The organism is Streptomyces sp. ISL-100, from assembly GCF_018614615.1.
In the GTDB taxonomy this organism is placed as follows: domain Bacteria; phylum Actinomycetota; class Actinomycetes; order Streptomycetales; family Streptomycetaceae; genus Streptomyces.
In genome coordinates this window covers 1-41,439 of record NZ_JAGGOK010000022.1, presented here as the reverse complement: position 1 = coordinate 41,439, position 41,439 = coordinate 1, and the positions used below count along the sequence as shown (strand labels likewise).

General features: G+C 67.6%; 30 protein-coding genes. 25 read left to right on the top strand and 5 right to left on the bottom strand.

Annotated elements, in window-relative coordinates; genetic code table 11:
• Together J7E89_RS40715 and J7E89_RS10395 are read right to left on the bottom strand one after the other, a co-directional pair.
• On the bottom strand, window positions 1–135 hold a 135-nt coding region (locus tag J7E89_RS40715; RefSeq protein WP_214971672.1), incomplete at its 3' end, for a transposase.
• A 298-nt stretch (window positions 136–433) separates the two neighbouring features.
• A complete protein-coding gene (locus J7E89_RS10395) occupies window positions 434–730 on the bottom strand; it encodes a hypothetical protein (protein ID WP_214971668.1) in 297 nt (98 codons plus the stop codon).
• Between the two features lie 443 nt (window positions 731–1,173).
• Here J7E89_RS10395 and J7E89_RS10390 point away from each other — a divergent pair, with 443 nt between their 5' ends.
• Window positions 1,174–2,145: a hypothetical protein gene (locus tag J7E89_RS10390; protein ID WP_214971665.1), complete on the top strand. Its 972-nt coding sequence runs from the start codon at window positions 1,174–1,176 to the stop codon at window positions 2,143–2,145.
• 165 nt (window positions 2,146–2,310) lie between these two features.
• Here the strand turns inward: J7E89_RS10390 and J7E89_RS10385 are convergent, their stop codons facing one another.
• Window positions 2,311–3,285, bottom strand: coding sequence for a glycosyltransferase family 2 protein (locus tag J7E89_RS10385; RefSeq protein ID WP_308315424.1), 975 nt, complete (start codon window positions 3,283–3,285; stop codon window positions 2,311–2,313).
• Between the two features lie 100 nt (window positions 3,286–3,385).
• On the opposite strand from J7E89_RS10385, the gene J7E89_RS10380 reads away from it, so the two are divergent.
• The 6 genes from J7E89_RS10380 (at window position 3,386) to J7E89_RS10355 (ending at window position 14,477) form a co-directional block, all read left to right on the top strand.
• Window positions 3,386–3,853 carry a GtrA family protein gene (locus tag J7E89_RS10380; protein ID WP_214971658.1) on the top strand — a complete coding sequence of 156 codons (468 nt, stop codon included), beginning with the start codon at window positions 3,386–3,388 and terminating at the stop codon, window positions 3,851–3,853.
• A 64-nt stretch (window positions 3,854–3,917) separates the two neighbouring features.
• Complete coding sequence (locus J7E89_RS10375) at window positions 3,918–5,402, top strand: hypothetical protein (RefSeq protein WP_214971655.1); 1,485 nt, start codon at window positions 3,918–3,920, stop codon at window positions 5,400–5,402.
• A 1,607-nt stretch (window positions 5,403–7,009) separates the two neighbouring features.
• Window positions 7,010–8,452, top strand: a complete 1,443-nt coding sequence (locus tag J7E89_RS10370) for a DUF6056 family protein (protein ID WP_214971653.1) — start codon at window positions 7,010–7,012, stop codon at window positions 8,450–8,452.
• A 126-nt stretch (window positions 8,453–8,578) separates the two neighbouring features.
• Entirely contained in the window at window positions 8,579–11,368 is a 2,790-nt protein-coding gene (locus tag J7E89_RS10365; RefSeq protein WP_308315423.1) for a CDP-glycerol glycerophosphotransferase family protein, read from the top strand.
• Window positions 11,365–12,531 (top strand): glycosyltransferase, encoded by a 1,167-nt coding sequence (locus tag J7E89_RS10360; RefSeq protein WP_214971647.1) that lies wholly within the window; start codon window positions 11,365–11,367, stop codon window positions 12,529–12,531. The genes J7E89_RS10365 and J7E89_RS10360 overlap by 4 nt, the downstream gene beginning before the upstream one ends.
• A 290-nt stretch (window positions 12,532–12,821) precedes the next feature.
• Complete coding sequence (locus tag J7E89_RS10355; protein WP_214971644.1) at window positions 12,822–14,477, top strand: glycosyltransferase family 2 protein; 1,656 nt, start codon at window positions 12,822–12,824, stop codon at window positions 14,475–14,477.
• A 54-nt stretch (window positions 14,478–14,531) separates the two neighbouring features.
• Here the strand turns inward: J7E89_RS10355 and J7E89_RS10350 are convergent, their stop codons facing one another.
• Entirely contained in the window at window positions 14,532–15,005 is a 474-nt protein-coding gene (locus tag J7E89_RS10350) for a hypothetical protein (protein ID WP_214971642.1), read from the bottom strand.
• A 1,160-nt stretch (window positions 15,006–16,165) separates the two neighbouring features.
• On the opposite strand from J7E89_RS10350, the gene J7E89_RS10345 reads away from it, so the two are divergent.
• From J7E89_RS10345 to J7E89_RS10260, 18 genes are all read left to right on the top strand, one after another.
• A complete protein-coding gene (locus tag J7E89_RS10345) occupies window positions 16,166–16,276 on the top strand; it encodes a keywimysin-related RiPP (RefSeq protein ID WP_214971640.1) in 111 nt (36 codons plus the stop codon).
• Window positions 16,277–16,301: 25 nt separating this feature from the next.
• Window positions 16,302–18,143 carry a lasso peptide isopeptide bond-forming cyclase gene (locus J7E89_RS10340; protein ID WP_214971638.1) on the top strand — a complete coding sequence of 614 codons (1,842 nt, stop codon included), beginning with the start codon at window positions 16,302–16,304 and terminating at the stop codon, window positions 18,141–18,143.
• A gap of 42 nt (window positions 18,144–18,185) precedes the next feature.
• Window positions 18,186–18,440, top strand: a complete 255-nt coding sequence (locus J7E89_RS10335; protein WP_214971636.1) for a lasso peptide biosynthesis PqqD family chaperone — start codon at window positions 18,186–18,188, stop codon at window positions 18,438–18,440.
• The gene (locus J7E89_RS10330) at window positions 18,437–18,871 is read left to right on the top strand and encodes a lasso peptide biosynthesis B2 protein (protein WP_214971634.1); all 435 of its coding nucleotides are present in this window, start codon (window positions 18,437–18,439) and stop codon (window positions 18,869–18,871) included. Before J7E89_RS10335 ends, J7E89_RS10330 begins: the two co-directional genes overlap by 4 nt.
• Window positions 18,868–20,739 (top strand): ABC transporter ATP-binding protein, encoded by a 1,872-nt coding sequence (locus J7E89_RS10325; protein WP_214971631.1) that lies wholly within the window; start codon window positions 18,868–18,870, stop codon window positions 20,737–20,739. The genes J7E89_RS10330 and J7E89_RS10325 overlap by 4 nt, the downstream gene beginning before the upstream one ends.
• Before the next feature lie 380 nt (window positions 20,740–21,119).
• A complete protein-coding gene (locus tag J7E89_RS10320) occupies window positions 21,120–21,818 on the top strand; it encodes a DUF2855 family protein (protein WP_251060354.1) in 699 nt (232 codons plus the stop codon).
• Window positions 21,819–22,051: 233 nt separating this feature from the next.
• The gene (locus tag J7E89_RS10315; RefSeq protein ID WP_214971628.1) at window positions 22,052–23,197 is read left to right on the top strand and encodes an acyl-CoA dehydrogenase family protein; all 1,146 of its coding nucleotides are present in this window, start codon (window positions 22,052–22,054) and stop codon (window positions 23,195–23,197) included.
• Between the two features lie 270 nt (window positions 23,198–23,467).
• Window positions 23,468–24,976, top strand: a complete 1,509-nt coding sequence (locus J7E89_RS10310; RefSeq protein WP_214971624.1) for a glutamate synthase subunit beta — start codon at window positions 23,468–23,470, stop codon at window positions 24,974–24,976.
• A 140-nt stretch (window positions 24,977–25,116) separates the two neighbouring features.
• On the top strand, window positions 25,117–27,645 hold the full coding sequence (locus J7E89_RS10305) for a Pls/PosA family non-ribosomal peptide synthetase (protein ID WP_214971620.1): 2,529 nt from the start codon (window positions 25,117–25,119) through the stop codon (window positions 27,643–27,645).
• A 17-nt stretch (window positions 27,646–27,662) separates the two neighbouring features.
• Complete coding sequence (locus J7E89_RS10300; RefSeq protein WP_214971616.1) at window positions 27,663–30,971, top strand: amino acid adenylation domain-containing protein; 3,309 nt, start codon at window positions 27,663–27,665, stop codon at window positions 30,969–30,971.
• A gap of 49 nt (window positions 30,972–31,020) precedes the next feature.
• A complete protein-coding gene (locus J7E89_RS10295) occupies window positions 31,021–32,025 on the top strand; it encodes a TauD/TfdA family dioxygenase (protein ID WP_214971583.1) in 1,005 nt (334 codons plus the stop codon).
• Entirely contained in the window at window positions 32,022–33,092 is a 1,071-nt protein-coding gene (sbnB, locus tag J7E89_RS10290; RefSeq protein ID WP_214971580.1) for a 2,3-diaminopropionate biosynthesis protein SbnB, read from the top strand. The genes J7E89_RS10295 and sbnB overlap by 4 nt, the downstream gene beginning before the upstream one ends.
• A 150-nt stretch (window positions 33,093–33,242) precedes the next feature.
• Window positions 33,243–34,244, top strand: a complete 1,002-nt coding sequence (gene sbnA, locus J7E89_RS10285; protein WP_214971577.1) for a 2,3-diaminopropionate biosynthesis protein SbnA — start codon at window positions 33,243–33,245, stop codon at window positions 34,242–34,244.
• Between the two features lie 686 nt (window positions 34,245–34,930).
• Complete coding sequence (locus J7E89_RS10280; protein ID WP_214971574.1) at window positions 34,931–35,503, top strand: hypothetical protein; 573 nt, start codon at window positions 34,931–34,933, stop codon at window positions 35,501–35,503.
• Window positions 35,504–35,883: 380 nt separating this feature from the next.
• Window positions 35,884–37,587: a VanW family protein gene (locus J7E89_RS10275; RefSeq protein ID WP_214971571.1), complete on the top strand. Its 1,704-nt coding sequence runs from the start codon at window positions 35,884–35,886 to the stop codon at window positions 37,585–37,587.
• A 4-nt stretch (window positions 37,588–37,591) separates the two neighbouring features.
• Window positions 37,592–38,107, top strand: a complete 516-nt coding sequence (locus tag J7E89_RS42030; RefSeq protein ID WP_214971568.1) for a DedA family protein — start codon at window positions 37,592–37,594, stop codon at window positions 38,105–38,107.
• Window positions 38,108–38,523: 416 nt separating this feature from the next.
• Window positions 38,524–39,219: a response regulator transcription factor gene (locus J7E89_RS10265; RefSeq protein WP_214971566.1), complete on the top strand. Its 696-nt coding sequence runs from the start codon at window positions 38,524–38,526 to the stop codon at window positions 39,217–39,219.
• Window positions 39,216–40,589 carry a HAMP domain-containing sensor histidine kinase gene (locus J7E89_RS10260; RefSeq protein ID WP_214971563.1) on the top strand — a complete coding sequence of 458 codons (1,374 nt, stop codon included), beginning with the start codon at window positions 39,216–39,218 and terminating at the stop codon, window positions 40,587–40,589. The genes J7E89_RS10265 and J7E89_RS10260 overlap by 4 nt, the downstream gene beginning before the upstream one ends.
• A 3-nt stretch (window positions 40,590–40,592) precedes the next feature.
• Here J7E89_RS10260 and J7E89_RS10255 read toward each other — a convergent pair whose 3' ends face one another.
• Window positions 40,593–41,093 carry an SgcJ/EcaC family oxidoreductase gene (locus tag J7E89_RS10255; RefSeq protein WP_214971560.1) on the bottom strand — a complete coding sequence of 167 codons (501 nt, stop codon included), beginning with the start codon at window positions 41,091–41,093 and terminating at the stop codon, window positions 40,593–40,595.
• Window positions 41,094–41,439 lie beyond the last annotated feature (346 nt).

Below are 41,439 nucleotides of genomic sequence, written 5' to 3'. Positions count from 1 at the left end.
GGTGCGGACCCGGAACCGTATACCGTCGATCAGCTGCCGCCTGGTCCATATCGGCGGTCGGCCGGACTTCTTGCCGTTCGGCAACAGCAGTTCAAGCACTGCCCACTGCTTGTCCGTCAGGTCTCCACGCGACACGAACCAAGATCATCCCACGATCAAGATCTACTTTCGACACACGCCCTAGAAGAAGCCGAAGCCCCTCGGCGGGTGGCCGCTCTTGTGAGCCGCGGTTCCGTCCGTCCGGGACTGTATGAAGCGGCCCCGTTATCCGTGGCAGTGCGGAAGGCGGCCGCTACCGCACGATCCGGCACGCTCGTTCCTCAACCCCGTCTGTGCGCCAGGCGGAGCGGCTGAAGTTGACGCCGTCAGCCGTTCAGTGGCCTTCGGCTGTGCGCCGCAGGACGCCGGCTTCAGAGCGGCTGGTTGCCGAGCGTCAGCAGTCGTAGGCGTATTCCGCCCTGCCGTCAGTCGAGTCCCAGGTGAAGGTGACGGACCTCCCGGCGCCGATGCTCTTGCAGTTGGGATCCCAGGCATTGTCGACGGAGACGGTGGCGTTGATCGTCCTGCTGCATATGTTCTTGACCTGCGCCCTGCCGTTGGCGTTGCTGGTCAGTGAGGCGCAGCCGACGAACGATGTGACAGGGGTGGTTCCGGACGGCGTGGGTGCGGCAGCCACCGCGGGGGCCGCTCCGGTCGCAGCGAGGGTTCCCGCCGCAATTGCCATGGCCATGGGCGTCAGGATGTTGCGAGTACGAGGCATTCTCTGGTGTCCCTTTTCGGTTGGATGCCCTCCCCCGACTGGGGGCGGTCTCGCCCTGCTGGGCGACGCCAAGAGCTTGTTGGCTCGGAGGATTCCGGGACAACAGGAAGGGGCTGTCCCGGACAGGCTTCCGCTGTCAGGCCTGCTCAGAGCCGTGTCCCGGACATGTCCGTGACTTGCACTATCTGCGGGAAGACTTCGAAACCGGTCTCGAGGCCTGCGCTCCGTCTGTCGCCCACAGGGGTGCGACGGAGGCTTAAGAGTGAGCGTTCGTGACGGGAGCTCGCGCGCCCGTCCGCCTGGATGACGAGACCGGGCTCCGCCGTCCGACGGAGACGAACGCTCCCCGTGGCGGACGTACACGGTCAGGGTGATGCCCGAGGCTGGAGCCCTGCTGAGGAAGGGGTCTCCGGATGGAACGCTGGGACCGGGTTGGACGGTGCGCGGGATACGGGGCGGCGCTGGCCATGTCGCCCTATCTGTTGATCAAGGTGTCGTGGGTCATCGGCTCGCTGCTGGGACTGGCGCCGATCGGGGAGGGCTTCAACCCGGCCGGCTGGGTCCTCCTCAACACCGTGACCATCGGCATGGCGGGGATCGGTATCGCCCTGGCGCTCGCCCTGGTGCGGCCCTGGGGCATGCGGGTACCGGAGTGGCTGGTGGCCTTCTGCGCCTGGACGGGAGCAGGGCTCCTCGTGTCGATCCTGCCGTACGCCGTGCTCAGTACGGTGCTGGATGCTGCGCGCGGCGGCGCGACGAACAGTGGGGGCGACGACTCTGCCATGCCTGGCTGGGAAGGCCCACTGATCCAGTCCAGCTTTGTCGGGATGGGGCTGGGGCTGGCCCTCGCGCTCCCCGCCTACCTGCGGCGGCGCTGGCCGGAAGCGTTCGCCGCGCGAGTTGGGGACGGTAGCCGTACCGCTGTGCCATGGGCAGCTGCCATCGCAGCCGTCGTCGGTCTTGCCTGGGCGTATTGGGCAATGGGCGGCACCCTCGGAGTCGCACACCCGGCGCAGCGGGACACCAATGGCTACCTGCTGACGGGCGTGGGTGCGCTCTGGGCACTCGCCGGATCCGCCGCCGTCTGGACGCTCGCGCCACAACGTCCCACCCGAGTGCCCCACCGGCTCCTGCTGACGCTCGGCTGGCTCGGGTCGGGCTCGCTCTTCGCCTGGAGCGGCTGGAAACTGCCTTTCACGCTATTCGTGGCACTGGCCCGCCCCAGCGACGTCACCTTGCCGGAAAACCTCGCCGTCGCTGCGGTACTACACCTCGCCGCGGTCGTGGCGGGAGTCGGCATGCTGAGATCGCTTGTCGGCTCTCGCCCACGCACCTCTGGGGACAGGAAAAGCACAAGACCGGCTGCCACGACCAGCCAGTACTGACCTGCCACCGCGCACCACATGGCCGCGGCGCGACGCCTGAGGCGACTGGTCGGTGGTAGACGCCTGATGATGGCGGAGCCGGGTGAAAGGCGGAGTGGAGGCCGTCCCGCTCACGGATGTCCGGGCTGCGGAGCGGTTGAGGTGGACTGGCGTCCGCCCCGCCGGTCAAGGCTCCTGGGCCGGAACGGGGCTGTCTCCGGTGTCCACACGGTTCGGCACTTCCCCCGGCGCGGGGTAGGCGAGGTGCATGAGCCGGGACTGCTCCCGCCGCATGTGCATGACGGCAGCGAGGACGTAACCCAAGAGCTGAACGAGGGCCGCAATGGTCATCATCGTGGCTGCGAGGACCGCAGTGGGCAGGCGTGGAACCGTTCCTGTGCGGAGGAAGTCGATGACGACAGGGGCACCGAGAATGATCGCGACCAACGCGATCACGCCCGCGATCGTTGAGTGAAAGAGCGAGGGTCGTTCACGGCGCGTGAGATTGAGGATGAGGCCCAGGATGCGCCAGCCGTCGCGGTATGTGCGGAGTTTACTCTCGCTGCCGGCCGGTCGGCCCTTGTAGCCGACCGCGATCTCTGCTGTGGGGAGCCGGAGGCTGAGCGCGTGGACCGTCATCTCGGTCTCGATCTCGAATTCGCGGGAGAGCGCGGGGAAGGACTTGACGAAGCGCCGGGAAAATACGCGGTAACCGCTGAGCATGTCGGTCACATCGCGTCCGAAAAGCGTGCGCACGGCCCAGGTGAACAGCTTGTTCCCGGTGGAGTGTCCGGCACGGTAGGCGTCATCGTCGGACTGGTGGCGGGTGCCGACGACTTGATCGTATGGCCCATTGAACAACAGGTTGACCATCTCACGGGCACGTGCGGCGTCGTACGTGTCGTCACCGTCGATGACGAGCATGGCGTCGGCGTCGATATCGGCGAAGGCGCGCCGTACGACGTTGCCCTTGCCCTTGTGCGGTTCTTCCCGGATGATCGCGCCCGCCTCGCGGGCGACTGCCACGGTGCGGTCGGTCGAGTTGTTGTCGTAGACGTAGATGTCGGCCTCGGGAAGCGCCGCTCTCAGATCCCGCACCACCTTGCCCACGGCTGCTTCCTCGTTGTGGCACGGTACGACGCAGGCGATGGTCGGGCGCACGGGCTCTCCTCGGATGCATGGGCTTCTGTCCCATGTTGCGCGAGGGAGATGTCCGGACGTGTACAGGCACACCGCGATCTTGGCCCTTATTCTGGCTCTTATGCCGTTCATCGTGTCTCTGACTCTGCGCATGCGCGATGCCACCAGCGGCATCTGGCGCGAAGTCACCAAGTTTGGGACCGTCGGACTTCTCGCCTTCGTATTGGACAATGGTGGCTACACACTGCTGGTCTTCGGGCTTCCAGGGGCCGGCGGCGGCCCAATGCGCGGCGCGGCCGTACAGGCATCGGTGCTGGCCACGGTCGTCGCGACACTATTCAGCTGGGTCGCGAACCGCTACTGGACTTATCGGGAGCGGCATCGCAAGAATGCGGTCGCCGAGCTCGTCTTGTTCACCGTGGTGAACCTCATCGGCGTCGCCATCACGGCGGGCGCGGTATTCCTGTCCAGGCATCTGTTTGGGCTTGACTCGGCTCTCAGCGACAACACCGCCCGCATCTCCGGCTGGGCAGTCGCCACGCTGGTCCGGTTCTTCACCTACCGGCGGTACGTTTTCGTCGCCGCTTGAGCTGGACTCGCTTACGCCGAAGTCAGCACGTGTCCGGTTGTCCGCGCTGTTAGCATCCCGACTCATGGGACAAATCGGGCAGGTCCTGTATAGGTGGCGCTGGATCTGGGCTCTGGCAATCATCGCCGCGGCATGCTGCCTGGCCACGACGTTGGTATTCGCTCCCGGATATCTGAGCTATGACTCCCTCTTCCAGCTCGAACAGGCCACAGGCACGGAACCCCTGAGCGACTGGCACCCACCCATCATGAGCCTCGTATGGCGTGCGCTCATCGCGGCGACCGGCACGCTCGCGTCCATGGCCGTCCTGCAGGCCGTCATCCTTTGGGGGGCGCTGTGGGTGATCGCTTGTGTCGTCCATGAAGCCACGGCAAGCCGTTCGGGGGCCCTGGCCATCCTGGGGCTCGGACTGCTCCCGTACGTCCTCACCTTCGTCGGAGTGGTATGGAAAGACGTCCACATGGCGTTCGCGCTCCTCGCTACCACCGCGATCGCGCTCACCGGGCTGCGCCTGGGTCCGGGCCGTCCCGGCCTGCGATGGGCCCTCTTCGCGCTCGGTGCGCTCTTCATGATCTATGCCATCCTGGTCCGCAAGAACGCGGTGTTCGCCGCAATCCCAGTCTTCGTGATGCTCGTTCTCGCACTTTGGCCCAGGCCCGGACGCCGGACTTGGACCATCACCACGGCGGCCCTGCTCCTCGGGTTGGTCGCGTCCACCGCCACCATTTCGCTGGCCGCACGGCCGGTAAAGACGCACCAGATCTCGCAGATCATGCTCGACGACCTGCTTCACGTCCTGGACGTAGACGAACTGCAGTCGGCAGCCGTGACGCCGGACCTGCGGGATCGTCTGGTGGCCGGAGCGAAGGAGTGCAAGCGCGTCAATTCCTTGTCGGACTCGTACTGGTCCTGCTATGGACGTGGAGAGCATGGGGCGTTCACGGCGGTCGCCCACCCGGAGGAGATCACATCCTTGTGGCTGAGCGAGATGACCAGCCACGTTCCGGGCTATCTCCAGTACCGTCTGCAACTCTTCTCGGAGTTTCTCTTCGAACCGCGCTACCAGTACCACCCCGGGATCAGCCCCAACGACCAGGGACTCCAGCTCTCGCACCCCGGCTTGGGGAAGGCGCTCCAAACCTACGTCGACGGCGCGGCCCGGGATCTGCCGGTTCTCTTCGCGGGATCGTTCTGGCTCACCATCGCAATCATTTTGTCCGTCCGCCCCGGCAGCGGGACATTCGCCATGCCAGTCCGGGCCCTCGGGATCAGCGCGGCGGTCTACGTGCTCGGTTACCTGCCCGTTCTGCCGGTGACCAACTACCGCTACATGTACTGGTCGGCGATCGCTTGCACCCTTGGTCTCCTTCTCTGCCGGCTCAGGCGTGGCAGGTCCGGCACCAGGACAGCACCAACATCTGCTGACCCGTCACGGCAACCTCCGTCACGCGCCACCAGGGGACTGCGGCTCCAAGGCCGCATACATCAGCGGCCTGCTGGCTGCCGTCCCCGTCGGACGAGGCGACAGCCCAAAAGCCGGGACCGGTAGTACCGGGCGTCGCAGGCGCAGGTGCGCAAGCTGGCGGCGTTTGGGCTCCCACACCCTGCGGCGCGTGACCTATCGGAGGCGGTTTTGAGGGCCCATCGTGCAATCAGGGGCACCAGCAGGTAGCCGGGCTTCGCGGCGGCAGGGCACTTGAAGGCCGAGCGGATTCGTCCGGCGCGCTGCCGGACTTGCGAACGGCGATCGAGCCTCTGCTGCTGCCTCGGCCGGTGAAGGCGCCCGGACCGCAGCCGGTAGCGGACCGGCTCAGCCAGAGCTGGGGTTGGGCGGCGCCTGGACCGCTGGAAGGGGCCGGGGGTCTTCGACAAGCTGCACCGCATCCCGCTGTCCGAACTCAGCGCAGCCGAACGCCTCGCCACCCACTCGACTTGGAACCGATAACTAGTCGGGATCGGGGTCATCTTGATCGGCGACGCGAAGAGCCTCTATCACCCCGCCAACGATTGCCAGCACGATCACTACGATGATCAGCAGAAGAGTGAGAACCATCGCGCTTCACTCCTAGTTCGAGAAAACTCAGAGCGTTGGCGAAGAACCGCAAATGGCGCATAGCGTGATGTCGTTCTGCGCGGCAGCACGTCACTACTTGTGACACACTCACAAAATGAACCTATGTGAATTTATCATCTGAGCGGCAAGTTCGCGCGACATACGAGGCCCGGGCGGGATGCCGGGGCCTTCATTGCTCGTGGACGGTCCTTCAGGCGTTGTCTTCCTCGACGCGCGTCAACAAGTCACATTCACGGCCACGCGGTCGGGTCCTTCCATGCGCACGAGCGCGTACTCGATGTAGTTGGCCCCCGCGTCCTGGGCCCGGTCCATTAATCGGCCAGGTAGTCCAGCGAACCGGTCTTCACAGACGTACTTGGCCTGCCGGATGCGGACCTGCACGTCTCGATAGATCTCACCGTGCTTGTCATCCAACGCCAGACGGACCCGCGGTGGTCCAGCGTTCCCAGAAAGCGTTCAGTGGGCCGCCCAGGTCCGTCAGCAGAGCTTCCGCGGCCTTGCGCCAGCGTCGGCAGCAGGGCCGTGGCCTGGTGTCCGGACGCGCTGTGAGCTACACCGTTCCGTAGATCAATGAGCAGGTCCAACCGCCGATCAGGCGTGAGGACGTCGAGCATCCTCACGCGGGCGATGGCTTCGGCGGCACCGATCGTCCGGACCTTGCCCGCTGTCCGGTTGGCCGCCGAGGCGGAAGAGGATCTCGGCACTGCCACGCATCTCGACGATGTCCGCAGTCCGCATCGGCTGTTGATAGGCGTGGTATCCCAGCTTCGTGTGTCAGGCATCGCCACCCAATCCAGAGGTGTCGTTGCTCATTCTTTCGGGTGACAATGATGTTCTCCACTTGGGAGACGAGGCCGGTGGAGGTGTTCGAGGTGCACCATGAGTAACTTCGAGGCCCGTTGCTCCGTAGCACTTGTCGCCCCTTACACAGGGGGCAAGGGGCGTCGCGTGTCACGGCGTCGCCATACACGTGTGTCCGGGCGCGATCGACCCCTATCCCCCCGATAGAGCATGGAATGTTACCGTTTCCCATTCCGCCTAAGCAGCGGAAGTCACTGGTCCTCGCTTCCCTGGTACTCGCGGTGGCAGCAGGTAGCCTGCTGGCGGTAGGCAGCTTCCTCGGACTCAGTGTTCGATTCACGTCGGATGACTGGTGCGCAGCTTGGAAGAGCCGGGACCTTGGGCTCCTTGGGATCACCCACGATTTCTACGAAACCCAGAACGGGCGCATCACCAATGCTCTTGTCACGGGAATCGTTTATATAAACGGACTGTCAGGGCCGCAGCACCTTCCGCTCTTTCTTGTACTCGCCCTCCTTGCGGCGCTGACCCTTCTTGCGCGGGCAGTTCTTCGCCTGTTCAGCTGGGAAGTGCCGTTTCCAGTGGTCGTCGCGGCTGCCACCGTCTTGGTGGTGTTGCTCTTCTTTGCCGGCCCGAGCGGCTACCAGGCTCTGCTCTGGGCGCCTGCGACGATCTCTCACACTCTGCCGAGTGTGCTGGCGGTGTGGAGTGTGCTCGCCGCCTTCTCAGCTGCACGGCGCGACAGCCCGGTCGGGAAGCGGCTGGCACTCGGCTCCGCCCTGGCGATGGGCGCCGCCATTGGGACCCTGAGCGAGCCCTTCACCATCGTAAGTGGGTTGTTTGCCGGCGCCGCGGCGGTGATCCTGCTGTTCGGGTTGCGATCTGTCAGAGACTGGTTTCCACCCGGTTGGTGCCTCATGTGGTGTGCGGGCCTGACGAGTGGTTTCGTGCTGCTCTACACCTCTCCCGGCGCGGCATGGCGGCGCACGCAGCAGCCACAGCAGAGGTCCCCGTTGTCATCGACCGAGTTGAAGGCCACGGCTTACGACTGGCTGCACATCTGGGAGAATGTCGTTGCCCAGCGGGCGTACCTCGCCGCATTGGCAGTCGGGCTGATGATCGGGCTCACCGCGGTCGATCAGCGGCGTCCCACCGCACAGAAGAGGACCCGGCCCGCTGCACAGGGGTCAGGCGCTGAGACGGGCGTTAGCCGCCGCCGTCGTTGGTTGCTCGCGCTGCTCCCCGTCCTGCTGATAGGGGCCTGCTCCTTCGGTGTCGCATTCGCGTTGCGCACAGGCTATGGCCCGACTGGTTGGACCTATGGCCGCGCCTGGACGAATTTCCTCTTTCCGATGCTGCTCCTGCTGTGTGCGTACGGCGTGCTGGCCGGCAGGGCCATCGTCGGGCGGCGGTTGTCGAGCGGCCTGATCCGCCCTGTGGCCTTCACGGTCGCAGCCGTCGCGAGCCTGTGGGCCGTGGCCGGTCTTGTCCCCATCGTGCAGAGCATGGCGAAGGACACGGTGATTCGTTCGGTGGATTGGGACCGACAGGATCTTTTGGTGCGCAAAGAGGTGGCGAGCGGCTCGAAGGCCGTTCCTTACCGTCCCCTCCGCATCGGCGGTCTCGCCGAGCCGTACATGACGACGAACTACGCCAGGGACTGGGTCGCACAGTGCGTGTCGCGTTACTACAAGGTGGAACGCATTCGAAGGCCCGCACCGTAGAGAGTCGTCGGGGCACTGCGCTGTCGACGACTGAGTAAGAGCGGAAGAGCCGTCTCAGGTGGCCGCCGTGCGAGGAGCCTGCTGCAATTGGCATTCAGTCGGCGAACTGAGTGGAATGAGAAGCCTGTGCCGGATGTTTCCGTCGTCGTCATCGTCTACAACGACGCTGAGCGGCTGACCCGGGCGGTACGGTCGGTGCTCAGCCAGTCGCTCCGCGATCTGGAAGTGATCATTGCGGACGACTGCTCGACCGACTCCACGCCGGCCGTTGCGCGGGAGCTCCAGGCCGCGGATCCGCGGGTCCGCTACCTTCGGCTGGAAAGCAACAGTGGCGGATGCAGTGCGCCACGCAACGCGGGTATGGCGGCCGTACGTGCACCGTACGTGATGTTCCTCGACAGCGACGACGAACTTCCCCGGCATGCCTGTAAGTCGTTGTTGCTCGTCGCGGAGCGAACCGGAGTCGACTTCGTCACCGGCGAGGTCACCAGGTTCTTCGAGGAGACCAAGACCAAAAGGCTGTGGTACCCGGAACTCTTCGACGAAGTCAGGGTTGTTGAAGGCATTCGCCAGGCACCGGAGTACTTCCACGACCATCTCTCCACCAACAAGCTCTACCGGGCCGACTTCCTCGCCTCCCATGATCTGCGATTTCCGCCGGGCATCCACTATGAGGACCAGCTGTTCACGGCCCAGGCCTTCACCCTGGCCCGCAGCTTTGCCGTCGTCCCCTGGCCGGTCTACACCTGGCGGCTCTCGGCTGATCCGGCCGGCCTGTCCATCTCCTCCAGCCGTCACAAGCTCAGGAACGTGGCGGACCGGATCGCCGTGGCCCGGCTCATCGACAGCTTCCTCATCGCGAGCGGCAACGCCGATCTGCGCCCATTCAAGGATGAGAAGTTTCTCCGTCACGATCTGCGCCTCTATCTGGGCGATCTTCCCTTCCGGGAGAGGGAGTGGACCGAACAGTTCGCCGAGCTGCTGACGCCCTATCTCGACGAGGTCACTGACGAAGCGATCAGCGCGGTTTGCCGGGAACAACGCATCTGCCAGTATCTGCTGCGCTCCGGGCGCCTCGACGAGGCGATCGAGTGTTCCCGGAGCCTCGGCCGCCCGAGGATCGCCCCCCGAAGGGTGGCCAGAGAATCCGGGCGGATGTACTGGGGGCGCTCCGCCCCCGCTGACCACACGCACGACTGCGACCACGAGTTGGATATCAGCGAGTGGCACCTGGATGAGCAGCCCTTCACGGCCGCTCCCATCCGGCACGAGGTGCACAGCCTGAAACCGGCGGGCCGCGTGCTGCGCCTCACGCTGCGCACGTACGACCCGGCGCGACTGCTCCGCGGCCCCGAGAAGGTGACCACGCAGCTGTGGCTCTCCGCCGGGGACGAACCGCTGAAGATCCCCTTCGAGTACGTACTCGCCGGAGGGGGCCGGGATGTGTACACCGCCTTCATCGAGCTAGACCTGCGGCGTATCCCTCTGAGTGCCAAGGGATTCAAAGGCCGCCGTCATCCCACGGTGGTCCTTGAACGGCTGGGGACAAAGCGCAACGACGTCGTGCTCGCGCCTGGTGACCTGCCCCCGTTGCGCGCACACCTGCCGTCGCACGGCATGCTCGCCGGGCACGATGTCCGAGTGGCGTGCGAAGGCAGGGGGACAGGGCGGCTGGAATTCACCTGGACGCGCTCCCGCGCCCTCGCCCGCGCGGAGACGATGGCACCGCACCTTTGGCCCGTACGCAAAAGAGTCCGGCAGGTGCAGCGCCGATTTTCAGGGCCTCGGGCCAAAGCCCTCATCTATCACGAGCTGCTCAAGCTGCCGGCAGACAACCAGCTCATTGTTTTCGAAGCACTAGAAGGCCGCGGCTATGCCGACAGCCCGCGCTACATTCATGAGGAACTGGTCCGACGCGGATCGCCGCTACGCGCCGTCTGGTCGTACTCGGGTGACCGCTCGGCCTTCCCCGAGGGAGTGCGCCTGGTCAAGCGTGGCAGTTGGGAGTACGTCCGAACCCTTGCGCGCGCCCGCTACTGGGTGGACTCACACGGCTTCCCCTCCATCTACCCCAAGCGGCCCGGAACCCGCTACCTCCAGACCTGGCACGGCCAGGCGATCAAGCACATGGGATTCGATCTGCCCTCGCTGCGCTTCGGCAGCCCCGAGCGGCAACAGAAGCACCGCGACATGATCTCGCGCTGGGACGCGCTCATCTCGCCCAGCGAGGAATTCGAGCGCACCTTCGTCCGGGCGAACGAGTTCACCGGTGAGCTGCTGGCATGCGGGCTCCCCCGTAACGACGTGCTGGTCCGCTTCGACGAGCCCGAACAGCGCGAAAGGGCCCGGGCTGCGCGAGCCAGGCTGCAAATCCCTGAGGGACGCAGAATGCTCCTCTACGCGCCCACCTTCCGGGACGGGAACAGCACGGGCGGGTCGATCCGGGTGGACCTGGCCGAACTGGTCGACAAGACGAGCCACGAGTGGGTCGTCGTGGTACGCCCGCACTACTACGAACGCTTCACCGTTCCCCGCGAACTGGGACACGCGGTGCGTGACGGCCGTGGGTTCTCCGACATCAACGACCTGCTGCTCGCCTCGGACGCGCTGCTCACCGACTACTCGTCCGTGATGTTCGACTACGCGAACCTCGGGCGCCCCATCCTGCTCTTCACCGACGACTACGAGGAGTACAGCACGAGTGCTCGTGGTACCTACTACAACCTGCCTGAAATCGCCCCCGGCCCGATGCTGACCACCACCGGAGAACTCGCGAAGGTGATGGGCGAGCTTGACCGGGTGCAGATGGAGTGGGCCGACCCGTACGCCCGCTTCCAGGCCACGTTCAACTCCCACGAGACCGGACGGGCCAGTGAAACCGTCGTCGACCTGTTCTTCGAAGGCGGCAACAGATGAGTTCCGAGACGCGCACCACCAGACACCGGCGCAACCTCTTCCTGGTCGGCATCGATGTCGACTCGATGGGAGGATCACAGCGGGTACTGCACACCCTCGCCCAGGGTTTCGCGGAGCGCGGGCACCAGGTCGACCTGATCGGTATCAGACCGAGCCCCGAGCCGCACGAGTACCACCGCGCGCCGGCCTACCGGCACACCACTCTCTACTCCAGTCCACCGTCTCCTGCCTGGTACGCCAAGCGCCTCAGCGAGCGGCTCAGCCCCACCCGAATGCGCGCGGCGCGAGCTGCCCGGGCCGAGCGCGACCGGGCCAGGGCGAAGCTGACGCAGCGATTCAACGCCGTGGACGACGGTTACGTCATCATCGGCTCCCCCTGGGCGGTGGACTGGCTCTCATCCATCAAGTGGCCACACCTGAAGGGCATCGGGCAGTACCACGAGTCGTTCGCCCAAGCCCGGGGATCAGCCCACTTGAATCTGATCCGCCGCCACTACCCACGCCTGGAGAAGTCGGTATTCCTCAGTGACGGCGACGCCGCGGCCTTCCAGCGCGACCGGCTGCCCAACGCCGCCGTCATGCCCAACCCACTGCCTTTCCTGCCCCTCGGGCCGGCACCACTGGACACTCGGCGCATCGGCGCGGTCGGCCGCCTGGAAGCGGTCAAACGACTGGACCGGCTCATCGATGCCTTCGCGCTCGCCTTCGCCGATCTCCCGGACTGGGAACTGCACCTCATCGGCGACGGGCCGCAGGAGCCAGCCCTGCGTGAACAGGCGGCCCACCTCGGGATCAGTGACCGAGTGCACTTCCGGGGGAGCAAGTCAGATATCGAGGGCGTCTACCGGGAGCTGTCGGTGGTCGCCCTCACCAGCGAGCGTGAGGGACGCCCGATGGCACTCGCGGAGGCAGCCGCATGCGGTGTGCCGTGCGTGAGCTTCGATCTGTCCGCAGGCGTGAGAGAGCTCATCGACGACGGGCGCACGGGCACTCTGGTGCGGCCCGGGGACACTGCGGCATTCGCCCAGGCACTGCGGCAGCTCGCTGACGACACGGACCGGCGCCGACGCTACGGCCTTGCCGCCCGGTCCCACGTCTCTCCCCTCGAGCTGCCCGCCGTGCTGGACCGCTGGGAGGGCTTGTTCGACGAGATCGACCGCTGACAGGAGACGTGGGGACGGTCCGGCCACTTCGAGCATCGCGCTGACGTGTCCGCGATGATGGCGCCGACGAGCGTCCTTGATCCACGCTGCGGGCGCTCCATCTCGACCGACATGGCCAACACGTGCCACGCCGCAGGGGAGAAGGGGAGAAGGGGACACCGAAAGGCGCTACGGCGCGCGCGACTCAACTTTCCTTGATTACATACATATTGATACACATAAGCCCGCATTGTGTACCGGCAGGGTCTGGGGAAGCTGAAACCACGGTCACTGGAACGGATCTACCGCACATGGCAGCAGGAAACCACCACGGCCGGTCCACGGGCCAAGTCGGCGTCATCGTGATCGGCTACAACGATGCGCGGCACATCGGGCAAGCCGTGCGGTCCGCACTGCGTCAGGGCCCGGCCGTCGCCGAGATCCTCGTGATCGACGACGCCTCCACCGATGACACCGCCGCTGTAGTTGCGGAAATCGCCCGCCGCCAGCCCCGGGTCCGAGTCGTACGCCGCCCAGTCAACAGCGGCGGCTGCGGGACTCCCCGCAACGACGGCCTGCGCGAGGCCACCGCCCCGTACGTGATGTTCCTGGACAGCGACGACGAACTCCCGCCCGGCGCCATCGACGCCCTGCTCACCGCCGCCGTACGTCACCGGGCCCCCGTCGTCGCGGGCGCCTGCCTGCGACGCGAGCTGCCCGAAAGGCGCGACACGCCCTGGCAGCATGAGCTGTACCGCCGCGCGGCGGTCCTCGAGTCCCCCGCCGAGTTGCCACGCCTGGTGCGCGACACGCTGTGCGTCAACAAGCTCTACTCCCGAGCCTTCCTGTCCAAGCACGGCGTCACCTTCCCAGACGGCGCTTTCCGCTACGAGGACTTCGTGTTCACCGCGCGGCTGCTCGCCGCCTCGCCGCGCATCGCACTGATTCCCGACCCCGTCTACCTGTGGCACGTTCGCCGCTCGGCTGCACACCTATCCATCTCACTGGCCCGTAGCAGTGTCGACAACTGGCTCAGCAGACTGGAAGCACACCGCAGCGCGGTCGAGGTGTTCGAAAACGCAGGCCAGAAGCACATGGCCCACGCTGCCCGAGCGAAGTTCCTGGACCACGACCTACGGATGTACGTCCGGGAGTTGGGCACCCATCACAACGATCACCATGTCGAGTGGTGGCGGCATACCCGGGAGCACCTGGCCTCCTTCGATGAGTCGGACCTGCGCGCCGCCGGCGCTCCCGCCCGCTGGCTCGCCCGGGTCGTCACCGGCACAGACCGCCCCCGAGACCTGACGCGGCTCATCGCACTCGGCAACCACCCGGCCCGGCTGCTCCCGCCGTACGCGTGCGTGGACGGGCGCCCGGTCTGGGCGGCGGAGCTACCCGAGATCGTGCTGGACAGGATCGAGAGCGAGCCGCTGAGCCGACTACCGGTCAGCATCGACGCCGAGCCGCACATCCGAGTGCGGCCCGGACACCTGCGCATCACGGTGCACGAGCTGTACGGGCGGCTGGCCGCCGCAGATCCCAAGTCCCTGGACATCGAGCTACGGCGCCGTAGCGACGGGCGTGTCGGTCTGACCCGCAGCACCCCACTGAACGCCCGACAGGGACTGGAAGGTCCGTCCTGGACCGCCCAAATCCTCCTGAGTGGCCTTGACATGCTGGCAGGCCGCCAAGCCTACGGACTCGACGTGTGGGACGTATGGGCCCGGGTGCGCTGCGCCGATGGCTCCTCGCTCTACACCACTGTCCGCGCTACCGGGTCCGGACTGCGGCGTACCGTCGTCCCGGACCGACGCCACGGTGTCATGCTGATTCAGTCATACGCAACGTCCGGCGGCTCGCTCGCCCTGCGGATCGCACCCGGCCCCGGGGCAGCGGCAGTCGTGGTCACGCGCAGGCTACGCCGACTCATGAGCAGGGCCTTGAGTATCGGCGCGCCGCAGTAAATCCGACATTTACTGCGGCACCAACCTGACCAGCCGTCAGGCAGCGCCTCCACTTCAGGCTCTGCGCGTCACGGAACCAGACCTCTCCACCCGGACCCGCGCGTCCGCCGCAAACTCGTCTGCCTCGCTTCCCACGACGTTCGCCGGGAGGGAGATCTCCGAGCACGGTGGGAGGGTTTCGATCTGGACGAGGAAACTTTGGCCCTCCGTCTCTCCGGGAGACGTGGCGGTGCCCTTGACGTAGACGGTTGTTACGGGATCCAGCGACCGGTTCGCCAGCACGCCGCTGATCCCGCCATTCCTCTGCCGCTCCGACCAGGCGGAGACCATCGACGCCTGCCGGCGCTCCTGCGCCCCTGCGTCCTCGCGGGACTGCTCCAGCTGCTCGATGGCGACCTGGGTGGCGTAGTACGTGCTCACACCGGTGAAGGCCAGGCCACCGGCCGCCACCAGCACCGACAGGATGGTCGCGTACAGCGCCCGGTCGAACCGCCGCCACCATGGTCGGATCGGCTCTGGTGCGACCACCCGTGCCTGCTCCGCCTCGGGCCCCCGGTGCCTCACCCGAACCGGACCGGCCGGGGGCGCCGACGCACCCTTAACCCAGCCTGCCGTTCCCCGCTGCGCACCATCCGGCTTCCCCCATGCTCGATCAGTGACCCCCTGTCGGTCACCGCGACCGCCCTGCGCAGGGTCGGTCGCGGTGGGAATTGCTCAGTGGGATCGACGACGCCCAGCTTGAGCGATAGACCATCACGGGAGGCCGCACACGACTGCCGCCTGTCGTAGCGGGCAACATCACGCTACGGCCGAATGACTGGGCGGTCCCGCGAATCAGCGGCAGGCGGAGCGGTGAACTCGAGCCGCTCGACGGTTGCCTGCCGCCCCACAGCAACGCGGCAGTGCATCGTTTTTGGCGCCTTCAGCGTCCTCTGGCGCGGCGGCAGCTTCTTCCGGTTCGCCGACACAGCCAGGTAAGACACGCAACGGACGAGATCACCTGCTTGCAGGTGCACATGCCGCGCATTCGACAGTCAATGGAAGCCCTCGTCGCATCTGAGAATCGGGGGAGAGAGCATAGTGCGGTCACCCCTAATCGACAGGCGCTTCAAAAAATATTTGGTGAACGTTCCCTTCTCGGACACGATTGCCCCCCAATGCGGTCGGCGCGAATCACAGGGTTCCGCACCGCTTCACGCATCGGCTCTACCGTGCCGCGGGAGTGTCTGACCTCGCACCGCTGGTGAGGCAGCAGCGGTCGGTGGCGGTATTCAGCCATTCCAGCATGGGTGCCGGAGGCGAGGAAGCACAGCGGCGGGACTGGTGTGCGCCCCGTCGGCTCCGTCGCACTATCATCGGCGCGCGGCCCTGGCCTAGCTCGCCGTGAGCTTCTCGTTACGCAGGTCGGAACGTTTTTTCGTTCTAGCGTGCCATTCTGCCTGTCGAACGTTTCAGATTTGACCAGCCATGCAGCCCTCGGGGGCGGAACTGGCCATATTTACTCCGCACCTATAGTCCTATTTTCCTTGGCGGCCTTGTCGGGGCATCCCCTTATGCGCATAGCTATTGCGTACACCGCTTCCTAGTTACGGGGTTCCCGATGAGCCCTGGGCAGGCGGCAGTGAACCGGCCTCCGGTTCGCAGCCGGCCAGGGAAGCGGTCGTGACACCTGCATGTGAGGAGAGGTCATGAAGAAGGCTTACGAAGCGCCGATGCTCGCCCGGCTGGGGACGTTCCGGAAGAAGACGGGGCTCCTGCAGAACTCCGGCAACGACCGGCTCATCCTGAGCAAGAACTGACGACCGACGGTTCTGACCCGACGTCATGACTGAACTGCACGAGAGTGCGGGGGCGGGCCCCGGCGACGCGCACTTCACGGTCTTCAGTGACCGTGAGGAAGCGGCCGCTGTGGCCCGCTCCCTCTCCCGCCCCGGAACGCGCACGCTGCCGCATGCTTCGGGCCGTCCCTGGCTGCTGGGGCAGTGGCACGATGAGGACATCGTCACTGCGCGTGCCGGCCATACGGCCCTCGCCGTCATCGGCTGCTGCCCAATCGACGCCAAGGAGCTCGGGCGCCATGCTGGGCGTCTCCGCGATCTGGCCGAACTCGACGCACTGGCCCGCTCCCTACCTGGGAGTTTCCATCTCGTAGCCTCGTACGACGGGCGGCTCAGGGTGCAGGGCACCGCGTCCGGACTCCGCCTGGTGTTCCATGCCTCGGTCGACGGCGTGCAAGTGGCCGCCACTCGCGCCGACGTACTCGCCGGCGCGCTCGGTACCGCTCCGGACGAGAAGCAACTGGCCGTCCGGCTGCTGTGGCCCGTTCCCCATCCGCTTGCCGAAGCGCCCATGTGGCGAGGCGTCACCGCCGTTTCCCCCGAGGACGCGCTGATCGTCGCGGCGGACGGCCGGACCGTACGCCACTCGCGCTGGTGGACACCGCCGGAGCCGGTACGCACGCTCACCGAGGGCGCGCCACTGGTCCGCGAAGCCCTGGTCACGGCGGTCGATGCCCGTACCCGGCAGGGTGGTGTGGTCAGCTGCGACCTTTCCGGCGGCCTGGACTCCACGTCGATCTGCTTCCTGGCCAACCGTTCACCCGCCCAGGTCGTGGCGAGCACCTGGCCGGGGCGAGACCCCGCCGACACCGATCTGTACTGGGCGGAACAGGCCGCCAGGTCAATGCCTGACATCGACCACGTGGTGTGGGACGCCAATGCCTCGCCACTGGTCTACGAGGATCTGCTCACCATCGACGACCTGCTGGACGAACCGACCATCGGCGTCATGGACCGCTCCCGAGTCCTGCACCACCTGCCCGCCATGGCCGATCGCGGCAGCCGACTGCACCTGACCGGTATCGGCGGCGACCATGTGGCGTGGTGCTCCGAGGCGTACTACCACCGGATGCTGCGCACCCGACCGCTCTTCGCCCTTTCCCAGCTGCGCGGCTTCAGGGCCCTGTGGCAGTGGCCACTGAGCGGCACGGCGCGCGCCTTGGCCGACCGGCGCCCGTACGGCAAGTGGCTGGCGGACTCCAGCGCCCGCCTGCGCGACCCACTGCCGGCCACTGTCAGCACCAGCCTCGGCTGGGGCATGCCGCCACGCCTCTTCGACTGGGTGACCCCCGACGCCGAGCGGGCGGCTCGCGGGGCGCTGCGCGAGGCAGCGGCGAACGCCGTCCCGTTGCACCCCGACCGTGGCCTGCACGCCGACCTCGAACAGATCCGTGCCTGTACGCGCATCATCCGTCAGTGGGACCGGATGGCGGCCCGGGCCGGTGTGCCGATGGCATCGCCGTTCCTCGACGACCGCGTCATTGAGGCGTGCCTGGCGGTGCGTCCGAGTGAGCGCGTCACGCCCTGGCAGTACAAGCCCCTGCTGACCAAGGCCATGAGCGGGATCGTTCCCGATGCGTGCCTGCGACGCACCAACAAGGCAGCCGCCTCGATGGACGCGTCCAACGGACTGCGCGAGCACCGGTCCGATCTGCTGGCGTTGTGGGGGGACTCCCGGCTGGAACAGGCGGGCCTGGTCGACGGGAACGCCCTGCGACGGCTCGCGCAACGGCCGGGCACACCGGAACTGCGTGACGCGATCCTCTACTCGACCATTGCCGCCGAAGTGTGGCTGCGCGGGCTCGACCGCAAGACGGAGCACGCCTAGCCCCCGCCCCGTGCAACATTCCCTGGCCAGAAAGGCGCACGCATGGCACTGAAGTTCGCTGCCGACATCTCCACTGCCCAGACCGACTACGGCACGGTCCTCCTCGACGAACGCGCCGGCGAGTACTGGGAGCTGAATCCCACCGCCACGCTCGTGGTCAACACCCTGATCGCGGGCGGCGACGAAGCGGACGCGGTCACCGCGCTCGTCAAGGAGTTCGACATCGACGTCGCACGGGCAAGGCAGGACGTCGACGCACTCGTACAGGAACTGCGCACTTCCGGGCTGGCCCAATGACGACGCCCAGCGCACTGGAGCGGCCCCCCGGGGTTCCCCTGACACGGCGTCTGGCCGCCCGTCTGGTCCTGCCCTTCGCCGTCGCGCTCTCCCTGCTGCCGCCCCGCAGGCTCCGCGCCGTGCTCACCCTCGCCAGCCGCGGAGCCAGGCCGGCCACCGTCGCCCAGGCCCGGAACGCGCGGGCCGCCATGTGCGCGGTGAGCCTGCGGTGCGCCGGCCCGAGGGGCTGCCTGCCCCGTTCCCTGGGAGCCGCACTGCTGTGCCGCCTCGGAGGGAACTGGCCGACCTGGTGCACGGGGGTGCGCGTGGTGCCTCCCTTCACGGCGCACGCCTGGATCGAGGCGGACAGCCGCCCCGTGGACGAAGGTGTGCCGGACGACTACTTCACCCGGCTCATCACGGTCGCCGCGACGAGCCGATCGGGCCGATGACCGACACCGTCGTGGACCAGGCACAGTCGGCGACCGAGGAGGATCGCTCCACCCGGGCCGCCGTCGCCACCATGTACCGGCTGACCGCCGGGCACCGGGCGTCCGTCCTCGTCGCCACCGTGCTCACGCTGGTCGGCTCCGCCCTGGGGCTGGCCCAGCCGCTCGTCGCCAAACAAGTCGTGGAGGCGAGCGGGCGCGGACAGGTGCTGTGGCCGCTGCTCCTGCTCCTGGCCGCCCTGTTCGTCAGCGAAGCGGTGACGGGCGCGGCGGGCCGCTTCGTTCTGGAGCGCATGGGCGAACGCGTCGTACGAGGGCTGCGCCACAGCCTGATCGGGCGGCTGCTCCGGCTGGACATGCGGGAGTACGACCGGCATCGCAGCGGAGATCTGATCTCCCGGGTCACCACCGACACCACCCTGCTGAGAGAAGTGGTGTCCCAGGCACTGGTCGACCTGGTGACCGGCGCACTCGTCGCCGCGGGGGCGATCGTCCTGATGCTGTGGATCGACCCGCTGCTGTTGCTCCTGGTCGCGGCGACGGTGGCCGCCGCCGCCGTGATCGTCGCCTCGTTGCTCAAGGGCATCCGAGCCGCCTCGGAACGCATGCAGACCTCCGTCGGCGCCATCGCCGCCGACCTGGAACGCGCGCTCGGCGCCCTGCCGATGGTCCGGGTGCACCGTGCGGAGGACCGGGAGGCGCAGCGCATCGGCGCATGCGTCGAGTCGGCGTACGGCGCCGGGGTACGGACCGCGAAGCTCGCCTCCGTGATGAGCCCGGCCGTCGAGCTCGCCGTTCAGGGCTCCTTCCTGATCGTCCTGGTCATCGGCGGCCTGCGGGTCAATGGCCACGCCAACTCCCTGGGCGACCTGGTCGCGTTCCTGCTCTACGCCTCTTATCTGGTCCTGCCGCTGTCCTCGGTCTTCCGGGCGGTCGGCCTGATCCAGCGCGGCATGGGTGCCTACCAGCGCATCGAACAGGCGCTGTCCCTGCCGACGGAGCCCTCACGAGCTCAGAAACCGGCTGTACGCCGCGCCCGCACGCGTACACGCGAAGCAAGCCGGCAGACCGTCAGCCACGAGGAGCCCGCCCTTGCACTGCGGGACATCAGCTTCGGCTACGACCGGAGTCGGCCCGTGCTGCGCGGCGTCTCCTTCACTGCTCCTCACCGGTGCCAGACAGCCCTGGTCGGGAGGTCCGGCACGGGCAAAAGTACGGTCTTCGCCCTGGTGGCCAGATTCTACGAACCTGACTCCGGCACTCTGCTGTTCGACGGCCGACCGGCCGACGAGCTGAGCCGCGCGGAGTGCCGCTCACGCATCGCCGTAGTCGACCAGAACACGCATGTCGTACATGGCACGCTGCGCGACAACATCACGTATGCCGTACCCGACGCCTCGGAGGCCGAAGTCCGGCGCGTGGTCGAACTCGCCCAGCTCACAGGCGTAGTCGAGCGGCTGCCCGGCGGACTGTCGGGGCTGCTCGGCGAACGTGGCGGCACCCTGTCCGGGGGCGAACGGCAGAGAGTCGCCCTGGCCCGCGCCCTGCTCGCCCGGCCTTCGCTGCTGCTGCTCGACGAGCCGACGTCCCACCTGGACGCCGTCAACGAAGCAGCGCTCACCCGCGTGATGCGGGACGTGGCCCAAGAGTGCGCGGTGCTGGTGATCGCACATCGGCTGTCCACGGTCCAGCACGCCGACCGGATCATCGTGCTGGACAAGGGCAGCACCGTTGCGGTCGGACGCCACGAGGAACTGCTCACCAGCAGTCCCACCTATCGCGAGCTGGCCGCCGGCCAGATGCTTCGGCACGCCGCCTCGCCGCCCTCCCCGGTGACGACTGCACGGCCCCACCCACACAGCCCCCTGTGAACCGGGCGGCCGCAACTCCAAGGACTATCAGACGCCGTCCGCTCGTTCTGGAGCCGGGATAACCAGGACCTGTAGTTCCAGCCCGGACACCAGCGCGCTGTGAAATAGGCGTGCAGCTCCGCCTTCGCGTCGGCCGCCGATGAGTGGTCGGCGGCCCTCGCGGACATCATGGCCATCGCCCACTGCCGTAGTTGCGGCCACGTTCTTTCGCTCCAGTGGAGCGATCAGCCCCTGCATGCATGCATGCAAGCGCCACACCAAGACGATGCGCTTGTCCTCACTGCTGTGGCATGCGCAGTGCGTTTGTCCAGAGTCGGGTGAGGGTCTGCACCAGTGTCTCGAAGGGGACGGGCTGGTCGGCTGCGAAGGTGACATACGTTATGCGGCTCACCATGGCGCTGAGGGCACGGGCGGTGATGTCCGGGTCGAGTGCCGGATCCGCGAGGCCGGCCCAAATCCTCTACCGCCCGCTGTTCTGGACCTCCTTCATGCTGGCCGACTGGATCATCGACAACGCCTGGCTGGGCGCCCGCACCGCCGTCCTGTCGTCCGCGTCGAGCAAGACCGCCTACGGTGCGGCCTTCCTGCTCCAGGGCAGGGGGTGCGAGGTCGTGGGCCTGACATCGCGGCGCAATGTCGCCTTCACCGAGAGCCTGGGCTGCTACGACCGGGTGCTGGCGTACGAGGACGCCTCCCGACTCTCCCCCGAACCCAGCTTGTACGCCGACTTCGCCGGCGACGAGGCCCTGACCGCCGCGCTGCGCGCCCACCTCGGCGACGCCCTGGTGCACCATGTGGTCGTCGGCGTCACCAACCAGCAGCCCGGGCCCGCCGGCACCCTGGCCGAAACGGGACCGGGCATGTTCTTCGCACCCGACCAGATGCGCAAGCGCATCGGCGACTGGGGACGCGAGGGCCTGGACCGCCGCTTCGCCGACGCATGGCGGCGCTTCGCCCCGGTGGTCGAGGGATGGGTCGACGTCGTCCACAGCCAAGGCCCGCAGGCGCTGAAGCAGGTGTGGCACGAAGTCCAGTCCGGAAGGACCGCCCCACGCACCGGTCACGTACTCGTTCTCTGACAGGGCTCCCCAACGATCCCACCGTCGCCCGGAGCTCCGTAGAGAATTCTCACCCCCTCTCGCCGTACAGCGTGCTCTGGTAGCGGCGGCCCGACGACAGCGTCTCCAGCCGCAGCCCTCGACGGGCCCCGCCGGCGCTCAGTGCGCTGTTCTGTGTCTCGCATCCAAAGGGGAGAAAAGCTGAGCCCCCGCATCGATAAGCAAGAACGTCATCACACACTGCGAGGTAGGCCGTGAAACGCCCGATCTTCAACGCCGACCATGAGGCCTTCCGCGCCTCCGTGCGCGAGTTCCTGTCCCGCCGTGTCCGCCCGCGCACCGATGAGTTCATCACGGCCGCCGCCCTCCCGCGCGACATCTGGATCGCAGCAGGCCAGCAGGGGTTCCTCGGGTTGGAGATCTCCGAGGCGTACGGCGGCTCCGAGGCGGGTGACTACCGGTACAACGCCGTGCTGGCCGAGGAACTGTCCAAGGTGGGCGCCGCGCTCGCCTCCTGCCTCGGCATCCACTTCGACATTGTTGCCCCCTACCTTGCCGACCTGACCACCGAGGAGCAGAAACAGCGCTGGCTGCCCGGCTTCTGCTCCGGGGAGATCGTCACCGCGATCGGGATGACCGAGCCCGGCGGCGGCTCCGATCTCGCGGCCCTGCGCACGACCGCGGTGCAGGACGGCAACGCGTGGGTGCTCAACGGCTCCAAAACCTTCATCACCAACGGCTACTCCGCCGACCTGGTGGTGGTCGCCGCCCGCACCAGCCCGGAAAAGAAAGCGCGGGGCATCACCCTCTTCGGCGTCGAGACCGGGATGGAGGGCTTCACCCGAGGCCGCAAACTCGACAAGGTGGGCCAGACCGAGTCCGACACCGCCGAGCTGTTCTTCAGCGACGTGCGAGTGCCGGACACCCATGTGATCGGCGAGGTCGACCAGGGTTTCGTCCACATGATGGAGCGGCTGCCCCAGGAGCGTCTCGGCGCCGCGGTCTCCAACATCGCGCACGCTGCGCAGATCCTCGAGGAGACCATCGAGTACACCAGGGAACGCAAGGCGTTCGGCCAGTCCATCGGCTCGTTCCAGCACAACAAGTTCCTGCTCGCCGAGCTGGTGACCAAGATCGAGGTGTCCCAGGCCTATGTCGACCAGGCCGTGATGTCTTACGTCCAGGGAGAGCTCACCGCCGTGGACGCGGCCAAGGCGAAGTGGTGGTCCGCGCAAGTGCAGAACGAGGTGCTCGACGCATGCGTCCAGTTGCACGGCGGCTACGGATTCATGAACGAGTACCGCGTGGCCCGCGCCTGGCGGGACGCCCGGGTCACCAAGATCTGGGCCGGTTCCAACGAGATCATGAAGGAGCTCATCGGGCGCGAACTCGGGCTGTGACCGCCTGCAGGCCTCCCACGCGCCATGCCCGCCCTCACGACGTACTTCCACGAAGGGCGACCTTTTGACTGCAGTGGTGGCCGGTGGCGCCTCGCGGCCGCCGCGTCCGCGCCCCAGATTTTCGCTTCGGTCGTAGCCGTCCTCGAAAAGCCACAGGAACGTGCCCCCTGCATGCAACTCGCAGCCTCTCCGAGTGAAAACGCCATGAAGGGCGCGTAAAGTGGTGAAAGTGCCGTAATGCATCGCGGACCGGCGCTGGAGGCGGCGCACATGACAGATCCTTACGGCTTCCTCAGGACCCCGCGTAGGCCCAGCGGGGCACGCCCCGTCGAGGAACGGTTGAACGACTGGAACGAGGTCCACGCAGGGCAGCCGCTGCTTCCTCTCGTGTCCCAGCAGGCAGGGCGCTGCATGGACTGCGGCATACCCTTCTGCCATAGCGGCTGCCCGCTGGGGAATCTCATCCCGGAGTGGAACGCGTATGCGGCGCGTGGCGACTGGCGCGCCGCAGCCGAGCGGCTGCACGCGACCAACAACTTCCCCGAGTTCACCGGGCGGCTGTGCCCGGCACCGTGCGAGGACGCCTGCGTACTGGCCGTCAACGCCGATCCAGTCACGATCAAGAACGTCGAACAAGTCATCGCCGACCAGGCCTGGGAGCGGGGGTACGTACCACCACGGCCGCCAGAGCGGCTGAGCGGGAAAGCCGTGGCCGTCATCGGGTCGGGACCGGCTGGACTGGCGGCAGCTCAGCAGCTCACCCGGGCCGGCCACACCGTTGCCGTGTACGAGCGCGCCGACCGCATCGGCGGGCTGTTGCGCTACGGCATTCCCGATTTCAAGATGGAGAAGTGGCAGCTGGACCGCCGTATCGAGCAGATGAAGGCCGAGGGCACGAAGTTCCACACCGGCGTTCGGGTCGGCAGCGACCTGGACGCCACCGAGCTGTGGAGGCGCCATGACGCGGTGATTGTCGCCGTCGGCGCAACGGAGCGGCGAGAACTGCCTGTTCCCGGTCGCGAACTGCGCGGCATTCATCAGGCGATGGACTACCTCACCCTGTCCAACCGGACCAGGCAGAGCGACTGCACCTCGCCTCCCCTCACCGCCGAGGGGAGGCACGTGGTGATCGTCGGCGGCGGGGACACCGGATCGGATTGCCTGGGCACCGCGCTGCGTCAGGGTGCGGCCTCCGTGACGCAGCTGGACATAAACCCCGTGCCGGGCGACACCCGGCCCGAGACCGAGCCGTGGCCCGTGTACCCGAAGGTCTACCGGATCTCCCACGCCCATCACGAGGCCCGGGAGCGCCACGGCACGGATCCGAGGGTCTTCTCCTGCGCCACCTTGAGCTTCGAAGGGGAATCGGCGGGCCACGTCCGCGCGGTGCACCTGACGGAGGTGGAGTCGGCGTCCAGAAGGACGCTGCCGGGCACCGAGCGGACGATACCGGCCGAGCTGGTGCTGCTCGCCCTCGGCTTCTGTGGCCCCGAGCGGGGCAGCGGCCTGATGGAGCAGCTCGGGCTCACGGTAGACGGCCGGGGGAACTTTGTCCGGGACACCGCCTTCGCCGCCGCGTCGGCGGAGCAGCGGAAGCGGACCGGACGTACCGAGGCGGAGGGCGTGTTCATCGCGGGCGACGCGGGACGCGGCCAGTCGCTGGTGGTGTGGGCCATCGCGGAGGGACGGGCCGCGGCGGCGGCCACCGACCGCTACCTGACCGGCTCCACGGTGCTCCCGGCCCCGGTCTCCCCGGCAGACCGCCCCCTGACTGCGTGACTCTCCTCTGATCGTTCATCAACTCTCCGTAGCGCACCGGAGTTTGATGGACAATCGGCTTCGAGTGGCAGCCCGGCAGTGGATGACGGAGACTCGGAGATGATGATTCGCGACCGGAGGAATTCTTTTCAGGGGTTCGCATGGAAGAAGAATCTGTCGAGGTTCTGACGCCCGCGCCGGATGGATCCGCATCTGCCGAGCGCGGATACGCCGGCCCAGTGACCGACACCGAAAAGAACTTCGCCGAAGTGCTGGCGGAGGTTGTGTGCGTCGAACGGGTGTCGGTGGACAGCCACTTCTTCGACGACCTGGGTGCGAATTCCCTCGTCATGGCTCATTTCTGCGCGAAGGTCAGGAAACGAGCGGACCTTCCGTCGGTCTCGATGAAGGACATTTACCGGAGCCCGACGATCCGAAGTCTCGCGGTGGCACTAGAGGAAACGGCCCCCGCCGCTGCGGAACCGGCTATTCCGGCGCAGATCCAGGCGGTGGAACCGGCTGGCACGTTGCGGTACGTCCTTTGCGGAACGGTTCAGTTGCTGCTGTTCCTCGGCTATTCGTTCCTGGCAGGAATCGTCACCGCCCGGGGTTACGAGTGGGTCTCCGACGGCTCGGGGCCGGTCGACATCTACCTGCGTTCGCTTCTCTTCGGTGGCGCCGTCTTCGTGGGTCTGTGCGCCTTCCCGGTCGTCGCCAAATGGATCCTGATCGGCCGGTGGAGAGACCGTGAATTCCCGGTCTGGGGGCTGACGTATCTGCGCTTTTGGACCGTCAAGGTTCTGCTCCACGCCAACCCGATGATCTTCTTCGTCGGCAATCCCCTGTACGTGCTGTACCTGCGGTCACTCGGAGCCCGGATCGGCAAGAACGTCACGATCCTCTCCCGCACCGTTCCGGTCTGTACCGACCTGCTCAGCATCGGCGCCGGTACGGTAATCCGCAAGGACTCGCACTTCCTGTGCTACCGCGCGCACGCCGGACGTATCGAGACCGGCCGGGTCACCCTGGGCCGGGACGTGTTCGTCGGCGAGAAGACCGTCCTTGACATCGACACGTCGATGGGGGACGGCGCGCAGCTTGGCCACACGTCGGCGCTGTACGTCGGCCAACGGGTCCCGGACGGCGAGCGCCGGCACGGATCTCCCGCCCAGCGCACCGAAGTCGACTACGTGAGGGTCGCTCCCACGCACTGCGGCACGCTGCGCCGTGCCTGGTTCGGCCTGCTCACCGTGGGCCAGTTGTTCCTGCTGTACGTGCCGCTGACGGTTGGGGGCATGTACATGCTGCTGACCGAGGTCCCGGCGCTGAACGACGTCCTCGCCCCCGGCACCGTGGGCTTCACGTCGCCGGCGCTCTACCTCGACGCGCTGATCGTCTCCCTCGTGCTGTTCTTCGGCTTCGTCGTCGTCGGCCTCGCCACGTTGCTCACCGTTCCGCGCCTGCTGAACCTGGTGATGAGGCCCGACAGGATCTATCCGCTGTACGGCCTTCACTACTCGGTTCACAGGGCGATCACGCGCCTGACGAACGTGCGGTTCTTCCTCTGGCTCTGCGGTGACAGCTCCTACATCGTCGACTACCTGCGCGGTCTCGGATACGACCTGTCGCGAGTGGAGCAGACCGGGTCGAACTTTGGCTCGGACGTGCAGCACGAGACCCCCTACCTGGCCTCCGTGGGCAGCGGAACGATGGTCGCCGACGGGCTTTCCATCATGAACGCGGAATTTTCCAGCACGTCATTCCGCGTGTCCCGGGCGTCGATCGGGCCGCACAACTTCCTGGGAAACCACATCGCCTATCCCTCGGGCGCGAGGACCGGCGACAACTGCCTTCTCGGGACGAAGGTGATGGTTCCTCTCGACGGCCAAATCCGGGAAGGCGTCGGACTTCTCGGCTCCCCGTGCTTCGAAATTCCCCGCTCGGTGGAACGCGATTCCCGGTTCGACCATCTGCGGACCGGAGAAAACCTGCGCCGGAACCTCGCCGCGAAGAACCGCTACAACATTCGCACCATTGGCTTGGGCCTCTTCGTGCGGTGGCTTCATTTCTTCTTCGTCACGGTACTCGGACTCGCCGCCGTCGACCTGCACGGCGTACTCGGACAACTGGCGATAGCCGTGTCGCTGGTCCTCGCCCTCCTGTTCACCGCGGCCTATTTCGTCCTGCTGGAGCGCGCCGTCACCAGATTCCGCCCGCTGCAGCCCCGGTTGTGCTCGATCTACGACCCGTACTTCTGGTGGCACGAGCGCCTGTGGAAGGTGCCCGACCACTACCTGAACGTATTCAACGGCACTCCATTCAAGAACGTGATCTGGCGGTCGCTCGGAGTCCGGCTCGGCAACAGGGTGTTCGACGACGGCTGTTATGTGACGGAGCGGACGCTCACCACCATCGGAAGCGATTGCACGCTCAACGCCGGAAGCAAAATCCAGTGCCATTCACAGGAGGACGGCACCTTCAAGTCCGACCACAGCGCGATCGGAGCCGGTTGCACCATCGGTGTCGGTGCCCTCGTCCACTACGGCGTGACGATGGGCGACGGCGCGGTGCTCGCCGCCGACTCCTTCCTGATGAAGGGCGAGGACGTGCCGCAGCATGCTCGGTGGAGCGGAAATCCCGCCGTGGAGTCGCGCACTGGCCACGACGATCCCGCGACGCGGCGACGGTGAGCGGAGGGAGAACGGGCATGCGGACCGAGGCCGGCCGGAAGTTCTGGAGCGGTGTGCTCACCGCCGGTGGATCCACCGCGCTCCCGCGTTGGGCGCCGGATCCGGTGCCGGGGATCGCCACGCACGAGGCGACGGTCCCGGACGACGTCGCGGCGGCGTCGCACCGGCTCGCCGAGGATCTGGCGATGCCGTTCACCACGGTGGTGCTCGCCGCGCACACCAAGGTGCTCGCGGCGCTGTCCGGCGACCCCGAGGTCAGTACGGGCTACATCGCCGTCGAGGGCGGCTCGCCGCTGCCCTGCCGGCTGACGACCGCACCGGACTCGTGGCGGGAACTGCTGGTACGGACCCGCCGGGCCGAGTTGGAAATGCTGGCGCACAAGGACTTCCCGGTCGACCAGCTCAGCCACGAGCTGCGCCTGGCCGGACCGTCGACCGAGGCGGTGTTCGATCCGGTCGACGGCGACAGTGACCTCCCCGGACACGTCGTACTAGGGCTCGGCTTGTCGCGAGACAGCGAGAGGCTCGCACTGCGGTTGCGGTACCGGACCGACGCGCTGGACGCTGACGCCGCCGGCCGGATCGCCGGCTACCACCTGACCGCGCTCGCGCTGATCGCCGCCGATCCGGACGCGGTGCACCGGCGGCAGAGCCTGCTCTCCGCCGAGGAGCTCCGGTTCCAGACCGAAGGACTGGCCGGGCCGCACCGGGACCTTCCGGACCGCAGGGTTCACGAGCTGTTCGAGGAGCGGGTACGGGCCCACCCGGAGGCCGTCGCGGCCGTGCACGGCGACCACCAGTGGACGTACCGGGAGCTCAACGAACGAGCCAACCGGCTCGGACGGGCCCTGCTGGCCAGGGGGTTGCGGCGCGAAAGTGTCGTAGCCGTGGTGACCGAGCGCAACCTGGACTGGATGGCCGCCGTTCTCGCCGTCTTCAAGGCCGGCGGGGTGTACCTGCCCGTCGAGCCGCACTTCCCGGCCGAGCGCATCGCGGCAACGCTGTCCCGCGCCGGGTGCGCGCTCGTGCTGACCGAACGCGGCGGCACCGCCACGCTCGACCAGGCACTCGGCTCGCTGTCCTCCGGCCCGCAGGCTCCCGGCTCGCCGCCCGGAGTGCGCAAGCTTTACGTCGACGAGGCCTACGCCGAGAACCAGGCCGGCGCCGACCTCGGCGTCCGCGTGACAGCGGACCAGGCGGCGTACATCTACTTCACCTCCGGCTCCACCGGCGAGCCCAAGGGTGCGATGTGCGAACACGCCGGCATGCTCAACCATCTCTACGCCAAGATCGACGACCTGGAGATCGGCGAGGGCCAGGTGGTCGCCCAGACCGCACCCCAGTGCTTCGACATATCGCTGTGGCAGCTTCTCTCCGCGCTTGTGGTGGGAGGGCGGACCCTGCTGGTCGAGCAGGAGGTGATCCTGGACGTCCAGCGGTTCGTGCACAGGATCGCGGACGGCCGGGTCACGGTCCTTCAGGTCGTGCCGTCCTACCTCGACGTCGTACTGTCCTGCCTGGAGCAGCGCCCCCGAGAGCTGCCGGACCTGCGGTACGTATCGGCCACCGGCGAGGCGCTGAAGAAGGAGCTCGCACAGCGCTGGTTCGCTGCCGTGCCGGGGATCCGGCTGGTCAACGCCTACGGGCTGACCGAAACCTCGGACGACACCAATCACGAGGTCATGGACCGGGTTCCGGACACCGAACGGGTGCCGCTCGGCCGATGTGTCAACAACGTGCGTGCCTATGTCGTCGACGAGTACCTGTCACCGGTGCCGCTCGGGGCCCCCGGCGCGATCGTCTTCTCCGGCGTCTGCGTCGGTCGCGGGTACGTCAACGATCCCGAGCGCACCCGGCAGGCCTTCATGACCGATCCACACGGCGCCGGCCGGCGCCTCTACCGAGGCGGCGACTACGGCCGCTGGCTGCCCGGCGGCAAACTGGACTTCCTCGGCCGCCGCGACAGCCAGGTCAAGATCCGTGGCTTCCGGATCGAAATCGGCGAGATCGAGAACACCCTGCTGCGGGTGCCCGGTGTCCGCGACGGTGCGGTGGTCGTCGCCGAGCGGCCCGACCGCAGCAAGCACCTGGTGGCCTTCTGCACCGGCCCGCGGCCACTCGATGCCGGCGTCCTGCTGAACCGGCTGCGCGAGTCGTTGCCCGCGTACATGGTCCCGTCGGCCGTCCACCGGCGGGAAAGCCTGCCGGTGACCGCCAACGGCAAGACCGACCGGAAGACCCTGACGGCGCTGGCCGCCGAACTCGACACGGCCGGCGACGACCGTGGCGCGCCGATGACCACGGCCGAGCCGATGACGCCGGCCGAACAGCGGCTGGCGGCCGCCTGGGCGAAGGTGCTCGGCATCCCGCAGCACCGGATCGGACGGCTGGACCACTTCTTCGACCTGGGCGGCACATCGTTGTCTGCGGTGAAGCTGGCAGTCGCCCTGGAGCGTGCGGTGTCCCTAAAGGACGTCGCACGTCGCCCGGTGCTCGCCGACCTGGCCCGGCTGCTCGAGGGCGGATGCGAGCGGTCCTCCGGTCTCCTGCAGCCCTTGTCGGCACCGGACGGTGCCGGGACCGGCGCCCTCCTCTGCTTCCCCCACGCCGGCGGCGGCGCGGTGAGCTTCGAGCCCATGGCCAGGGCCCTGCAGGGCAGTGGACCGGCGGTGTACGCCGTCGAGCCGCCGGGCCACGACGTGACCGCCGACGGCGGCCTCTTCGCGTCGCTGGCGCAACTGGTGGAGGAGGTCAGTGACGAAATCACTCGCCTCGGCCTGACCGGGATCCTGCTGTGGGGCCACTCTTCGGGTGCCGCGCCGGCGTTGGAGACGGCGAGGAGGCTCACGGAGCGCGGGACCGGCGTCCAGCGGGTGTTCGTTGCGGCGCAGTTGCTCGGTGACGCCGCCGGCCGGCGTGCGGCCGTAACCGAGCTGACCGGGCGGAGCGACGACCGGATCGCCGCCGAACTGGGCGCGGACAGCGGCTACCCCGGGCTCGGTGGGCTCGATGCCGGGCAGGCCGAGCGCGTCGCCGCCGCCTACCGGCACGACGTGGTTTCCGCCCATCGCTATTTCGCGGATGTCCTGGACAGCCCGCCGACGGTGAAGCTGTCCGCACCGGTCACGGTGGTCGTGGCCGCCGACGACCCGATCACCGCGGGGTTCCGGGAGCGGTATGGCGACTGGCAACTGCTGGCCGACCACGTCGAATTGCACGAACTCGCCGACGGCGGTCACCTCTTCCCGCGCACCCGCCCGGCGGAAGCGGCGAAGGCCGTGCTGCGCGCCGCCGAATGGCCGGCTTCCCTTACGCAACCGACGTAACCGACGCAACCGAAGTGACGCGACCGACGCGAGTCGAAAGGAGAACGAGATGCCGATCTCATTCACGGCGTCGCCGCTCGACCTCGACCTGGGATCCGGCAAACCCCCGGTGCTGAGGACCGGGCCCACAGGTGACCCGCCGCACTTCGCGGCGGAACACCGCGACGCCCTGCACGCCCTCGTTGCCGAGCACGGTGCGGTCTTGGTACGCGGCCTGGGTCTCCGCGACGCGGACGAGACAGGCACCGTCTTCCGGCGGCTGGCCAAGACCCTGATGGCAGAGAAGGAGGCCTTCGCGCCCCGGCGGGCCTACGCGCCCAGCGTCTACTCCTCGGCCCAGTGGCCGCCGAACCAGCCGATGTGCATGCACCACGAACTGAGCTACGCCCTTGAGTTCCCCGGCTTGATGCTGTTCGCGTGCCTCGGCGCGCCCGCCGAGGGCGGGGCGACCGCGGTGGCCGACTCGTCGGCCGTACTGGAGGCGCTGCCCGCCGAGCTGGCCGATCGGTTCGAGCGGGAGGGCTGGCTGCTCACCCGCAGCTACAACGACGAGATCGGGGCATCCGTGGCCGAGGCGTTCGGCACCGACGACCGCAGCGCCGTCGAGAGCTACTGCCGCGCCAGCGCCATCGAGTTCGCCTGGCAGCCGGACGGCGCACTGCGCACCAGGCAGCGCCGCAGCGCTGTGGTGCGTCACCCGGCCACCGGCGCACGCTGCTGGTTCAACCAGATCGCGTTCCTCAACGAGTGGACGATGGCCCCCGAGGTGCGCGAGTACCTCGTGGACGTCTACGGCGCCGACGGGCTGCCGTTCAACACCCGGTTCGGAGGCGGCGATCCCATCGGCGAAGACGTCGTGCAACTGCTCAACAAGATCTACGAGGACAACACCGAACGCGAGCCGTGGCAGGCCGGCGACCTGATGATCGTCGACAACGTCCGCACCGCGCACAGCAGGGAGCCCTACGAGGGACCCCGCGAGGTGCTCGTCGGGATGGCCGACCCGGTGCGCCTGGCCGACTGCTCGCCGACCGTGGAGGTGACCACGCGATGACCACCAGGCGTTCCCCCGCGATTGAACTGACCCTGCGCGAGCCGGTCGGCGCGCCGACGTTCGCCGTCATCTCCGGCGCCCAGGTCGAGGGCGTGCTGCAGGGGCGCGAGAAACAGATCGTGGAGCTGGTGGAGGCCACGTACCGGCTGCACAGCGCCGGTGACTGCGTGAACCCGCCGTCCTACTTTCTGCGGTTCCCTGACCGCCCATCCTCCCGGATCATTGCGCTGCCCGCCTCGATCGGGGAGCCGATGGGGGTGGACGGCCTGAAGTGGATCTCCAGCTTCCCGGAGAACGTGGTGGCCGGCATCCCGAGGGCCTCGGCGGTGCTGATCCTCAACGACCATGGCACCGGCTACCCGTTCGCCTGCCTGGAAGGCTCCATCATCAGTGCCACCAGAACGGCCTCCTCGGCCGCCCTGGCAGCCCAGTGGCTCAGCAACGGCCGACCGCGCCCGACCCGCGTCGGGTTCGTCGGTGCGGGTCTGATCGCCCGCTACATCTACGACTTCCTCGCAGCCACCGGCTGGTCGTTCGACGAGGTCGGCGTGCACGACGTGTCCGCCGACAGCGCGGCCGGGCTACGCTGTTACCTGGAGCAGTCGCGGACCACCGGCCGGATCACCGTGCACGACAGCGCCGAAGAGCTGATCCGCTACAGCGACCTGGTGGTCTTCGCCACCGTCGCCGGGCAGCCCCACGTCAAGGACCTGTCGTGGTTCGAGCACAACCCGCTGGTGCTGCACGTGTCGCTGCGCGACCTGGCACCGGAGATCATCCTCGACTCGGTCAACATCGTCGACGATGTCGAGCACTGTCTCAAGGCCAACACCTCACCCCACCTTGCCGAGCAGCTCACGGGCAACCGGGACTTCCTGCACGGCACGCTGGACGACGTGATGGCCGGACGGGTGACGGTCCCGAGGGACCAGCCGGTCGTGTTCTCGCCCTTCGGCCTCGGGATTCTCGATCTGGCGGTGGGCAAGTACGTCTACGACGAGGTGGCCCGCTCCGGAGGGCTGCACGTCGTCGACGATTTCTTCCACGAACTGCGGCGTTATGGATGAGCAGCCGAGCGCCGCTTCTTCGCGCTCCGGCGCCCCGCGAGGAATCCCATGAACCACTGGGCCCCGACAGGCCCGTCTATTCACGGAGCCGCAGGACTGCCACCACCAACAGACGTCCGAGACTGCTCCGCCGCAGATCAGGAGGCCATCGTGCCAGTCATATCCGTTCCCCAGGCCTTCAATGAAGAGGACCTCTACGTCGACCTCCAGCCGATCTTCGGGCCCTCGCTCTTCCTGAAGTGTGAGGGCTTCAACTTCGCCGGCTCGATTAAACTGAAGACCGCGATCGAGATGGTCGAGACCGCCGAACGGGACGGCGTCCTGACGCCCGATTCCATCATCGTCGAATCTTCGTCCGGGAACCTGGGCGTGGCGCTGAGCGTGATCGCCGCGAGCAAGGGCTACCGGTTTCTGTGCGTGACGGACTCCCGCTGCAACCTGACGACGAGGCTGATGATGGAAGCGCTGGGCAGCCAGGTGCACGTCATCGCCACTCAGAACCCCCACGGCGGCTTCCTCGGCGCGCGGATCGACTACGTCCGCGCGCTGTGCGACTCCGACGAGCGGTACGTGTGGCTCAGCCAGTACACCAATCCGAGCAACTGGAAGGCGCACTACCGCAGGACGGCGCCGGAGATCGCTCGCGATTTCCCACGTCTGGACGTGCTGTTCGTCGGGGCCGGAACCACGGGCACCCTGATGGGCTGCGCTCGTTATTTCCGGGAGTGGCACCGTCCGGTGCGGATCGTCGCACTCGACAGTGCCGGCTCGGTGTCCTTCGGCGGTCCCCCCGGCCGCCGGATGATCCCCGGACTGGGCATGAGTATGCGTCCACCGCTGCTCGACGAGGCCTACGTGGACGAGGTCATCCACGTCGAAGAGGCGAACACCATCCGTGCCTGCCGCCGTCTGGCCAGACGCGGATTCCTGTTCGGCGGCTCCACCGGCACGGTGGTCAGCGGCGCGATGGGGTGGCTGGACCAGCACGACACCCGTGACCTCACCGCGGTGGCCATCGCCCCGGACCTCGGGGAGCGATACCTCGACACCATCTACCAGACCAATTGGCTGCAGGCCCTCTACGGCGAGGACATGCTCGACTCCGACGAGCCGCCGGTCGGTTCCCGGGCTGCCGACACCCACCCCCGCTGACGGGGCGCCGCAGCCGCCTGGCCGGCAACCCGGAACCGTGACCGGTGGCGCCCGCGGCGCCGTGCAGAGCCTTGAGGTGCTGTTCCGCCAGGTCAGAGCTGGGGCGCGAAGGGCGCCAGACCGGCATCGGCCCAAGTCAGGCGCCCTTCTCCGCCGCCGCCTCAGAACAAGCCGAGCTTCTTCGGGGAGTGGCTCACCAGGAGGTTTTTCGTCTGCTGGTGGTACACGCGCCTCATGTCGGCCGACCTGCGTGTTTACGGCTCATGGCGATGACCAGCGGGACAGTGGTCCGCGTATGGTCCGGATCTTGGTCTTGGCGAGTGGCACAGAACGGGCAAGTGGCCATTGCTGTCGTGGCGTTGACGGACGAGAGCGGAAACTCATCACTCATCAGTGGCACCTTCGACTGTGGGTACGAGGTAGGGCGGCGCCGCGCCCCGTCGCGCTGAGGCCCCGCCCCGGGCGGGAGGCCCGCACGAACTGACGTGAGCCCGCCGGATGTTAGTGCCTTGCCGTGCGGCACGCTTGATCTATGCGAACACTCTTCAGCGGCGAAGTGCACGTGGCCTACGGGGCAGATCTATGTCTGCAGCGACGACGGCCACTCCCTCGGAGATTCTTTCGCCGGGCAGCGGGCCGGGCTGTGCGGCGGGGCGGTGCCAGGCCATCTCTTTCTGCTGACTGGAATGCACACCGGCTCCGTCCCGTTCACCGTCGACCTGCACGAGACGGAACCGCCCCTGGACGCCGACGCCTGGGAGGACATCGTCGAGGTGTCGTTCCGACCCGTATCGGACAAGACCTATCTCGTGGAGTGGGACTACCTCTGGTATCCGCTCCCCCTCTCCGAGAGCTCGTACCGGGTCCGTTACCACTGCCGAGGTATGGACGAGACGCACAATGCGGTACGCGACGCGGGCGAACTCGTGCTGGATGAGTATCTGCTGCGATTCTGGCCGAGCCCGCCGGCCCCGGACCGCGTGGTCAAGGAAACCAGCCAAACCGCCGCCTATTGGCACGAGTTCGCGCGCAAGCAGCCCCCGGGCCCCACCCCCGAGGAGCATGCTGAGGCCGAGCGCCAGGCCCGCGAGGAGCAGGAGCACACCACGCTGCGACAGGAGATGGACGCGTGGGGCGGGCGCCTGCCCAGCGACCGACTGCGGAATGTCCGGGACAAGCTCCGGGGGGTCCAGGGCTATCTGGGAACCCGCTACACCTCCAACGGCAAATGCATCTGGACCGAGCAGCTCCTGCCGTAGTCAGTCGGCGATGTGCTCGCGGATGCCCCTCAGGCGTCCCCAGGCACAGAAGGGCGGCGACGAGGCGCCACGATCCCCATCCCTGCCGACCGGGCCGGCAACCGGGCCAAGCTCGGCTCCCGTGGCGACCGACTACCGCGCACGCCATGCCGTCGAGTGCGGAATCAACCGCCTCAAGAAATTTAGCGGCGATGGTGACTGTCGACGCAGGGCGGCTGCGTGGCGATCGACGTCGCAGGCTGGCGGGGGTTCGGGGTCGCCTGGCGCGTTCGGCGTGACCTGGGACATATACATTTATCGGTCGCCATGGGTAACTGGATGGCCTTGCCCCGCGCATCTTTTCACCGGTGCGGTCACGCCCACGGACTCCAGGAAGCCCCATGCGCCGCCGAATAGCCCCCGCCCCGTCCGCCGCTCTGGCAGGTGGTGCGCTCGCCGTGGGCGTCGGCGGGCTGTATCTCGCCGGGCTGCTGCTCACGGGCGGTGAGACCGACGCGGGTACGACCGTGTGGGGCCTGGACATCGGGGGTCTGAGCCGGGAGGAGGCCACACAAAGGCTGGAAAAGCACCTGTCGGCCATCGCCTCCCGGGAGCTGATCGTGAAGATCGGCGACCGCAGCGGCAAGATTGATCCGCGACAGGCCGGACTGACGTTCGATACCCGGCGGACCGTCGACCGGGCGCTGCACACCGGCGCGGATCCGGTCACTGTGATCGGCGGGTTCTTCCGCTCGGGCGGTGACGTGGAGCCGGTGGTCCGTGCCGACGAAGGCAGGACCCGCGCCGCGCTGGAAAAGCTGGCGAAGACGTACGACCAAACGGTGCGCGACGGCGCCGTCACCTTCGACAAGGGCAGGCCGAAGGAGGCCATGCCGCGCAGCGGATACGCCCTGAACGTGGACGCCGCGGTCGGCACCCTGCGTACCGCCTTCGCCGACGGCAAGGCCGGTGCCACCACGGTCCTGCCCACGCGCGAGACCAAGCCGAAGGTCACCGCGGAGGAGACCCGGCGGGCGATGCGCGAGTTCGCCGGCCCTGCCATGTCGGCGCCGGTCACGCTCACCATGGGCGGCGAGCGGATCACCATCAGCCCGGTCGTCCTCGGCGCTCACCTGAAGACGCACCCGGACCCGTCCGGCAAGCTGACACCGAAGCTCGACAGCAAGGGCCTGCGCGCCGCCCCCGAGGTCGCCCGTCCCCTCGCCGGCATCACCGGCCCCGCCGAGAACGCCGAGCTGAGGCTGGACGGTGACCGGGTCGTGGCGGAAACCGACGGCAAGGTCGGCCAGGAGGTCACGGACGAGGCGCTGGGCAAGGCCGTGATGCCGCTGCTCACCCAATCCGGTCCGGCCGCCCGCACGGGAGAAGTGGCCACGGAGAAGACTCAGCCGAAGGTCACCCGTGAGAACGCCGCGCAGCTGGGGCTGACGGAGAAGCTGTCCTCCTTCACCGTCGACTTCCCGCCGACCGAATACCGCAAGAAGAACATCGGCCGGGCCGCGGAACTCATCAACGGCTCCCTCGTGATGCCGAACGAGACCTGGAGCTTCAACCGGACGGTCGGCGAGCGCACCAAGGAAAACGGGTTCGTCGACGGCACCATCATCCTCAACGACCGGTACACCAAGGCAGCCGGCGGCGGGGTGTCCACGGTGGCCACCGCCGTCTTCAACGCGATGTTCTTCGCCGGGGTGAAGCCCGTGGAGTACGGCGCCCACTCCTTCTACATAGAGCGCTACCCGGAGGGCCGTGAGGCGACGGTCGCCTGGGGCAGCCTCGACCTGAGGTTCAACAACGACTCCGGCAAGGCCATATACATCCAGGCGCAGGCCACCGACAGCTCTGTGACCGTCACCTTCCTCGGCACCAAGAAGTACGACCAGGTGAAGGCGGCCAAGGGGCCGCGCACCAATGTGCGGCAGCCGGGGGAGAGGGCGGGGGCCAAGGATGAGTGCGAGCCCCAGACCCCGCTCGAAGGGTTCGACGTCACCGTGGAGCGGGTCTTCTACCAGGACGGCCGGGAAGTGATGCGTGAGCCGTTCCGTACGCACTACACCCCCCGTGACAAGGTGACCTGTAACTGACCTCATGCCGCGATCAGCGCCGAAGCTGGCGGAGCACGGCGAGCAGGTCCGTATCCACACCCAGCGAGTCGAGGAGCTGGACACCGACCGCCGCTACGACGTGATCGTCTCCGGCAGGCCCGCCGGCACCGGACTAACGTCCTGGCCAGCTGCCAGCGCCGGCGCCTACGCCATCGTGGCCGCGGCCGTCCTGGCCGAATCGGCCCTGCTGATCGGGGCGTTCATCCCCACCCTCACGCTGCTGCTCACCGCCGACGCCCTGGCATGCACCGGACAGCTCAGCCTTCCCATGCTGATCGCGACCGCCGCCTGCGCCGTCGTGGCAGGCGACTTCCTCGCCCACCGCACCGGACGCATGCTCGGTGAGCGCCTGGGCACCGGACGCTTCGAGCGCCGTCTTCCCGCCGCCGCAGGGCAGCGTGCCGAGGCACTGATGGCCCGCCGCGGCGGGCACGCCGCCTTCCTGGCCGTACTCTGCCGGTGCATGGGCACAAGATTCGGTGCGCGTCGGCCAGCGTGAAGCTTTCGTTCCACGAGCAGACCTCAAGCGATGCCAGATATCCGTCCTCAACGAACACCTGGACCTGGCCGGTGGTCTCTTCGTTCGCGCCGTACAACTCACAGTCGGCCACCACCTGCGTGCCCGTCGGGGTGGGTGCAGGGGCAGCGGCGCCGCCATCGACATTGAAGTACGTCGATCCGCAGCCGCACGCACAGCGCTTCTGTATTCGGAGGTGCCGTATCTGCGAACCGAGCGGGCGATCCGCCGGGCCACCCACGAAGCTCAAAACTACGTCCAGTACGTGGGCAACCTCATCAGGCAATCGCGGCATCCGTCACCCGGTTCAGCGCATGCCCCTCCCACGGCCTTCAGGAAAAAGGCCAAGCGGCACAGGTGAGGGCTATGAATCAGGGGCAAGCACTAGGGTTTGGCCTGTGCACGTACTTCTTGTGGAAGACGATGAGCCGGTCGCCCAGTCTCTGCGCCGAGGCTTGATCCGCTACGGCTTCGAGGTCGACTGGGTCTCCACAGGCGCGGCCGCGCTGGCTCACCCCGAGCCCTACGACGTCGTGCTCCTCGATCTGGGTCTGCCGGACACCGATGGTCTCGACGTCTGTCGGGCGCTGCGCCGGCGCGGTGACGTGCCGATCATTGTGATCAGCGCGCGCAGCGACGAGACGGACCGGGTCGTGGGCCTGGAGCTGGGTGCCGACGACTACGTGTCCAAGCCGTTCGGTGTCCGGGAGGTCATCGCGCGGATACGAGCGGTGATGCGGCGCATGCAGCCGCGTACCTCGTCGCAGAACGAGCCGGACCGCTATGGCACCCGCCTCACTGTCGACCGCAAGGCAGCGCGCGTCCGCCTGGACGGCAAGGAGGTCGCCCTGGCGCCCAAGGAGTACGACCTGCTGGCCTTCCTCACTGAGGAACCGGGAGCGCTGATGTCGCGCGAGCAGATCATGGAGGCGGTGTGGGACGCGAACTGGTTCGGGCCGACCAAGACGCTGGACGTGCACGTGGCGGCGCTGCGGCGGAAGCTGAACGGCGCGCTCACGATCGAGGCGGTGCGCGGGGTCGGCTTCCGCCTGGAGATCGTCAAGGACGGCGACGGCGGTAACGGCGCCTCATGAACCGCCAGCTCATCCGCAGCTACATCCTGCTCGTCGCAGTCGCCATCTTCCTGTTCACGGTGCCGGTGGCCTTCACCCTCACCAGCCAGCTGCGGGACGACACCCTGCAGTCCGTGCAGCGCGAGGCCAAGACCATGGCGTTGCTGCTGGGCAACGGCGAGAGCACCTCGTGCGACGCTCTGGAGAAGGTGGCCAAGGCATACGGCGGACAGACGCCCGGCAAGGTCCAGGTGACCCCCGTGGGAACCTGCGAGCCGGACCTGCCCGCGCCCGCGAAGGACACGGACCTGGCCCGCACCATGAAAGACGACCAGCCCACGAAGGACTGGGGCTCCGATTTCATCTGGGGCAGGCACTTGGTGGTCACCGTTCCGGTGCACGGGGAGTCCGGCCAGGGCTCGGTCATCGGTGCCGTACGGATTGTGTACGAGACCTCGGACATGACGTCCAGGCTGTGGCAGATCTGGGGTTTCCGGGCGGGCTTGGCGGTGCTCGTGCTGGCGGCGGCCGCGGTGATCGGCGCGTTCGCCGCCCGCCGGATCACCGCTCCCCTGCGTCAACTCAACGCTATGGCCAGCAAGTTCAGCGATGGCGACCTCACCGCACGCTCCCCGGTGACGGGCCCGCCGGAAACTCAGACCCTGGCACGCACCCTCAACCAAGGCGCGGAACGCCTGGACACGCTGGTCGCCTCGCAGCGGATCTTCGTGGCGGACGCGTCCCACCAACTCCGCACGCCGCTCACGGCGTTGCGTCTGTCGCTGGACAACATCGCGGACGGGGTGGACGAGGAGTTCGTACGCGAGGACGTGGAGCAGGCGACGGCCGAGGTGGTCCGGATGAGTCGGCTGGTCAGTGGCCTGCTGGTGCTGGCGCGTGCCGAGGCGAAGGTGACGGCTACGGAGCCGCTGTCGCTCGCGGACATCGTGGCCGAGCGTCTGACGGTGTGGAGGCCGGCCGCCGAGGAGCGCGGAGTCACTGTCGCGCTCAGGTGGAGCGCCGACGGCTGGCTGCTGGTGCTGACCAGCCCCGGTCATCTGGACCAAGTGCTGGACAACGTCCTGTCGAATGCCCTGGAGGTGTCACCGGACGGCGGGACCATCACCGTCCGGACGGAGTCCCGGGGCGACGCGGTACTGCTGTCGGTGCTGGACGAGGGCCCGGGAATGTCGGACGCCGAGAAGTCCCGTGCCTTCGACCGTTTCTGGCGCGGCCAGGGCCTGACCGGACGGTCCGGCTCCGGACTCGGCCTCGCCATCGTCAAGCAGCTGGTGACGGACGACGGCGGGATCGTGACACTGCGGGACGCTCCCGGCGGCGGACTGTGGGTGGAAATCCGACTTCGGGCGGCGGCCAGGAGCGGAGGCTGAGGCTCAGCCCTCGGGCATCGCCGAGGAGTGGTGGTTGACGATCAGCCACTTGTCGTCGGTCTTCTCGTAGACGTATGTGTAGCGGGCTTCCACGACGCGCTTCTCGCCGGTGCCGGGGTCCGTGAGCGTGAACTCGTACACGCCGGTGTCGATCGCGGAGTCGCTGTCCAGGATGTCGACGATCGTCTGGATCTTCTTGCCGACCGGCTTGTTCTGCAGGAAGTGGTCGAAGTAGTCGACGATCTCGGCCCGGTCGGTGCGGACCTTGTTGGAGACAGTGGGCAGGAGGACCGCGTTCTTCTCATACAGGTCGGCCACCTTGTCCGGGTCACCGGTCTGGAGCGCGGCGTTCCAGGTGTCGAAGAGCGCGGCGACCTGCTTCTTGCTCGTCTCCTTCGAGGACTCCTGGCCGGCCAGGCCGACTCCGGCGCTGACGGTGCCGACGGCGACGAAGGCGGTGGCGGTGACGATGACTGCGCGCTTGGTTATGGAACGACGGGTCATCGTTGTCTCCTGCGGTTGGAGGTGGGTCCTTCTCCCGCCGCGTGTTGTGCGGTGGGGAGTGACTCCAGACTCGCTTTCCGCTGGTTAGCGCCCGTGCAGCGGACGTCCAAGGCACAGACAAGACACGACCAATGTGCGTTGAGTGGACGGTGGATCCACGCGGTCACACCTGTGGTCGGGTGAAACAGAGCGCCGCCCGAACAGGTCCATGCCATGGTCGAGCGTCGCGCCAACACCGTGTCAGCCGAGTTGGACTCCCACCACCTCATCTACACCGCCATCCCCGACGCGTTCGCCACCGCGGTCCGGGCTTTCCTCATCAGCGTCTAGTGCGTTGGCCACGAAC

Excerpts from the sequence above, each read along its gene's own strand:
- J7E89_RS10395 (WP_214971668.1), bottom strand. The coding sequence starts at position 730 with ATGGCCATGGCAATTGCGGCGGGAACCCTCGCTGCGACCGGAGCGGCC.
- J7E89_RS10390 (WP_214971665.1), top strand. The coding sequence starts at position 1,174 with ATGGAACGCTGGGACCGGGTTGGACGGTGCGCGGGATACGGGGCGGCG.
- J7E89_RS10380 (WP_214971658.1), top strand. The coding sequence starts at position 3,386 with ATGCCGTTCATCGTGTCTCTGACTCTGCGCATGCGCGATGCCACCAGC.
- J7E89_RS10375 (WP_214971655.1), top strand. The coding sequence starts at position 3,918 with ATGGGACAAATCGGGCAGGTCCTGTATAGGTGGCGCTGGATCTGGGCT.
- J7E89_RS10360 (WP_214971647.1), top strand. The coding sequence starts at position 11,365 with ATGAGTTCCGAGACGCGCACCACCAGACACCGGCGCAACCTCTTCCTG.
- J7E89_RS10355 (WP_214971644.1), top strand. The coding sequence starts at position 12,822 with ATGGCAGCAGGAAACCACCACGGCCGGTCCACGGGCCAAGTCGGCGTC.
- J7E89_RS10345 (WP_214971640.1), top strand. The coding sequence starts at position 16,166 with ATGAAGAAGGCTTACGAAGCGCCGATGCTCGCCCGGCTGGGGACGTTC.
- J7E89_RS10340 (WP_214971638.1), top strand. The coding sequence starts at position 16,302 with ATGACTGAACTGCACGAGAGTGCGGGGGCGGGCCCCGGCGACGCGCAC.
- J7E89_RS10335 (WP_214971636.1), top strand. The coding sequence starts at position 18,186 with ATGGCACTGAAGTTCGCTGCCGACATCTCCACTGCCCAGACCGACTAC.
- J7E89_RS10330 (WP_214971634.1), top strand. The coding sequence starts at position 18,437 with ATGACGACGCCCAGCGCACTGGAGCGGCCCCCCGGGGTTCCCCTGACA.
- J7E89_RS10325 (WP_214971631.1), top strand. The coding sequence starts at position 18,868 with ATGACCGACACCGTCGTGGACCAGGCACAGTCGGCGACCGAGGAGGAT.
- J7E89_RS10320 (WP_251060354.1), top strand. The coding sequence starts at position 21,120 with ATGCGGCTCACCATGGCGCTGAGGGCACGGGCGGTGATGTCCGGGTCG.
- J7E89_RS10310 (WP_214971624.1), top strand. The coding sequence starts at position 23,468 with ATGACAGATCCTTACGGCTTCCTCAGGACCCCGCGTAGGCCCAGCGGG.
- J7E89_RS10305 (WP_214971620.1), top strand. The coding sequence starts at position 25,117 with ATGGAAGAAGAATCTGTCGAGGTTCTGACGCCCGCGCCGGATGGATCC.
- J7E89_RS10300 (WP_214971616.1), top strand. The coding sequence starts at position 27,663 with ATGCGGACCGAGGCCGGCCGGAAGTTCTGGAGCGGTGTGCTCACCGCC.
- J7E89_RS10295 (WP_214971583.1), top strand. The coding sequence starts at position 31,021 with ATGCCGATCTCATTCACGGCGTCGCCGCTCGACCTCGACCTGGGATCC.
- sbnB (WP_214971580.1), top strand. The coding sequence starts at position 32,022 with ATGACCACCAGGCGTTCCCCCGCGATTGAACTGACCCTGCGCGAGCCG.
- J7E89_RS10280 (WP_214971574.1), top strand. The coding sequence starts at position 34,931 with ATGCACACCGGCTCCGTCCCGTTCACCGTCGACCTGCACGAGACGGAA.
- J7E89_RS10275 (WP_214971571.1), top strand. The coding sequence starts at position 35,884 with ATGCGCCGCCGAATAGCCCCCGCCCCGTCCGCCGCTCTGGCAGGTGGT.
- J7E89_RS42030 (WP_214971568.1), top strand. The coding sequence starts at position 37,592 with ATGCCGCGATCAGCGCCGAAGCTGGCGGAGCACGGCGAGCAGGTCCGT.
- J7E89_RS10260 (WP_214971563.1), top strand. The coding sequence starts at position 39,216 with ATGAACCGCCAGCTCATCCGCAGCTACATCCTGCTCGTCGCAGTCGCC.
- J7E89_RS10255 (WP_214971560.1), bottom strand. The coding sequence starts at position 41,093 with ATGACCCGTCGTTCCATAACCAAGCGCGCAGTCATCGTCACCGCCACC.